We start from the raw sequence: 56,805 nt of genomic DNA, 5'->3' as shown, positions 1-56,805 counted from the left end.
TTGATGATCAGGGGCGAGTGGTGCCCCCGACGGCGCTGACGGCATCGCTGATGGTGCTGCCCGGGTGGGCTTCGCGGTAGGCGCGGACCTCGGCGGGGTCGACGTCACGCTCGGGGCGCCGGGTCGGGCGGCCGAGAGCGCTCTTGCCGGCCAGGAACGCCGAGGCGAGGGCGGCCACGATCAACAGCATCCCGACGGTGCGGTCGGCCGTGAAGAAGACGACCAGGGCGATCGCCGTCAGGGCGAGCGGGGCGAGGGCGCGGAGCCAGTTCGTCATGAGAAGCACTGCTCCTTGATCTGGGTGATGCCGATGAGCTCACCGGCGAGTGCGGCAGCGGCGCCGCCCAACGCCTTGACCTTCTCGTACGAGAAGCTCGCGCCCCACATGATCTTGGCCGCCTCGGTGACACCGCCCAGCTGCTTGATGAGCGCCTTGGCCTTGAGGATCTTCGCAGCGGGGAAGGCGGTCGAGGCGATGACGGTGGCGATGGCGCCGGCGCAGCCGAGGACGTTCGCCTGGAGGGTGACCTCTCCCCCGCCTGCGCTCGGGGCCGGGGCGTTCTCGGCGAGCCACTGCTGCGTGGCAGCGTCTCCGGCTTGGAGCACCGAATCGGGGATGCGTTCGATGATCGAGAGCGCCTCCTCCATCTCGGCCAGCTGTGCCTCGGTGGGGGCGGGCGCGGCTTCCTGGGGGGTCGCCGACACGGTCTGCGCCGACGAGGTCGGGGTCGGTGCGGCCTGCGCGGCCGTCGCCCCACCGAAAGCAAGGGCGATGCCCAGGGTGCCGGCGAGGAATGTGGTGGAGATCTTTCGGGTACAGGTCATTGGTCTGCGTCCTCTCGGTCGGATTCCGTTGGTGTACTGATCGGTCTAGAAAAACGCTAGAACGCCCTCGGCGAGCGATGCACGCCGATTGACGTGATCCTCAGGAATCTCCGCCGGGCGACGGAATCCGCGCGAACGAGACGGCCACCGCATCGGGGCTGGAGGCGGGAGGCGCGGGTCAGGTGACCTGCGCCTCCCGCGGCTGCGTTCCCTCCGCCTCGCCGGCACCGGGTGGGCGGTAGGTTCACCTCATGAAGGTCCTGGCCGGCATCGTCACCGCGCTGCTCGTGGTGTCGGTGCTGCTGGTGCTCGCGGTGCGGGCCGACCCGGACGTGCCGCTCGTGCTGTCGGGGTCCGACGCGCGCCTCCCGTACTGCACGACGTACGAGCCGGTGATCGTGGCCGACCTCACGACGGAGACGCTGCCGGCCTGCGCACCGCACGGGGTCGAGCTGCGCTTCCCCGACGGCTTCGTCATCGACCTGCCCGACGAGCCCGGCGCCGGCGGACGCCCCTCGGAACGCTACGACTACGGCTACGTCGACGTCGGGGCGTTCGGCATGTACGCGTCCCGGGCCGACCACGCCTGCGAGCACGTCGAGCAGTGGGGCACCCCCGAGGCCATCCGCCGCGTCACCGAGGCCTTCGGCGACGACTACGCCTGTGTGCCCGACCAGCAGTGAACCGCAGGAGGCGCGGGTCACGCGACCAGCGCCTCCTGCGGTCCCACAGGGTGGATGGCCTCAGCCACCCCCGTGCCGACGAGTGAGCTCGCGCGCGATGGCGAAGGCCACCCAGTCGGCGGGGCGATCGTTTCGCCAGGCGCCGGCGTGGAACGAGTTGACGGGAGCACCGGTGTCGCCCAGATGGATGGCGAGGCGGATGGCGACTTCCTCGACCTCTTTTGTCGGCCTCTTCTTTCGCCACGCGTTCATGTGCGCGCGTGCCTCAGGCAACAGTCGGCCGTTTGCGATGAGGTCGTCCACCCACTCGAGATCGACGTCGGGGGCAGTGTCGACGCTGCCCGTGACGACCTTTGCGTGAGTGCGCTCGAGCGCGATGCCGTGCGCATGGTCTCCCCCTCGCCAACTCTCCTCGTCGGTGGTTCTCGTCTTCAGACCGCCCTTGCCCTCGGCGATGCCGATATAAAGCACGCCTGACCGCAACGAATCTCCCTCTCGCGCACCATGCACCCAGCAATAGAGGCCAGCGCCGTCGGCGACTTCCTTGTCGCTGACGTTCCACACGACGCCGATGAGGCGAAGTCCGGCCTGAAGGGTCAGCGGCGTGATCAGTCGCAACGTGGTCTCGGAGAGAAGCGTCGACGGGGGCGCGAGCTCATCCGACTCCTCCGGAGTCGAGACCTCGTGGGAGGGAACGGCAGGCTCGGTCATCTCGTGCTTTCCTCACGTCTAGGGAGTCGGCCTCATCATCCCAGTGCCCGCAGCACGTGGGGCCCGGCGGCCGCACCCCCGGCTCACCCGTTCGGCGCGACGAGCACCTTCGCGTGCTGCGTCTCCCCGCTGTCCAGCTCCACGAGCAAGGCCGGCAGCTCGTCCAGCCCGACCGCCCCCGTGATGAGCGGTCCCGCCTCGACCGAGCCGTCGGCGAGCGCCCGCATCGCGCCGACGAAGTCGGAGTGCGTGTAGGCGAGGCTGCCGACGACGGTCAGCTCGCGGCTCTGCCAGTCGCCGTACGAGACCTCCGAGGTGGTCATCGGGTAGCCGAGCAGGGCGAGCGTTCCGCCGCGGCGGACCAGCTCGGCGCTCGACTGGAACAGCGAGGAGGCGCCGGTGCACTCGTAGAGGACGTCCGCGCCGAGTCCGTCGGTCAGCTCGAGGACGCGGGCGCGGAAGGCGTGGCCGGGAGCGTGGACGTCGGTGAAGCCGAGGCGGCGGGCGGTCTCGCGCCGCGCCTCCATGGGTTCGACGATGACGACGGCTCCGGCGCCGGCGTGGCGGGCGTGCTGGGCGGTGAGCAGGCCGATGGGTCCGGCACCCTGGACCACGACGACGTCGCCGAGGCGCTGGCCAGCGCGGCGGACGGCGTGGAAGGTGACGGCGGTGGGTTCGACGAGGCCGAGCTGCTTGTCGGTGAGGCCGTCGAGGGCGCGTTGGACGCGGCGTTCGTGAACGGTGACGTGCTGGGCGAAGGCTCCGTGGGTGGGGGCGTCGGGTGAGATGCCGTTGGCCTCGGCGAAGGCGGTGTCGCAGTGGTCGGGATGTCCGGCCCGGCACATGGCGCAGGTGCCGCAGGGCGGGCCGACGCTGGCGACGACGCGGTCCCCCACGGCAACCGTCGTGACCCGGCTGCCGGCCGCGACGACGGTTCCGGTCCACTCGTGGCCGAACACCGCGGCTGGGATGAGCCCGCCGGACGCCCACCCGTGGGTGTCGGTGGCGCAGACACCCGTGTACCGGATGCGCACCACGATCTGCTGCTCCCCCGGAGCCTCGAGGTCGACCTCGGCGAAGGCGACCGAGCGCTCGGCGTCGACGGTGGCGAAACGGGTACGGGCAGGGAGGTCGGTCATGCAGCCCAGGGTAGACGTGGGCGACAGGTGTCGCTCAATGGAACGACGATCTCGGGCTCGGAGGAACAAATACTGTTGAGATACGGAACCACCACCTAATTCGCGTGAGACGTGAGACGTGAGACGTGAGAACATCGCGCCCTTCGGCGTCTTCGCTAACTTTTGGCACGACTGCCCGAAGTTAGCTATGAAACCCTTGGCCCCATTTGCCTATATACGCAGACAGGCTTTCATGCGAGCATGCTGTCCATGTCCACTCGCATCTCGGAATTTACAGACTCCTATTCCGACGACATGATGTTCCTAACATCTCTCCGTCGCATACTTCTCCGCCACCCTCTCCAATCGTTCGCTCCCCTATTCCTCGATGCGACATTGTCGCGCCTCTATGCGGTGATGCTAGTTGGAAATGTAGAAAATGCCATTGCACAAGAATTTGATCGCAATAGTGAACCGAAACTCGACACGTACCTGAACGCGAATGTTGCGAACGCGACTAAGGTGCAAGCTCTTGAAGGCTTTCTTCAGGAGCGGTTGTCAGCCTCGGTTGACACATCGATTCTCGATGACTACTTGGCAATAAAGTACCTGCGGAATGGAATTATCCATTCGGACCAACGAACGGGCGCACAGGCTGAGTATATAAAATCTCATGGCTTTCCTATAGATAGCCGCGATCTGACCCTGGTTCACCTCAAACGAATGGCTAGAGTGGACCAGTCGATCACGATGTATTTTGGAATGTCGAGAATCATCGAAGTCCTGGGCGTTAACGCTGACTACAAGCCGGAAATCAATCTACCGAGCAGCCCGGTTGCAGAAGACGAGTCCGTTTCCGCGCCGTACTCCTTACGAGAGTTTGACCAAATCCATCGTCGCAATCTGCAGAACACCGCAGTCAGCTGGCAACGCTTCCGCTCCAAGTGTCCGCCCGATTCTGCAGGAACACTCGTCAGCAGACTCTGGTCCGGGGAACATGGTTCTGAGTCACTGGATGTGCAATCGTGGGGCGAATCGGCTGAGTATTCATGGAACCAGGTCGTCGGTATTGCTTCGGAATCTGGTCAACGATTGTTCAAAGATGCTGAGCACCGGGCGGATCAACTAGCCCGAATCCGATCTCTAGCCGTAGATGGGGCCTTCCCACGCGGCCCTTTGCCAGCGGACGCGTACCAGGCCATTTCTGAGGTCGTGTCGGCAGGGGAAGGCCCCGGCGATGAGGCCCTGTCTACCCTTTTCCAGGGTCACTCTCCCCTATCTGGTTCGCAACTCGTCGAGTCATACGCGTTGGGATACAAAGCGTATGACTTGACGACTTCACTCGGAGTCGACTGGATTTGGCCCGTGTTAACCCAAGGTGCAAGTAACAGCCGAATCGAGCTAGTTCTTGCGTTCATTGACCTCTGCGAACTTGGGCGGTCTTGGTACATGGCAATCGAGCATCACACCAGTTTTGAGCCAGAGAAATTGGAGACGCACCGTCGGGAAGTCATTGCGATGGGTGAGTAACTACTTCAGACAGCCACGGCCTGGTCCCGGGGCTGCAACAGCGACCGACCTCGGCGTCGTGCCCGGGATACCCCTCTACGGGGTTTCCCTCGTCGGCAACGACGAGACGTCGACGAGTGGACCGTCACGACGACGACCAACGAGACGACCGACGGAGGCCTCGACCTGGTCAGTGCCGTCTTCGCGACGGCCGTGCAGCCGGTCGCCTCCCCCACCGCCGTCACCAGTACGCAGGGAGCCGCGCAGACCCTGCCCGTCGTGGCCACCGCGGGTGACCCGCTTGTGCCGCTCGACCCCGCGGCCATCCGTCTCGACGCTCCCTCCGGGGCGACGGCGGATGCCGACGGCACGGTGGTGGTGGTCCCCGGTGAGGGACGCTACGAGCTCGACCGCACCGTCGGCACCGTGCTCTTCCGGCCCGAGCCCGCCTTCACGGGAACGGCGACGCCGGTGCCCTACGTGGTGACCGACGCGGCCGGAGCGAGCGCCGCCTCCACCCGGACGCCCTGGGTGCCCGAGGTCGCGAGGCCCAACACCTCGACCGGCGAGCAGGGCATTCCCCAGCGTCTCGCGGTGACAGAAAATGACGGAGGCGCGGTGCCGGTCTCCCCCGCCACCCTCCGTCTCGTAGACCCCTCCGGTGTCGGCGCCGCCACCGTGGTGGTGCCCGGTGACGGCACCTGGACGGTCGACGGTGAGGTGCTGGTATTCACGCCCGGGCCAGCCTTCGTCGGCGCGGCGACGCCGGTGTCGTACCGGGTGGACACCGTCGTCGGTGACACGGTTGAGTCGACGGCGACGCCGACGGTGACCGCCGCGCCGGTCGGGGCCGCCGACGCCGGTCCTGCCGGTGCCGGACGTCGTCGTGACGCCCCCTGCGGGCACCCCGGCGGTCTTCGACCTCCCAGCGGCCGTGCCCGACCTCGTGCCCGAGTCAGTCACCCTTCTCCTGCCGAACGAGACGCCCGACACCGAGGTCACGACTGACGACGGTACGTGGCAGGTGCAGCCCACCACCGGCGAGGTCGTCTTCACGCCCTCCCCCGCCCTCGTCGGCGACCCGGCCCCCCTCACCTTCGCCGCCGAGCGCACCGACGGCACCGCCGTGACGGGCCGCCTCGTGATCGACTACGTCGCGACGGCAGCTGGGCCGACACCGACACCGACACCGACGCCGGCACCCGCGGCCGGTGCGGACGGCTCTGGTGACGGCAGGGCCGCCGGGTTAGGGACCGTGGCGCTAGCCGCGCCCCTTGGTCGCCGTCAGGAGGCCTCGGCCTCGCCGGTGCCCTCGTCTACGGGGGCGGAAAACGCGGGGCTCTGGCCGCTCTGATGCGGCGATAGCCGGTACGGCTTCGAGCGCAATCTTCAGCCACTCGCCGACGCTTCTGCTTTGGCCACCCTCTAAACCTTGCGAGACCCGAGACACTTCAATATTTAACGCCTCCAGCAGGTGAAACGCCCTGCCTTCCCCGCGGGCAGCTCCCTTAACTAGATTCTCGCGTCAGTAGACCTTTGGTCGTCGCTCTTCACTCTGCCAGCAGTGATCGCGGCACTCACTGCGGGACTGGTTGTGGCCCTCTTCACGCTCGTTCCGAGCAGAACTGTGGTGACTGTCTAGCTAGGGTTTGGCTATGGAGCTAATCCCCGTTCATGTTGGATCAATCTCGCCTGAGGCCTGGTCCCGGACTGAAGCCCGGGCAGCCGAGTTGCGTCCTCCCATCGCGCCGTGGGTGCGCGACCGGAAACGTCCCCTGATAGCTAGAGCGGACATTGATTGGGATTCAGCTGGCCTCATGCCTCACTGGATACAGGCTGATTCAGTGGAATGCGCTGCAGCACTGGACCCAGTCGTCTACTACGCGCAGGGCGCAGAAGAATTCACTCGCTTCCGAGACGGCGCTAAAGGTCGAGGCGAAACAGCCCTTGTTGTAAGCACTGCGGGAATCCTGAACGAGGATGGCACGCCTGAGCCAAGATCACTGTTTGACGGTGACGACTCGGTCATGCTTGGCTCCGTTGACAGCTATATCGCGGGTGAGCTGCTGCCAGCGGGCGGGAAAGTGGGCCTCGCCGCGGACCTCAGCGAAGCTGACAAAGATCTAGCCCGTCGCCTTCAGAACACCAGCTCGATAAAACGGTGGTGGCGGCTTTCTTTGGTTGGGCCGAGCAAAGAGGACTGGGGAGGCCATCGGCAACTGCCGGCCGAAGGCACACTTGTGCCCATTCTTGAGACGGAACTTCACGAGCCTGTTGCGGCTGTCTGGCTGTCACCAGACGGTGTCGAACGACGCTACATCGTCCCCGCCCAAACACCGTGGCCGCTCATTCTGGATTGGCTCATGGCCCAAGCCCTTCCTGCCTATGTGCCAGAAGCCATGAGAAGGGCAAGACGTCACCTCTCCACCGATGTTGACCTAATGACCAACAGAGAACGCGAGCTGCATGCGGCTCTGGCTGCCCTCAAGTCGCACTACAGGGATCAGGAATCGAAACTGTCAGGGGAGCTGGCTTCTGCGGAGCAGGAGGCAAGTTCCACGCGTGATGGCCTCCTTTACGGCACCGGGGACCAACTCGTGGCTGCGGTGCGAACCGTTCTAGAGTCTGCTGGTCTGACGGTGGTAAATCTTGACGATGTACTAGGTGGAACCAAAAACGCCGATCTCCTGGTGACGTCGGCAAATCGCTCACGTCTTGTCGAGGTGAAATCTGCCGGCGGTAAGGCCACAGAGCGGGCCTACGACGATCTCGTGAGACACCTCACTGCATGGCCTCACCTGACTGATTCGGTGCCGGTGGAAGGTGGCGCGTTCGTGATCAATCACGAGTACAAGCGGGTCCCCGGCGACCGAGAACACCAGCCGTACCAGCGTCCCGAATTTCTGCAAGCTGTAACTGAGCCCATCGTGACCACGCTTGACCTTTTCGACGCCTGGCGCCAAGAAGATAGCCACCGCATTCGCTCTCTTTTCTTCAGAACCGGCCCCGACGCGGGGCAGCTCGAGAATGCAGATCGAGCAGCATCCCCCGAGTCGCCCCCTTGCAGCACGTCACAAACTATTTAGAAGGCTGCGACCCTAGATGCCCTGCTGCCGACAATTCCTGGGTCCTAAGCGATCGGTTGGACAGCTAAAATTTATACTCGGCCACTGCCTGCGGTGTTATTTCTGCGTGGGCGCCGTCAAGGGCAACAAAACGAGCGTCTCGCACCCAACCTTCTTCCTTATCCGCAGGAGCAGACAGTTCTCGCAATTGAGGATCGACTCGATCTAGGAAGGTCGCAAGCCATTGCGGCCCTGTCTCGTCAAATGCGTTCCACGGCGGATTGGATCGGTCAATTCCAGTCATCATGTCGACGCCATTTACAGTCAGGTCAATCTGCAGACCCAGGGCGTCGTTCTCTGAGTTGTACACCCTCCAGCGCACAAGACTTGGGCTGTGTGAATCGACGTACTTTTGAAGGTTGGGGACGTACACCACTTCCGTATCTGGGCCTAGTAGCCCTCGAACGGTGTCGGCGACCTGCTCATCTGGGTTGATGACTGTCACTACGTTTGGCTGGGCTGAGGAGGCCACCCACTGGCGGGCGACTAGGTCGCCAGCGGGAAAAGAGTACCCAATGACCAGGAGCTCGTCCGAAGCACGTAGCGCTTTGGCCCCCGATGCCCATTGCGCCTGCAACGATCGGTTTGAGAAGTAGGGGCCCTTCGAAAAAGTTGGCGGCACGATCAGGGGCAGTAGGTCGTCGTACAGATGCCGGTAGCGCGGCGCCCGATCGTGTCGTGGATTTGCTGGGGTTCCCCAAGACCGACCGTCTGACGTCATGACGATGGGGTCATTGGGCGGCCCACTCAGGCCCCCAAATGACCAGTTGGTGGAGCCGTGAAGCTTGTAGATAGTTGGAATAGGACCTCTGGGCTCACCCGGTCCAACAGACAACCCCGAACCCGCTGCCGAGCGCACGGTGAGTGGGGCGCCGTACAAGTCTGCCCAGGTCTGTGCCCGCCGAAGAACAGTCAGTCCTCGCTCTACGAGCGTGTCGTAATTGAACGTGAAAATGGATGCCTCAGCATCAGAGACACCCCACAGAAAGCGCAGCAACCACTCCGGAGGCTCTTGGGTGATGACAAGGCTCTCTGCGCGACGAATCTCCTGATCGATTCGGTCGGAAACTTTCAGGAACATGGACTTGTTTACGAAGTTATCTGCCGCTGTCAACCACGGTTGATCAACCGAAAGGAACGACATCCACTGTTCAAGGTCGTTGCCGAAGCGAGCCAAGGGAAGGAGGTCGAGACTGTCGTCCTTCGCTACCTCAACAACCAGTTCGCCCATGGTGGGCATGTAGTCCGAAATAGCTCGGGAAAATCCGGACCCGAGAATGACTGATGTTGTTGCCACGAGCTACCTCTCTCATTCATCGATATCCTGGTCCCCCAGGTTGGCAGAACTACGAGGCGCCGCGTCGAACATCCCGTGGACCGTTGAATGGGCGACTCAAGACAGCTGCGCGATCTCGCTCGTCGCGTGGGCGCCAGTACGGTGCAGCGCCCCCAGCGGTCAGGCCATCAGCGGCAGCGGCAGCGGCTTTTCTGCGCGCCCAAGTAATTTGTCATCGTTCGACATCCCTCCACATGTCAGCTCCTTTACGGTGGCTGGCGCGGACAGGAGAGAAGCGTCGAAAGCCTATGGTTGTGGGACAACTTGTCGGTAGCCTGACGCTCATGGTGACTTTTACTCCAACTTCGGTTCCCCTTGCGCAATTACTTCTCGACCCCAACAATTTCCGTTTCAGTGCGCCCGGTCAGGCAGCTGCAGTAGCGGAAGCTCGTTTCGGCGAAGACAAAGTGCAGTCAGCAACTCTCGAAAAAGTTAATCAGGACGGGGTTGGCGAACTTAAGCTATCCATTTCGGAGAATGGGTTCGTTCCGGTTGAGCGGATCGTCGTTCGCGCGATGAACTCCGCACCCTCTGCAATCGTGGACGGCGAAACGGACGCCGAGGCGGTGGTTCGGTACATCGTTGTGGAGGGAAACCGGCGGACTGCGGCACTTAAGTTGCTCGAGCAAGAGCATGCGGGTGGTTTGGACCTACAAGCTCGAGTGACTGATGTCTTCGCGGCGGTGCCGGTCCTCCTCGCCGAAGATGCGTCTAATGATGACATTCTCGCGATCATGGGAATCCGGCACGTGGGAGGCCTGAAGGAGTGGGGAGGTTATCAAAGCGCTTTGCTTGTTTATCGACTCATGAGCCAGCCCGGGCTCACCGCTCGAGATGTTGCATCACGCCTTGGGCTGACAGTGAATGAAGTGAACCGACGATACCGGGCATTTTCGGCATTGACACAGATGATGGAGGATGAGGAGTTTGGCGACAACGTTTCCCCGGAGATGTACGCCATATTCCACGAAACGGTTGGCCAGCCGAACGTGCGTGACTGGCTGGGATGGTCTCAAACGGATCGCCTGTTCAAGGACGAGGATCATCGGGAACTTTTTTACGGCTGGCTTACAGGGGAGGGTTCACCGAAGATCCGCAGCTACGGCGATATCCGAGAACTCAAAGTAATTCTCGAGAATGACGATGCTCTCGTCGCACTCAAGGACGACGACCAAAGTCTCAGCGACGCCATAGCTATTGTCCGTGCCGATGCAAAGGCTGTCCGATGGTTGCCGAATGTGAAATCGGCCTTGACCTCGCTGAACGACATGGGTTCAGGCACCATCGAGTCACTCGATGACAACGACATTGAGTTCTTAGAAAAACTGAAAAATCGAGCGGATTGGATCATGAAGGCTCATCAGGCCGGCGCGGCTGGATCAAATGACGAGAATTAAACCACGAAGTCTTCTTGTTGGAATGATCAGCGCGTTTGCCGCCGATGCGCCGCCACGACTGCTTCATGAGGTTGTAGCCGAAGTAATGTTCACGGCCGGGCACGCGACAGATTTCGATGAAGCCCTAGAGCTTGCAGACCCCCTCCTTGGTGAAATCCGCGCGCTTGTTATCGAATATCAAGCTGACTCCGAGAGACGGGGTCTGACTTGGCAGTTCGAACTCTATGGCTCGAACGACGAGTACCTGAGGGGAGCGTCCGCCGCCGATCCAACGCTCTCGGAGGCTGAGCGCCAAACTCGTGCAAGGCGTGCGCACGCAAGGACAATCCGGACGACGCTGACCAGTCTGACCGCCCCAGAGTTCGAAATCGCGTGCACCGGAATTCTGAGAATCATGGGCTGCGCTGATCCGCACACTTCATCGCAGGGAAATGATGGCGGTATTGATTTCTACGGCCGACTCGAGCTGGAGGGTCGTCTCGACAATTTCTCGACATATGGCGGGTTCGACCGTCGGGTTGGACTTTGGCTAATCGGACAGGCGAAGCATTACCCAACGCGAAACATCCAAACGGCACACATTCGAGAACTGGTGGGTTCAGTCGAACTTGCTCGAACTAAAGGAGCGATTCACACGTGGCCAGGCCTACATCTTCGGCCCTTCGACGCTGTAATACAAGTATTTTTCACAACGGGTGATTTCTCGTCGGGGTCAAACAAGCTCATCGATAACTCTGGACTAGTGGCCATGAATGGTGACCAACTGGCTACGTTCCTTGCCGATGCAGGGCTGGGTCTGGATAGCACCAACACAACATTTACGGAGTCGAAATTTCGCATGGATCTGGGTCTGTAGAAAGAGCACTACCAGTTCGCCTACCCCTCAGAAATCGACCTAAACCGAGGGCTGCAACGCAACATCGGGCGCGCACTCGCGCAAGAGTCCGCGTCAACGAGCTTGAAAGCTATATCTCAGGATCTTCAGCGCGACCTGGATCGCACACCAGCCGCCCCTATGCCGCTTGCGGGCGACGAGGCCGATTCCGGTGTCGGGCTTGCCGTCGCGGTCGGGCCAGTCCTGCCACAGCCACACCTCGTCGAACCGGGCCGTCCACGTGGGGTCCGTCGTCAAGAACACCCTCGTCAACCGCTCGAACAAGCGCCCCTTCGTCCGAGTGTCCGGCGCGATTTGCGCGTACTCGGCAAGCAGGTCATGGATCGACGTCCTTGTTAGTGCCCCTCATCACAGCAAACACACTCAGAACCACCGGGTCGGCACGAGCACCTCCGATCGTATCCGCCCGACCGAGCCACCCTGGTTTACCGGAGCACGTCTGCGGCCGGTGGCGACGACTGCTCCCAGACCGCCGCGTACGGTGCCCTGACCTCACTCCACAGCGCCTGACGTGCAGCATCCTCATTCATGAAAATGGCGTTATCCGGAGCGAGGACGACAAACTCGTGGGGGATGACTCGCCCAGCACGGTCCCTGCGTCCATCGGGATCGGGAAAACGCACCGCCAACGTTTTTTCGCGCCTCCTGAAGGTCTTTGGCATGCTTTCCGTCCCGGCGAACGCGTCCTCGTACACCGCGATCGGGTTGACCAGGCCGGCCGTGTGGAGGAAGCGGAAACCCCATGTTTTCCCGCGGGTAGCCCAGAGGAAGTTCACTTCGGACTCTCGATCAACACCTTGTCGTCGACGGCTTGCTTGAGTTCGAGGCGGAAGCCGAGAAGTACTGCGGTCAGGAACTCGTGCCGGGCTTTCGCCGTGTTGTAGGCGTCCTCCAGCTTGTCGCGGCTGTGATCGAGCAAAGGGTCTACGAGGAACGGCAACGCCACCGTGATGAGCTTCAGCGGGCCCGGCAGCTTCACTTTGGTCGCGATGAAGGCGAGGACCGGACCTGACCGGTCCAGTAGCTCCTTCGCCACCTTGTTGCTACGTCGCATCGCCCCTGCCCACCGCACGTATCGGGAGAACGGCAGCATTGCAGCGATCGGCAGCATCAACTTGACACCGACCTGCTGGTCCACGTCGATCTTCCCCGGCTCGAAGTGCGCTGAGGACAGCAGGACGAAGTCCTCGCCCAGCGAGAAGGCTTCAGGCTCCTCGACGAACGCCGAGAGTTCTTCGTGGAGCAGCGTCATTTCCTGGCCGGCCTTCTCCACTACTAGGTCGCGAAACCGCGTCACGTCCATCTCGGGCAGTAAGTCTGCCTTCGACAGCCCGAACAGCCAGACCCGGGGGAAGCGCGCCAGCCGCTTCCCATCGGGCAGTAGCTCGCCGCGCACCTTCGAGACATGGGCGATGTAGTTCGTCAGCAGCGCTTTCAAGTACCGCTCTTCCTCGCCAGTGTTGTCGACCAGCCGCTGCGCATCGACAAGCAGGACGGCCACGTCTGAGCCGATCAGCGTCTGGAACGTCTCGCCCCGACGGACGAGTTCCTCCGCGGTGGAGGGATCTTCCTCGAACCATTCCCCGGGGTAGTCGTGCCAGACCAGCCTTAGTTCCTCAGCCGCCGGATTCTTGCCCTTCCTACCTGTCATGGGGCGACGTGTGATCGAGAACACGTACCGGGTCGCGGCAAAGCGAGTCGACTCAGGAGCGACGCCGGAGTTCCTCATCCCAAGAAAGTTCTGATGCAGCCGATTTCTCTGCGCCGTGTCGTCCGCCGTGATCTTGTACATACTGTCCTGCACGAACGCGGGCTGCTGCGCAGCACCGTAGAACGACGACAGCAGCACAGTCTTCCCACTACCCGACTCACCGAACACGGCGATCTGCTGTTCCCGAGCAACCTTCGACGGCTTCATTCGTCGAACTTAGACGAGGCCCGCCGCGTGCGGCTCAAGACCCCATCGCGGCATCGCCAGCGCACAGTAATTCGGGTCGGCAGAATCTCGGCACTTGCGACCGTTCGTCAACGATTGCCCAGGCCTCCCCACGGTCTGGATTGGACCATCGCTGCGGGTGAGCTCGGCCTCGGTCAGCTCGCCCTCCTCGGGCTTGTGAGCGAGATCGCCGTGTACGCCTCAGGTGCTCGAAGCAAACGCGCGCTTGCCGTGTTGGTATTCCTCACTCGCCGCCCGCCTTCTCCTTAGGCCGACGAGTTCTTAGTGAGATCGTGTCCGGATGGCACGCTGTTGCCATGACGAATACCTCCCGGATGTCACCACGCATCGAGGCATGGCTGAAGTTCATCGAGGGACGGGAAAGTCACCCGCATCGCTTGGACTCGTTCGAGGTTGATAGCGAGTACCAAAAGGAGTTCCAAGCCGTGTACGGGATTTGCGTCCAAGCCATCCGCTACGCCGGCTCCTACGCCGTCCTGTATCGACTCGGTCGCTCGCGCGAAGCAGTTGCACTCGCCCGGCAGGCCCTTGAGTACGCTCTGACTGCCCAGTGGGCTCATTTCGAAGCAACAGGCCCGGAGCAGCTCATCGACAGCTACCACCACACTAGGAATCGGACATTTCGTGCGGTCACCGAGTATCTCGGGACGCCTCGGGAGGAGGTCGAAGAAGCTCTTCGATGTATGACGACACAGGGTCGAAAGCTCCCCCGGGTCGCAAGCATGATTGAAGCCATTGACTACCGGGGGATGTTCCGCACCACGTACTTGCAGCAGTCACAGATTGTTCACGTGACAAGCGAGACCGTCACGGCGTTCATGGACATCAATGGTGCCGGCCAGTTCGATCTCCTAAGCGAGGCGGACGACCCCTATCCGACTCAGACGGTGCAGTACACGGCAATGGCCACCATGTTCGCGTCATGGGTCCTTGAATCGCTTCGAGTAGACACGCCAGGCCTTGCCGAGCTTGACCGGTTGTCCGACGAACTGACTCTGCCTCTTAACATTCGCGCTCGAAAGGACGAGGACACTCCCAGTACTGAAGCCGCTAAGGACAGTTGACAACCGAGCAGGCCTGCTCAGTGTGGCTGCGCCTCCAGGCGTCCGGTAGGCGACCGTTCATCGGACACCTCAGATACAAAGGCTCGGCCCGCTCAGCTGCAGGTCAGATTGTCGCCTTCCGTCAAAAGCGACAAGCTAGTCAGCATTTCGACAAACTGAATCGCAAACGACATGGAGACTCAGCTGGGCATGTCCACGAAGCGCGAGAACATGCCGTGGAACGCCACCGTGATGGTGTCGGTGGGGCCGTTGCGGTGCTTGGCGACGATGAAGTCGGCCTCGCCCTGGCGGGGGTTGTCCTTCTCGTAGGCCGACTCACGGTGCAGCAGGATGACCATGTCGGCGTCCTGCTCGAGCGAACCGGACTCTCGCAGGTCGCTGATCGCGGGCTTCTTGTCGGCACGCTGCTCGGGGCCACGGTTCAGCTGCGACAACGCGATCACCGGCACCTGCAGCTCTTTCGCCATCAGCTTCAACGCACGCGAGAACTCCGACACCTCTTGCTGACGGCTCTCGACACGCTTGCCCGACGTCATCAGCTGCAGGTAGTCGATCACCACGAGCTTGAGGTTGTGCTGCTGCTTCAGCCGACGGCACTTCGCCCGGATCTCGACCAACGTCATGTTGGGGGAGTCGTCGATGAACAAGGGCGCATCGTTGATCCGCCCACGCACCTGCGCGATGTTCGTCCAGTCACGCGCGTCGACCGTTCCCTTGCGCATGTTCTGCAGCGGCACACTCGACTCGGCCGACATCAGACGCATCGCGATCTCGCTGCGCCCCATCTCGAGCGAGAAGAACACCGACGCCTGCCCGTGCTTGATCGACGCCGCCCGCGCCAGATCGAGCGCCAACGTCGACTTACCGAGCGCCGGTCGCGCCGCCACGATGATCAGCTGACCCGGGTGGAACCCGTTCGTCAGGGCGTCGAGCTGCGCGAAACCCGTCGGCACACCCGTCATCTGACCGTCACGACCCTTGGCCGCCTCGATCTCGTCGATCGCGACCGTCACCGCCTCGTTCAGCGGCACGTAGTCCTCGGTCTGCACCCCACCGGCCACGTTGTAGACCTCGGCCTGCGCGTTGTTGACCAGGTCGACGACCTCGCCCTCGCTCGCGTAACCCATCTGCACGATGCGCGTGCCGGCCTCGACCAGACGGCGCAGAACCGCCTTCTCGGCGACGATCGACGCGTAGTACCCCGCGTTCGCCGCAGTGGGCACGACGCCGGTGAGGGTGTGGAGGTACTCCGCGCCTCCTGCCCTCGACAGGTCGGCGGACTTCATCAGCTCGTCACTGACCGTGATGACGTCGGTGGGCTCGCCGTGCGAGTACAGCCCCAGGATCGCGTCGTAGATGACCTCGTGCTTGGGCACGTAGAAGTCCATGCCGCGGACCGTCTCGATGACGTCGGCCACGGCGTCCTTGCTGAGCAGCATGCCACCCAGCGCGCTCTGCTCGGCGAGCAGGTCGTGCGGCGGGACGCGGTCCATGTTGACGGGGCCACCACGGTCGCGATCGCGGGCGTTCGACGCATCGGGAGCGAGACCGAGATGGGCGATCGACATGGGTCCTCCAGCGAGAATCGGGTGGGTGCGGGGCAGCACCGAAGACGCTCAAGGCAGTTGTACGACAGACCCCCGACATCCCCCTGCCGAACCGCCGTGATCCACCCCTGACGAGCGCGGGTACACCCTATGGACACCGAGTTCTCCACAGCAAATGCACCTGTGGATAACTCTGGGGAGAACAGGTGAGCAACGCCGGACAACCCTGGGGAGAACTGTGGATCGTGCTGTGGACAACGAGATACTTCAGTCGAAATAGGTCCTTCTGACCTGGGGTTTCGTCATTCCACACCTGTGTGGAGAAAATTGTCTAAACCGGGGGTTGAGACATCCGATTTGACATCCGCCTGTGCACAAGGGATTTGACTTTCGGGCTTCTCAACCGATAGCGACGCAGCGCGCGTTCAGCTTCCCGTAACCCCCGAAGGGGGGCCTGCGAAGAGGCTGGTCAGGGCGGTATCGGGGGCCGGCACCGCGCCTCCTGCCGGCCCAGGACGACGAAGAACCCCGTTCCGTGCGATGCACCACGAAGGTTCGGGGTTCATCGCACGGAACGGGGTTCGAGGGGGAGGAGGGGCCTCAGAAGGGGACGCCGCAGCGCAGCACGACGTTGGCGTACGGGGTCGCCTCGCCCGTCCGGACGAGGAGGCGCGCCCCACCCGAGAGCCGCTTCAGCTCGTCGTGCGAGACGTAGGCCACGTCGTCGAACCGGGACGTGATCTGCGCACCCGCGGGGGAGTCCTGGCTCTCGTCCGCAGCCGTGCAGGCCTCGAACACCACGTCGGCGGTCAGAGCGTCCAGCACGTCGGCGAAGGCGGGCAGGCCGTGGACGACGGCGAGGTCGACCACGGGGACTCCGGGGGGCAGGGGGAGTCCGCAGTCGGCGACGACGACGAGGTCTCCGTGGCCGAGACCGCTCACCGCGTGGTTCAGCTGCGCGTTGAGCAGGCCGCCGCGCTTCACGAGGTCACCGCAGCAGCGGCAGGCAGCTCGTCCTCGAGCGTCGGGTACGACGCCTGCGTGCCCACACCCGTCACCGAGAACGCCCCGACGCGCACGGCGTCCTGAGCGGCCTCGAGCAGCGACGAACCCGCGGCCAGCCCGGCGGCGAGGGCGCCGACGAAGGCGTCTCCGGCTCCGGACGAGTCGACGGCCGCCACCTTCGGCGAGGCCACCAGCACGGTGCCCGACGCATCGGAGACGATCGCGCCGGCGGCACCGCGGGTCATGACGACCGAGGTGACTCCCTGGGCGCGCAGGGAGGCGACGACCGACTCGTCGTCGACCCGCGCCTCCTCGGCTTCGGAAAGCTGCTCAGCAGCCCACGCGGCCAGCAGCAGCCGGCCCTCGTGCTCGTTGACGACCAGCGGATCCGCGGCCTTCACCACGTCCGCCGGCACGTCGATCACCGGGGCGAGGTTGAATACCACGCGCCCTCCGGCGTGCTGGACGGCGGCGGCGATGCCGTCCACGGGGATCTCTCCCTGCAGGACGACCACCGCGGCATCGGCCAACGCGCCCGCGTGCCCGACGACGAACGACGCCGAGACGGCACCGTTCGCCCCGGGGACGACGACGATCGTGTTCTCGCTGTCGCCTCCGACGCTGACGATCGCCAGGCCGGTGGGCCCGGGGACGGTGTCGACGCCGCTGACGTCGACACCGCTCGAGCGGAGGTGGGGCAGGGCGTCGTCGGCCCGTCCGTCGTCGCCGACCGCACCGATCATCACGGTGCGGGCGCCGCGCCGGGCCGCGGCGACGGCCTGGTTGGCGCCCTTGCCGCCGGGGGAGAGGGTCATCGACGAACCGATCAGCGTCTCGCCGGGCAGGGGCAGGCGGTCGACGGTCACGACCTGGTCGACGTTGATCGACCCGACCACCACGACCGTGCCGGCGCCCTGCGATTCAGAACCACTCATTCGGTGAAGTCACCCACGTTCTCCTTCGTGACGGTGATGACCTCGACGGCCTGGTCCGAGGGGCCCTCGTCGCCGCTGCCACCGTTGACGGCCTTGACGGCCTGGTCGACCGCGAGGGCGCCGAGCTCGGCGGGCTGCTGCGCGATCGTGCTCGAGAGCGTACCGGCCTCGATGGCCTTGAGGCCGTCCTCGGTGCCGTCGAAGGCGGCCACCTGGACGTCGGTTCCGGCGCGCGAGCCGAGCGCCTGGATCGCTCCGAGGCCCATCTCGTCGTTCTCGGCGAAGACGCCCACGGCGTTCGGGTGCGCCTGCAGCAGGTTGGTGGTCACGTCGAGCGCGGTGGCGCGGTCGAAGTTCGCGGTCTGCTGCGCGACGACGGTGATGTCGGGGTAGGCCGAGATGCCCTTGGTGAAGCCCTCGCCGCGGTCGCGGCTGGCCGAGGTGCCCGCGACGCCCTGCAGCACGATGACCTCGCCCTTCTCGCCGATCGCCTCGGCGAGGGCCTTGGCGGCCTGCTCGCCACCGGCGACGTTGTCGCTCGCGACGAACGAAGCGACGTCGGCACCGTTGACCGCGCGGTCGACGGCGACGATCGGCACGTCGGCCTCGTTGAGCGCCTTGGCGGCGGGGCCGGCCGCGTCGCTGTCCACGGCGTTGAGGATGACGGCGTCGGCGGTCGAGGCCGCGGTCGCCAGCTGGTTGGCCTGGGTGGCCGAGTCGTTCTGCGCGTCGACGATCTCGAGGTCGACGTTCTGCTTCTTCGCCTCGGCGGTCGCGCCGTCGCGCAGCTCGACGAAGAACGGGTTGTTGAGGGTGCTGAGCGACAGGACCACCGTGGGGCGGTCCGCCTCTCCGGCGGGAGTGCGGTTGCAGCCGGCGGTGCCGGTCGCGACCAGGGCGGCGATCGCCGTGACGGTGGCGGCCTTGCGGAACGAGGTCAACTTCATCGTGTGTCCTTCGGGTTGGGTTGGGTGGAACGGAAAAAGAGGGAGGCGCGGGTCGACTGCCGAGCGCCCGTCGCCGTGGGCTGCGCGGCAGCCCCAGGGCCGGGCCCCGCAACTGCCGCCGCCCCGCTGAGACGCGACGCCGCGCGTCCGCGCCGCACCGCGCCTCCTCGGCTGTCGGTGCCACCCGCGCGGCAGCACCCGGCACGGCCGGCCGGTCGCCTCAGCTGCTGCGCGTCTTGCGCCGCAGCACGTCGACGCCCACGGCGAGGGCGATGACCAGGCCGATGACGACCTGCTGCCAGAACGAGGTGACGTTCAGCAGGTTGAGGCCGTTGCGGATGACGACGAGCACGAGGGCGCCGATGATGGTGCCCGAGATGCGTCCGACGCCGCCGGCCAGGCTCGCGCCTCCGATGACGACCGCCGCGATGGCGTCCAGCTCGTAGCCCGAGGCCGCCTGCGGCTGGGCCGAGTCGAGCCGGCCGGCGAGCAGCAGACCGGCGAGGGCCGCGAACAGCCCGGCCAGGCCGAAGACCGTGACGACGATGCGCTTGACCGGCAGGCCCGAGAGGCGAGCGGCCTCGGCGTTGCCGCCGACCGCGTACATCGAGCGGCCGATGACGGTGCGGTTGAGGATGAACGACGCGACGATCGCGGCCAGCACGAGCACGATGATCGGCACGGGCACCGGCCCGATGTTGCCACCGAGGAACGACACGGCCGGGGGAGTCGCGATCGGCCGACCGTCCGAGACGACGAGGGTCAGGCCGCGCGCCACGCTGAGCATGGCGAGCGTCGCGATGAACGACGGCAGCTTGCCGTACGCGCTGGCGAACCCGTTGACCAGGCCGGCCACGAGGCCCGTGCCGAGCCCGAGGGCGAGCGCCAGGCCGCCGGGCAGCCCCGCCGTGGCGAAGAACCAGCCCGAGACCATCGCCGACAGCGCGGCGACCGAGCCGACCGAGAGGTCGATGCCGCCCGCGACGATGACGAAGGTCATGCCGAACGCGAGCACGGCGACGGTCGACACCTGGATGCCGATGTTCAGCAGGTTGCGGCCGGTCAGGAAGTCCGGCGTCGCGATGAACAGTGCCAGGCACAGCACGACGAGCCCGACGAGGGCTCCGTTCGCGGCCAGGAAGGTCTTGATGTCGAAGGAGCGTCGCTGCGCCTTCACGGTGGTGGTGGTCATGGGTGTCGTCCTCGGGTCCGTGCTTCTCGGGTCAGTTCGTCGGGGGGACGTCGCGTGCCGCGAGCGTCATCAGCGTGTCCTGGGTGGCGTCGGCTGCGGCGACCTCGCCGGCGACGACTCCGTCGCGCATCACGAGGATGCGGTCGCTCATGCCCATCACCTCGGGCAGTTCGCTGCTGACCATCACGACCGCGCCTCCTGCGTCGGTGATGCGGTTCACCAGCTCGTAGATCTCGACCTTCGCGCCGACGTCGACGCCGCGGGTCGGCTCGTCGAGCAGCAGCACGGTCGAGCCGGCGATGATCCAGCGGCCGAACACGGCCTTCTGCTGGTTGCCGCCGGACAGCGAGCCGATCTCCTGGTCGATGTCGCGCATGCGGATGCGCAGGGTCGAGGCGACCTCGTCGGCCTTCGCGCGCTGGCCGGCGAAGTCGACCAGGCCGGCCTTCGCGCTGCTGGCGAGCGTCGCGTAGCCGAGGTTGTCGTTGACGGAGGCGCCCAGCACGAGCCCCTGCGCCTTGCGGTCTTCGGGCACGTGGCCGACGCCCGCGGCGATGGCCCCGGCGACGTCGCCCTTCTTGAGTCGCTTGCCGCGGACCGTCACGCTGCCGGAGTCGTACTTGTCGACCCCGGCGATCGCGCGGACGACCTCGGTGCGACCGGCGCCGACGAGCCCGGCGATGCCGAGCACCTCGCCCGCCCGCACCTCGAACGACACGTCGCGGAAGGTCTTCGACGTCAGTCCCCGCACCTCGAGGACGACGGGGGAGTCGCTCTCGCTGCCGGGGGTGCGCGGGTACTGGTGCGCGATGTCGCGGCCGACCATCAGGCGGACGAGCTCGTCCTCGCCGGTCGACGCGGGCACCTCGGCGACGAACGCACCGTCGCGCAGGACGGCCACGGTGTCACCGATCTCGGCGATCTCGTCGAGGTGGTGGCTGATGAACAGCATGCCGACGCCGCGGGCGCGCAGCTGCTCGACGACGCGGAACAGGATCTCGGTCTCGTGTCGGGTCAGCGCCGCCGTCGGCTCGTCGAGGATCAGGATGCGCGCGTCGATGCTCAGCGCCTTCGCGATCTCGACCAGCTGCTGGCGGGCGATGCCGAGCTCGCCGACCTTCTGGTCGACGTCGACGTCGAGCCCGATCAGGTCGAGGGCGGCGCGGGCGCGCTTCTTCAGCTCGCGGCGGTCGACCAGGCCGAACCGGGTCGGGAACCGCCCCATCATCACGTTCTCGGCGACGCTGAGCGACGCGACGAGGTTGAGCTCTTGGTGGATCGTCGCGATGCCGAGTTTCTCGGCGGCGTGCGTGTTGGGCAGGTGGACGGCCTCGCCGTCGACCAGCACACGGCCGGCGTCGGGCTGGTACACGCCCGACATCATCTTGATCAGGGTGGACTTGCCGGCGCCGTTCTCGCCGAGCAGCACCTGCACGCGGCCGGGCCGGACGTGCACGGTGACGTCGTCGATGACCCGCACGGGGCCGAACGACTTGCTGACGTTCTCGAGCGTGAGCAGGGGGCGATCGTCGTCGATCGAGTGGGGCATGGGTCAGTTCCTGCCGAGGGGTCGGGGTGGGGTGGGGTCTGTCGGGTCCGTCGAGGTCGAGGAGGCGCGGGTCGCGGTGGACCCGCGCGTCGCCGAGGTGCCGCTCGCGGATCCGCAACCCGCGCCTCCTGCGGTCCGGCCGGAGGCGCGGGTCGTCGACTCGCGCACGATCAGTTCGCTGGGCAGCACGACCGAGTCGGGCGTGCGCCCGTCGATGACCTCGTGCAGCAGCTGGACGGCGATGCGGCCCATCTCCTCGACGCTGTGCGCGATGACGGTCAGGGCCGGGTCGAGCAGCGAGAACCACTCGATGTCGTCGAACGCGATGACCGAGACGTCGGTGCCCATGCGCATGCCGAGCCGGTTGAGCATGGCGATGGCTCCGACGGCCATGAGGCTGTCGGCGGCGAGCAGGGCGGTCGGCGGCTCGTCGAGCTCGAACAGGGCGTGCACGGCGGCCGACCCGCTGGCGGACTGGAAGTCGCCGACGTAGACCAGGTCGGGGTCGGTGCTGAGGCCCAGCTCGGCGGCCGCGGCGGTCCACGCCTCGAGTCGCTCGCGCCCGGTGGACACGCTCTGCGGGCCCGCGACGTAGCCGACGCGCTCGTGGCCGAGGTCGACCAGGTGCTGCACGGCGGCCCGGATGCCGGGGACGCTGTCGGTCGTCACGCTCGGCACGTCGACGCCGGGGATCGTGCGGTCGACGAACACCGTCGGCACCTCGCGGGCGAGCAGCGAGTCGATGCTGGCGGAGTCGGTGCCCTGCGGGGCGACGATGACGCCGTCGACGCGGCGCGAGATGAGGGTGTCGAGGTAGCGGTCCTGCTGCTCGCGGTTCTCGTTGGCGTTGCCGAGGAGGGTGACGTAGCCGAGCTCGAGCAGTGACTGCTCGATGGTGTGGGCGAGGTCGGCGAAGAACGGGTTGCGGACGTCCGAGACGAGCAGGCCGACCGTGTCGGAGCGGGTCGAGCGCAGTGCCCGGGCCTGGGCGTTCGGCCGGAAGTCGAGCTCGCGCACGGCTCGTTCGACCTGGGCCCGCGACTCGGCGGAGGTGGCCGGGTTGCCCGACAGCACGCGCGATGCCGTCGCGGCCGAGACGCCGGCGCGCTGCGCCACGTCCTTGATCGTCACGGTGTTCATCGGGCTCTACCTCGTCGTAGTGGTGCGGGTCGCAGGGCGTGTCCGCTGCGTGGAATCGATTCCATGGAACCGATTCCACGACAGTAGACGAGCCGCCTCCTCCTGTCAATGCGAGCCCGCCTGTGCCCATGAACCCGGTTTCGAACCGAACACCCGGTTGCAGCGGGGTGCATCGTTCGAAACCGGGTTCATCGCAACACGGGACGCCCCGAGGAGGCGCGGTGCCCGCCCCAGCCGCCCCGCGCCTCCGCGTCCCGCTCGCGTCACCCCCACCCATGAACCCGGTTTCGAACCGAACACCCGGTTGCAACGGGGTGCGTCGTTCGAAACCGGGTTCATCGCGACACGGAGACGACCCGACGAGGAGGCGCGGTGCCCGCCCCAGCCGCCCCGCGCCTCCTCGTCTCCACCCTCCCACCCCAGCCCAGCCCAGCCCAGCCAGCCCAGCCAGCCCATGAACCCCGTTCCGGACGATGAACCCCGTTCCGACGGGCTTCATCGTCCGGAACGGGGTTCATCGCGACCCGCCACCAGGCCGGCGCACCGCACGCACCCGGCACGCAGAAGAGCGGCGGCCCCCCGAGGGGGACCGCCGCTCTCGCGTACAGCAGGCGCCGAAGCGCCGGGGTGCTACTTGGCCGAGACGACCGTGAGCGTGATCGTCGCGATGACGTCCTCGCGCAGGCGGAGGGTGGCTTCGTGCTCACCCGTCACCTTGATGGTCGTGGGGATCTCGACCTTGCGCTTGTCGATCGTCGCGACGCCCTGGGCGGTGACCGCGTCGGCGACGTCGGCCGGGCGGACCGAGCCGAACAGACGGCCGTCGGCACCGGTCTTCACCGTGAGACGGATCTTCTGGGCCTCGAGGCGCTGCTTGAGGTCGTGGGCCTCTTCGATCGTCTTGAGCTCGCGGGTCTCGCGGGCCGTACGGATCTGAGCGACCTGCTTCTCGCCACCGCGGCTCCACGCCACGGCGAAGCCCTGGGGCACCAGGTAGTTGCGGGCGTAGCCGTTCTTGACGTCGACGACGTCACCGGCGGAACCGAGGCCGGAGACCTCGTGGGTCAGGATTACCTTCGACATGGTGGTCCTTCCGATCAGCGGCCGGAGCCGGCGTAGGGGAGGAGCGCCATCTCACGGGCGTTCTTCACGGCACGGGCGATGAGGCGCTGCTCCTGGACGGAGACGCCGGTGATGCGACGGGCGCGGATCTTTCCACGCTCCGAGATGAACTTGCGCAGGGTCGCGACGTCTTTGTAGTCGATGACACCGACGCGGATCGACTTCGCGGGAGCGGCGTTCTTGCCGCCCTTGCCGCGGAGGGGCTTGCGGCGGTCGCCGCTGCTCTTTCCAGCCATTGGTTTCTACTTTCGATGAATGAAGAAGTACTAAAAGGGAACGGCGATGCCTAGAAAGGCGTCTCGTCGTTGTAGGTGCCGTTGCCACCGGGGGTGTTCCACACGTCGCCGCCAGAGGTGTTGCCACCCTGCTGACCGCCGGCGGGCTGACCCCACGGCTCTTGCGCCTGACCGCCGCCGACCTGAGCCGGCTGGCCTCCACGGTTGCCACCGCCGTTGCCGCCCCCGAAGGAGCCGCCACCGGCAGCGCCGTCACGGGAGGACGCGGCGCGCGTCACCTGAGCGGTCGCGTAACGCAGCGAGGGGCCGATCTCGTCGATCTCGAGCTCCATGCTGGTGCGCTTCTCGCCCTCTTTGGTCTCGTACGAGCGCTGCTTGAGTCGGCCCTGAGCGATGACCCGGCTGCCCTTGGTGAGGCTGCTGGCCACGTGCTCGCCGAACTCGCGCCACACGCTGGCACGGAGGAAGAGCGCCTCGCCGTCCTTCCACTCGTTCGACGCGCGGTCGAACGTGCGGGGGGTCGACGCGATGGTGAAGTTCGCGACCGCGAGCCCGTTCTGCGTGTAGCGCAGCTCGGGGTCACTGGTGAGGTTTCCCACCACTGTGATGACGGTCTCGCCAGCCATCGGACTACTCGGCAGCCTTCTCGGCGGCGGGAGCAGCCGGGGCAGCGGGCGCGGCAGCGGCGTTGGCGGCCTTGCGGGCGGCCTTCTCGTCGCTGACCTTCTTGGCGGCGGCGACCATGGCGATCGCCTCTTCGGCACGCAGGACCTTGGTGCGCAGCACGGCCTCGGAGAGACCCAGCTGGCGGTCGAGCTCGACCGTGGCGGCCGAGTTCGAGGTCAGGTTGACGACGGCGTAGATGCCCTCGGTCTTCTTGTTGATCTCGTAGGCCAGGCGACGACGTCCCCAGATGTCCACGTTGTCGATCGTTCCGCCATCGTTGCGGATGACGTTGAGGAACTTGTCCAAGCTCGGGGCGACGGTGCGCTCATCGATCTCGGGGTCCAGGATGACCATCAGTTCGTACTGGTGCATGACTAACCCACCTCCTTCGGACTTAACGGTCACAGACGGTCTGTGACAGGAGGGTATTCATGTCGCGGCGTCGACCGTGAGGCAGACGCAACCTTCCCAGCGTAGCCGAGCGCGCCTCCTGAATCAATGCCGCCGCAGCGGCCATCGACCTCCGGGGACCAAGGAGGCGCGGGTCGACACCCGCAGGACGGGTTACGCCCCTGCGCCCTCGCGTGCGTTCCACCAGGCGAGCAGGCGCTCGGTGGCGACCTCGGCCCCGAGCGGCCCTTCTTCGGTGCGCAGCTCGAGCAGGAAGCGGTAGGCCTCGCCGACCTCGCGGCTCGGGCCGATGCCGAGGACGCGTTGGATCTCGTCGCCGTCGAGGTCGGGCCGCAGCGAGTCGATCTCTTCGCGTTCGCGCAGCTCGGCGATGCGCGCCTCGAGGTCGTCGTAGGCGAAGCCGAGCCGGTCGGCCTTGCGTCGGTTGCGCGTGGTCACGTCGGCGCGGGTGAGCATGTGCAACCGCTCGAGCTGGTCACCGGCGTCGCGGACGTACCGGCGGACGGCCGAGTCGGTCCAGCCGCCCTCGGTGTAGCCGAAGAACCGGAGGTGCAGCTCGATCAAGCGGGAGACGGCGGCGATCGTGTCGTTGTCGAAGCGCAGCGCCTTCAAGCGCTTCTTGGCGAGCTTGGCGCCGACGACGTCGTGGTGGTGGAAGGTGACGACCCCGCCCGGCTCGAGGCGGCGCGTGGCCGGCTTGCCGCAGTCGTGCAGCAGGGCCGCGAGGCGCAGGGTGAGGTCGGGCGCCTCGCCTGGGTGCCGCTCCCGCTCGTAGCCGATGGCCTGGTCGAGCACGGTGAGGCTGTGCTCGTACACGTCCTTGTGGTGGTGGTGCTCGTCGACCTCGAGGCGCATGGCGGCGAGCTCGGGCATCACGTGGTCGGCCAGGCCGGTGTCGACCAGCAAGCGGACACCGTCTCGGGGGGTTTCGGTCTTGAGCAGCTTCGACAGCTCGTCGGCGACCCGTTCGACCGAGACGATCGACAGGGTCTCGGCCCGCGCGGTCATCGCCTCGCGCACCTCGTCGGACACGGTGAAGCCGAGCTGCGCCGTGAACCGGGCGGCCCGCATCATGCGCAGGGGGTCGTCACGGAACGAGTCGACCGCGGTGCCCGGGGTGGCGAGCCGCGCCTCCAGCAGGTCGTCGACGCCGCCGGACGGGTCGACGAGCACGCGCTGGGGCAGACGCAGCGCCATCGAGTTGACCGTGAAGTCGCGACGGACCAGGTCGCCCTCGAGGGTGTCGCCGAACTCGACGACGGGCTTGCGGGTCTCGCCGTCGTAGACGTCGCTGCGGTAGGTGGTGATCTCGACGGTCTCGCCGTCGACGCGGGCGGCGATCGTGCCGAACGCGCGGCCGACGTCCCAGTGGGCCTCGGCCAGGGGGACGACGATCGCCAGGATCCGGTCGGGGTCGGCGTCGGTCGTGAAGTCGAGGTCGTTGACCGGCCGGCCGATGAAGGCGTCGCGCACCGGACCGCCGACGAGGGCGAGCTCGTGACCGGCCGCGGCGAACGCGGCGGCGAGCTTCTCGATGCGGGGGGTGGCGGCCAGATCGTCCAGTCGCTGCAGGGCCCGTGCGACGCTGTCCATGACGAAACAGCTTGCCACAGCCGAGGAGGCGCGGGCTGAGTCCCCGACGGCGCCTCGCGACCCCGTCCTCCCACCTCGCAGGCGCTTCGCCGCTGCTTCTTGGTCGTCGTTGCCTAGACTCGGCATGCTCGAACGGCCCCTGTCGCCGTCGACACCTGACGCCTATGAGACTCTTCTTCGCCGTGATCGCCGCCCTGTTGGCGGTGTTCGTCGTGTCGGCGGGGCTGCCCGCCACCGCGGCACGAGCGGCGTCCGCACCCTCCGACGACGGCGTCACGATGACCGTCGAGCCGGCCTCCGACGGCGTGCTGCGACCCGACGACGACCTCACCCTCGGGGTCACCGTGACGAACGACGGAGACAGCGACCTCGCGGCGACGAAGGCCCGCATCTACCTCGACCGCGAACCGTTCACGACACGGTCCAAGCTCGCCTCGTGGCTCGACCCCGACGACGTCTCGGGCGACGACTACCTCGGGCGACAGCTCGTCCAGGTCGACGTGCCCGCGGTCCCCGCCGGGTCCTCCGTCGCCCTCGACACCGTCGTCGTGCCCGCCGACCGCCTCGGCCTGACCGGCCGCGCCTTCGGGGCGCGCGCCCTCGGGGCCCGCGTGCTCGACGCCTCGGGCGGCCAGGTGTCGCAGACCCGCAGCAGCGTGGTCTGGTACCCCGCCGACAGCTTCCAGCCGACCCGCGTGGCGGTCGCCGTGCCGATCACGACGCCCGAGAGCGAGACGGGCGTCCTCGACGCCTCCGCCCTCGCCGCCTACACCTCGGACGGCGGGGTCTTGCGACGCGAACTCGACGCGGTGTCCGGCACGGGCGCGACCCTGGGCGTCGACCCGATGATCATCGCGTCGATCCGCCTGCTCGGCACCGAGGCCCCGCAGCCGGCCGTCGACTGGCTCGACGAGCTGCAGGCGCTGCCGAACGACATGTTCCCGTTGGCGTACGCCGACGCCGACGTCGCCGGGCTGCGACAGGCCGGCGCGACGACCGTCCCGGCCGTGACCTCGCTCGACACCCTGGTCGACCCCGACCGCTTCGAGGACATGCCCGCACCGACCGAAACGCCCACCGAGGCCCCGGACCAGGGCACGGACGACGGCTCGGGCACCGGCGTCGCCGGATCCGACCCCTCCGCCCTGCCGAGCGACGGGGTCACCGACCAGCCGACCGGCGAGCCGTCGCCCGACGAGACGCCCGGCGACGGCGTGGTCCTGCCGACCACCGCCCAGCTGCTCGACTTCCCGTGGACGCAGCGCGACGTCGTCTGGCCGCGCGAGTCGTCCGTCGTGTCCGCCGACCTGACCGCGTTCGCCGGCGGCTCGTACACGTCCACCATCGTCTCGAGCGGCAACGTCGACGTCGACGGCGACTCGACCGAGAACGCCGCGGTCACGATCGGTGACGTCCCGGCCGTCGTCTCGGACGACCCGTTGTCCGACCTGGTCACCCAGGCCGCCGAGGCGACGAGCCTGGCCGAGTGGCAGGCCACGATGGCCTGGCTATCCGCCACCGTCGCCACCATCGCCTACGAACGGCCCAGCGACGCCCGCACGCTGCTGACCACGCTCGAGCGCGAGTGGCCGTCGACCGGTCAGTTCCTCACCCGCACGCTGCAGGCCGTCGACGGCCTGCCCTGGGTCAGCGGTGCCACCCTGACCGACGCCCTGGCGAGCACCCCGTCGACGGCGACGGTCGTCGACAGCCCCGAGAGCGACGCCCGCCTCGACCAGCTGCGCGACCTGGTGTCCGCCGACGAGAGGGTCGTGGACTTCTCGACCGCCCTCGCCGAACCGCAGCTCGTCACCGAGTCGGCCCGACTCCGCACGATGGCCCTGGCGTCGCACGCCTGGCGCGACAACGTCGACGGCTTCCCCGCCGAGGTCGCCTCGGCCGTGGCCGACGCGACCGCGACGTCGGGTCTCGTGGCCGTCGTCCAGGGCTCGCCGATCTCCATCCTCGGCGACCGCTCGGCCCTCCCCCTCTACCTCGAGAACAAGACCGACTCGGTCGCGACGGTGATGTTGAACCTGACCCCGTCGAACTCCATCCTCTCGATCGAGCGCAGTCCCATCGAGGTGACGATCCAGCCGCAGTCCCAGACGCGGGTCAGCGTGCCCGTGCAGTCCGTCGCCAACGGGACGGTCTCGGTGCAGCTGCAGCTGGTCAGCCTCTCGGGCGTGGCGATCGCCACCCCGGTAGACGTGCCGCTCTCGGTGCAGGCCGGGTGGGAGACCGCCATCACCTGGATCTTCGGCGTCGCCTTCGCCGCCCTCTTCGTCGGCGGCCTCTACCGCACCTTCCGCAAGCGCCGCCGGGCGCGCGACGAGGCCCGGTCGTCCGGCGACGGCCCGTCGGCCGATGCCGCCCCGTCACCCGATGCGGCCGCCTCGCCGCCCGTCCAGGAGTCCATGTGAGCAACCAGGGCGGTCTCGGTCGCGCCAGCATCCTCCTCGCGTCCGGGACGATGGTCTCGCGCGTCCTCGGCTTCGTGAAGGCGGCCGTGCTGGCCGCCGCGATCGGGCAGTCGGCCAGCCGCGCGGCCGACTCGTTCGCCCTCGCGAACCAGCTGCCGAACAACATCTACGCGCTGATCGCGGGTGGCCTGCTCAGCGCCGTGCTCGTGCCCCAGATCGTGCGGGCGGCGACCTCCGACGACGGGGGGCAGCGGTTCATCAACAAGATCGTGACCCTCGGCACCATCGTCTTCGCGGCCGTGGGCCTGGCCGGCACGCTGCTCGCCCCCGTGCTCGTGCGGCTCTACGCGCAACAGAGCACGGACGGCGGCGCCGGATTCACCTCGGACCAGCTCGCCCTCGCGACCGCCTTCGCCTACTGGTGCCTGCCGCAGATCTTCTTCTACGCCATGTACTCGCTGCTGAGCGAGGTGCTCAACGCCCGACAGGTGTTCGGGCCCTTCACCTGGGCCCCGGTGCTCAACAACGTCGTGGCCATCGCCGGCCTGGTCGTCTTCATGGTGATGTTCGGCGGTGCCGTCGAGAACTCCGCGGTCGACGTCTGGACCGGCGACCGCATCTTCGTCATCGCCGCCACGGCCACCCTGGGCGTCCTGGCGCAGGCGGCGTTCCTCTTGCTGTTCTGGCGCCGTGCGGGTCTGACCTTCCGCCCGGACTTCCGCTGGCGCGGCGTCGGCCTCGGCGCCACGGGCAAGGCCGCCGGGTGGCTGTTCGGCATGGTGCTCGTCACCCAGCTCGCCGGGCTGGTCCAGAGCCGCGTCGCCACCCTGGGCAGCGAGGTGGGTGCCTCGAACGCGGTCCTCGCGAACGCCTGGCTGCTCTTCATGCTGCCCCACGGCATCATCGCCGTGTCGATCGGCACCGCCTACTTCACGCGCATGAGCGGCCACGCCTCGCGCGGCGACCTGCGGGCCGTCCGCACCGACATGTCGCAGTCCCTCCGGGCCATCGGCATGTTCATGGTGTTCGCCGCGGTCGCCATGTGCGTCGTGGCCTACCCCTTCGCCCGGTTCTTCGAGGTCGACTTCGCCGGGTCGACCCGCACCGCCGAGGTGATCCTCGGCTACATGCCCGGCCTCGTCCTGTTCAGCGTGCTGTTCATCGTGCAGCGGGTGTTCTACTCGATGCACGACCAGCGCACGCCGTTCTTCCTGCAGCTCGTCCAGTCGGGCATCTTCGTCGCCGGCGTCGCGGTCTCGGCCGCCGTGGTGTCGCCCGAGCACATCGCCATGGCGATCGCCGTCACGACGTCGATCGCGGGCTCCAGCCAGGCCGTGGTCGCGCTCGTCGTCGTCAAGAAGCGGCTGGGCGGCATCGACGGCCGCTGGGTGCTGCGCCGCTACGTGCAGTTCTTCGTCTTCTCGCTCGTCGCCGGGGCCGTGGGCCTCGTCGTCGTGACCGTCCTGGGTGGTTTCTCCGCCGAAGGCTTCGCACAGTCCGGCCGCGTGCCGGGCGTGTTGACGGTCGTCGTGTCCGGGGCCGTCATGGGCCTGGTCTACGGCGCACTGCTCTGGTTCGCGCGGATCCCCGAGCTGCGGGTGCTGACCACGCCGGTGACCGCACGTCTCGCACCGACCGTCTCGCGCCTCCTGCGTCGCTGACCGCCGCCGAGCGCCGTTGCCGGGCACGGCTGGGCCCGGACTGCCAGGCCCGCGGGAATGCCCCGTCGGTAGGATGCGTTCCACCAGACGATCGAGGGATCCGACCGCCCGAGCCACCGCTCGCGGGTCGTCTTCCCGCTCGTGAAGTTCTCCCCAGGAAGGTGCCCATGCGCCAGGTCATCATCATCGGTTCCGGCCCCGCCGGCTACACGGCCGGCATCTACGCCGCCCGGGCCGGTCTGCGCCCCCTCATCGTCGCGAGTTCGGTCGAGGCCGGCGGCGAGCTCATGAAGACCACCGAGGTCGAGAACTTCCCCGGCTTCCCCGACGGCATCCAGGGCCCCGAGCTCATGTTCAAGATGCAGGAGCAGGCCGAGAAGTTCGGCGCCGAGGTGCTGCTCGACGACGTCACCGCCGTCGACCTGACCGGCGACGTCAAGAAGGTCACCCTGGGCAACGGCACCGTCGAGGAGAGCCTCACGGTGATCTTCGCGACGGGCAGCGCGTACCGCAAGCTCGGCCTCGCCGACGAAGAGCGCCTGAGCGGCCGCGGCGTCAGCTGGTGCGCCACCTGCGACGGCTTCTTCTTCAAGGAGAAGGCGATCGCCGTCGTCGGCGGTGGCGACTCGGCGATGGAAGAAGCGACGTTCCTGACCCGCTTCGCCTCGAAGGTCTACGTGATCCACCGCTCGAGCAGCCTGCGCGCGTCGAAGATCATGCAGGACCGGGCTCACGCCAACGAGAAGATCGAGTTCCTCTTCGACAAGCAGGTCACGGCGATCCTCGGCGGCGAGAAGGCCACCGGCGTCACCCTGACCGACACGGTCGACGGCAGCACGACCGACCTCGACCTCGACGGCCTCTTCATCGCCATCGGCAACGACCCCCGCGTCCACCTGGTGCACGGTCAGGTCGACCTGACCTCCGACGGCACCATCGCCGTGCAGGGACGCAGCTCGAAGACCAACCTGACCGGCGTCTTCGCCGCGGGCGACGTCATCGACGCGACCTACCGGCAGGCGGCCACCGCCGCGGCCTCGGGCACCGTCGCGGCGCTCGACGTCGAGCACTACCTGGCCTCGCTCGACCAGACGTTCCTGGCCGAGCAGACCGTCGGATCGGCCGAGGGCGTCGAGACGTCCGAGTCCGTGGTCGCCTGACCCGCGCCTCCTGAAGCCAACCCAGATCACCCTGACGAAAGGAACACCATGAGCAGCGCCAAAGCAGTGACCGACGCGTCCTTCGAGGCCGACGTCCTCAACTCCGACAAGACGATCCTCGTCGACTTCTGGGCCGAGTGGTGCGGCCCGTGCCGCGCCGTCTCGCCGATCCTCGACCAGATCGCCGCCGAGCACGGCGACAAGATCGAGATCGTCAAGCTCAACGTCGACGACAACCCCCAGACCGCCATGAAGTACCAGATCACCTCGATCCCGGCCATGAAGGTCTACCGCGGCGGCGAGGTCGTCAAGACGGTCATCGGCGCCAAGCCCAAGCCGGCCCTCGAGGCCGACCTGGCGGAGTTCATCGCGTAGTCGACGCCGACACCACGACGAGAGCCCGCCCAGCACACGCTGGGCGGGCTCTCGTCGTCTCCCGCCCGCACGGGCATAGTCTTGACCGAATCACCCTCTGACAGAACCGGGACACCGATGAGCGACAAGGGCACCAACCTCGACCCGTGGTACGACTCGTACGCCGACCGTACGGCCGGCCTCAGCGCCTCCGAGGTCCGAGCCCTGTTCGCCGTCGCCTCGCGTCCCGAGGTCGTCTCGCTGGCCGGCGGCATGCCCTACGTCTCCGCCCTGCCCCGTGAGCTCGTCACGGGGGCCATCGACCGCGTCATGGCCGACGGGGGAGCGATGGCGATGCAGTACGGCAGCGGCCAGGGCACCCCGGCGATCCGCGAGCACATCATGCAGATCATGGCGATGGAGGGCATCCGCGGCAGCGCCGACGACGTCGTCGTCACCACGGGCTCCCAGCAGGCCCTCGACCTCGTCACCCGCCTCTTCGTGAACCCCGGCGACGTCGTGCTCGCCGAGTCTCCGAGCTACGTGGGCGCCCTGGGGGTCTTCAAGGCGTACCAGGCCGACGTCGTGCACGTCCCGATGGACGAGCACGGACTCGTGCCCGAGGCGCTACGTGAGGCCATCGCGGCCGTCACGGCCCGTGGGGGTCGCATCAAGTTCCTGTACACGATCCCGAACTTCCACAACCCGGCCGGCGTCACCCTCACCTGGGCCCGTCGCGTCGAGATCCTCGAGATCTGCCGCTCGGCGGACATCCTCGTCCTCGAGGACAACCCCTACGGTCTGCTCTACTTCGACCAGCCGGCCCCCCAGGCGATGCGCTCGATCGACGACGAGGGCGTGATCTACCTCGGGTCGTTCTCCAAGACGCTCGCGCCCGGCTTCCGGGTGGGCTGGGCCCTCGCCCCGCACGCCATCCGCGAGAAGCTCATCCTCGCCAACGAGTCCGCCACGCTGTCGCCGAACTCGTTCGGGCAGTTCGTCATCACCGAGTACCTCGACCAGGCCGACTGGCGTGGGCAGATCGAGACCTTCCGCGACCTGTACCGCGAGCGGCGTGACGCGATGATCTCGGCGCTGGGGGAGTACCTGCCGTCGCTCACGTGGAACGTGCCCGACGGGGGCTTCTTCGTCTGGGTGGGGCTGCCGGCCGAACTCGACTCTAAGGCCATGCTGCCCCGAGCGGTCAAAGAGCTCGTGGCGTACACGCCCGGCACGGCGTTCTTCGCCGACGGCGACGGTCGGCAGAACATCCGCTTGTCGTTCTGCTACCCGACGCCCGAGTCGATCCGCACCGGTGTGGCCCGCCTGGCGAACGTCGTCAACGGCGAACTCGACCTGTTGCGCACGTTCTCACCCGCGAGCCTGTCGAACCCGGCCACTCGCCCGCAGAGCGTCGTCGTCCCGCCGCCGAACACCAACTGATCAGGACTTTCGGCGCGTGGTGGGCGTTCCGCCCGAGACCGGCCACCGTCGTGACACGAGAAAGAGACCCCCATGGCATCCAGTGAGCTGCGTACCGTCACCGTTCTCGCCGGAGGCATCTCGCACGAACGCGACGTCTCCCTCCGATCGGGGAGGCGCGTGGTCGACAGTCTCGTCACCCACGGCATCCAGGTCGAGCTCCGGGATCCCGACGCCGCATTGCTCGGGCACCTGACCGCATCACGTCCCGACGTCGTGTGGCCGGCCCTGCACGGAGCGAGCGGTGAGGACGGAGCACTGCGCGGCCTGCTGGAAGCACTCGACGTCCCCTTCGTCGGCAGCACGGCGGCAGCGGCGCGACTCGCCTGGGACAAGCCGACCGCGAAAGAGCTCGCCCGACGTGCCGGGGTCTCCACCCCGCGAGGCATCACCCTGTCTCACGACGCCTTCCGCGAGCTCGGCGCCGTCGGCGTGTTGGCTGCCATCGCCGAGGAGCACCCGGTGCCCGTCGTCGTGAAACCGGCACGGGGTGGCTCCGCCCAGGGCGTCACGGTCGTCGACGACATCGGTGCGCTGCCGCGGGCCATGGTCGATGCGTACACGTACTGCGACGACGTCATCGTCGAGCAGAAGATCACGGGTACCGAGGTCGCCGTCGGGGTCATCGACACCGGTGACGGACCCCTCGCCCTGCCTGCGGTCGAGATCGTGCCTCGTCAGGGCTTCTACGGGTTCGAGGCCCGCTACAACGCAGGGGAGACCACGTTCTACACTCCCGCACGGATGGACTCCGCGTCTTCCGAGGCTGCCGCCCGAGCCGCCGTGGCCGTTCACGAAGCCCTGGGGCTCCGTCACCTCTCCCGGGTCGACCTCATCGTCGACGCCGCCGGCACCCCGTGGTTCCTCGAAGTGAACGTCCTGCCCGGATTGACCGAGACGTCTCTCGTTCCGATGGCACTGGAGTCGGCCGGCTACGAACTGGGCATGTTCTACGCCGCCCTCGCCGAGAAGGCCGTCGCCGACCACCGTCACTGAGAAGCTCCCGCTCCTCGCCGCGCCACGCCACCCTCCGTTTCACGTGAAACGGTCCTGTCTTCAGAACCAGGAGCATCGGCTGATGAGCGTCGCGTCCCCGTGGCCGGACACGCCTGTTCGGCCAATCATGTGGCGCCTGATCCGTTGGTCTCAAGACATCCAACGAGACGACGACCCGGCCACCGCAAGACCAGCTGATTCATCGGGGACGGTCGGTGAACTCTGACGGAATAGGGTTCGAACCGGTCGCGACCAGCCCGATTGTCTTCGGCTGGGAGTCGTGACGACGATCTGATCGAGCCGCTTGGTCCTCTGACCCCTGCCGGCCTGCGTGTGTTGTGCCAACTCGAGATGACTCGAGGAACCCCGTCACCTGCCGTGACGCGGCGAGGACTTGCGTCGCCCCGTCGACACGACATCGTCCCTCTCGAGGACGGAAGTCCCCGCAGAGTTGGGGCAGAGTTCCGGATCACCTGGTTCAGCCTTCACCAGCTGGACGAGCAGAAGGATCCCCTCCACACGACGCCGGAGGCTAGGCCTGCAGCGAACGGGCACATTCGACTGTCATGTCATCTGGGGTCGCTTCGACGACCGAGCGAGCAGTGGGGTAGGCGCCTGAATACGAGGGGTTTCACGTGAAACACTCGCAGCACGCGGTCCAAGTCACTGACGATCTGCCTCGACAACAACAGCCCCTGCTCCGGGGAGCAAGGGCCGTCGATGTTTCACGTGAAACAGGCGACGCGCGGCGCCTGTGAACGCAGCGTCACTCCTCCTGCTCGTGTCCCAGCTGGCCGAGGATGCGATCGAGATCTTGCATGGAGGCGAAGTCGATCGTGATCGACCCCTTGCGAGCACCCAACGACACCTTGACACGGGTCTCGAACCGGTCGCCAAGACTCTCGGCCACCTCGTCCAGGTGAGCCTGGTGTTTGCCCGGGGTCGACGTCCGCGTGGATTTCGGCTTGGCACTCCCACCCGCGGCGATGGCCTCGGCTGCACGCACGCTGAGGTCTTCGTTGACGATGCGATCTGCGAGACGAGCCATGAGCACCGGGTCACCCGTGCTCAGGATGGCTCGGGCGTGGCCGGCCGTCAGGACGCCCGAGGCGACCCGGCGCTGGACGGCTGCAGGCAGCCTCAGCAACCTCAAGGTGTTCGTGATCTGCGGACGACTACGACCGATGCGAGTCGCCAACTCGTCCTGCGTGATGCCGAAATCGGCAAGAAGTTGCTGATAAGCGGACGCTTCTTCGAGTGGGTTGAGCTCCGCTCGGTGGAGGTTCTCGAGCAGGGCGTCGCGCAGCATCGCGTCGTCTGCAGTGTCCTTGACGATGGCGGGGATCGTCGCCAGACCCAGCTCTTTGGTCGCGCGGAGGCGTCGCTCGCCCATGACGAGCTCGTACTGCGCTGCCCCTTTGCCGCTCTTCTCGATCGGACGGACCACGATGGGCTGCAGCACACCGACCTCGCGGATGGACGTCACCAACTCGGCGAGCTCTTCGGCGCGGAATTCGGCCCGCGGCTGCTGCGCGTTCGGGGTGATGTCCAACGGGTTGAGGTTTGCCAGGCGCGCGCCCGGCACGGCGATGAGTTCGTCGGCCGTCTGCTGCGCCGTCGGGAAGAACACGTCGACCGGGCGGTCCTGGCTCTCGTCCGAGACGGGGATGAGGGCGCCGATGCCGCGCCCGAGTCCGGTTCGCTTCGTTGCCATTACTGGGGTGCTCCTCGACGTGCTAGTTCGGCGGCCGCCTCGAGGTACGAGATCGAACCGGGGGAGTTGGTGTCGTAGCTGATGACCGTCTGACCGTAACCAGGTGCCTCGCTGATCCTGACCGACCGCGGAATCAACGTGTTCAACGCCTCATCAGGGAAATGCTCGCGGACGTCGGCGACGACCTGCTGAGCGAGGTTCGTCCGTCCGTCGTACATCGTGAGCAGGATGCTCGACACCTTGAGCCTGGGGTTCAGGTGCTTCTCGATCAGCTGGATGTTGCGCAGCAGCTGGCTCAATCCTTCGAGCGCGTAGTACTCGCACTGGATGGGGATGAGCACTTCACTGGCGGCGACGAAGGCGTTGATCGTGAGCAGGCCAAGAGACGGGGGACAATCGATGAACACGTAGTCGTACCGCTCGCCGGCCTCCTCGGTGGCGCTGAGGTACTCGGACAAGGCTCTGCTCAGTCGCTGTTCACGAGCGACGAGCGAGACGAGCTCGATCTCGGCACCGGCGAGGTGGATCGTGGCCGGGATACAGAACAGCGTGTCGAACTCGGGACTCTTCTGGACGACGTCCGCGACCTCGCCGTCGTTCACCACGACGTCGTAGACGCTGGGCGTCTCGGCGCGGTGTTCCACACCCAAGGCCGTCGAGGCATTGCCCTGCGGATCGAGGTCGATCACCAACACCTTCGCCCCACTCCGCGCCAGGGCCGCCGAGAGGTTGACGGTGGTCGTCGTCTTCCCGACACCACCCTTCTGATTGGAAACGGTGATGACCCGTGTCTCGGCAGGGGAGGGGAGGGGCTCGCGCGACAGGGCCTGCTTGCGTCGATTCAAGTCGGCAAGCTCCCGAGCCAGGGGAGTGCTTCTGTCGTCGTCAGCCGAGGAACTCACTGAAGGGGTCTCCGTATCGCCATGTTTCACGTGAAACGACCAGCCCGGAGGTGTGACACCACGCCGCTCGCAAACGGCTCGGTGATCATCGGGGATCGAAGGCCGAGTCTATCGTCAGGCCCCGACAAAGACAGGGACCCCGCGTCCGCGTGCCCGACGAGACCTCGCACCCGCGGATCGTCCTGAACGACCAGTTAGGGCATAATCCCTGGTCAGCAGGCCCTCATGCTGAGTTTGACCGCTTGATCAGTCCAGAGTCGCGACGAAGACCCGGGTCGTCTCGTCGACGAGTCCGACGCCGAGCTCACGGGCCTCGACATCGATGAGGTGATGGCGGGCGATGACCTTGCGCGCAGCAGCGATCTCGTCGTCGACCCGCGCGCCCTTCATCAACAGCAGTTGTCCGCCGGTCTTCACCAGCGGGGCGGTCAGCGGGATCAACTTGGACAGAGCCGACACCGCACGGGCGGTCGCCTGATCGAGCCAACCGTCCAGCTGTACGTCTTCGGCACGGGCACGGACGACCTCGACGTTGTCGAGACCCATGCGCTCGGCTTCGGCCGTCAACCAGTCCACGCGTCGCTCCATCGGCTCGATCAGGACGAGCGTGGCGTCCGGGCGAGCGGCGGCGAGGACAAGTCCTGGCAGACCGGCACCCGACCCGATGTCGCCGACGCGGCCGGAGACCAACAGGGGCGCCAGCAGACCGCAGTTGACGACGTGGCGGGTCCAGAGACGCGGCAGCTCGAGCGGTCCGATCAGGCCGAGTTCTTCACCGTGCTGGGCGAGGTCGGCGACATAGCGGCGCACGACGTCGAGTCGGTCGCCGAAGATCGTCGCCGCGACGGCCGGCTCGACCTCGAGGGTCGACGTGTCGGTCATGTCGGTGCGCTCAGGGACGGGTGATGACGGTGTGACGGTCGCGGCCTTCGCCCTCGGACTCCGAGGTGAAGCCCCGCGCAGCCACGATGTCGTGGACGAGTTTGCGCTCGTAGGACGACATGGGCGGCAGGGCGGCCGACGTGGCACCGTCCTCGAGCTTCGCGACGGCGACGTCGACCAGACGACCGAGCTCGGTCTCGCGCGTGGCACGCGAGCCTCCGATGTCGAGGATGAGACGCGAGAACTCGCCTGTCTTGGTCTGCACCGCGATGCGCGTCAGCTCTTGAAGGGCATTGACCGTGTCGGGCTTCGACAGGACGCGCAGCTTCTGCTCGCCACTCGAGTCGACGGAGATGTACGAACGACCGCCGCGGACCTCGATGTCGATGTCGCCGTCGAAGTCGCAGATGTCGAGCAGTTCCTCGATGTAGTCGGCTGCGATGTCGCCCTCGTCGAGGACGTCGGCCGCGTCGTCCGAGGCGACCCGCGCCTCCTGGTCGTCGCTCGAGGCGACGGCACCGTCGTTCTCGGCGGCGGGCTCGACGATGTCGGTCGTGGAGTCGTCAGAGGTCATTTCTTGGGGCCGTTCTGCTTCTTGGAGCGGTTCTTGCCGACGGGCTGGGTGCGCTGGGTCGTCTTCGGCACGGCGGGCGCCGACTCGATCTCGGTCACGGTGATGCTGGGCAGGCCCTTGCGCTGCTGCTTGCGCGCGAGGCGCTCCTCACGCGCCAGAGCCGCCTCGCTGCCGGGCGTGGGCATGTTGCGGATGACCAAGAACTGCTGGGCCATGGTCCAGACGTTGGAGGTGAGCCAGTAGAACATGACGCCCAGGGGGAAGGACAGACCCGAGAAGACGAACACGAGGGGCAGGAAGTACAGGAGCATGCGCTGCTGCTTGAACATGGGGCTCGCCTTGGTCTCGGGCGACATGTTCTTGGAGACGATCTGCAGCTGCGTGATGAACTGCGACGCCGTCATGATGACCACCATGGCTCCGGCCATCAGGCGGACCTCCCAGGTGGTGGCACCGAGGAAGGTCTCTTTCAGGGGTGCACCGAAGAGCGCCGACTCACCGAAGGAGTTCGACAACGCCGAGTTCAGCAGGCCGATGCCCACCTTCTCTTGCTGGGCGTTGTGCAACACGGTGTAGAGGCTGAAGAAGATCGGCATCTGGATCAGCAGCGGCAGGCACGAGCTGAGCGGGTTGGTACCCGTGTCCTTGTAGAGCGCCATGGTCTCGCGCGACATGGCCTCGCGGCTGAACTGGTCGCGCTTGCCCTTGTACTTGTCCTGGATCTTCTTGAGCCGGGGCGCGATCTCCATCATGCGTCGCTGGCTCTTGATCTGCCGGACGAAGATCGGGATGAGGCAGGCCCGCACCACGAGGACCAGGCCGACGATCGAGAGCACCCACGTGCTGCCGGCCGCGGTGTCCATGCCGAACGCCGTGAGGACGTTGTGGAAGCCGACGAGGATCGCCTCGACGACCCATCTCAGGGGCCAGAGGATGGTGCCGATGAAGTCCATGGTGTTCGGGTCAGCCCTTTCCGTGGCTCTGTGCGACGATGCGGCCCGCCCCGACGAGTTCGGGGGTGGTGGTGCCGGATCGCGGTGTCACGAAGCCGGACTTCGTGACGCGGTACTTCTGTGTACGGGGCTCGGGGACGTCGTCGACGCCTCCGGCTGCCCAGGGGTGACACCGGGCGATGCGCCAGCTGCCCATGACCACGCCCCGCACGACGCCGTGCAGCTGGATGGCCTCGAGGGCGTACCGGGAACACGACGGGTAGTAGCGGCAGACGTCTCCGTAGAGCGGGGAGACGACGGCGCGGTAGACGCGGAGCACGAGGACGCACGCGTTGCGGGGAAGCAACGCGACGAACTGCACAGCTCTTGTCACGCTTTCACGCCCCTGTCGACGACCTCGGAGATGTCCGACAGCAGGGTAGACCACGCAACGTCGGGGCTGCCTGGCAAGGCTCTGATCACGACGTCGAGCCCCCGGGGGAGTGTCGGCAACATCTCGTGACAGACACCCTTGAGCCGACGACGGACCGTGTTGCGGACGACCGCGTTGCCCACGGTCTTGGCCACGATGAAGCCGAATCGGACCAGGTCGTCGTCACGACGACGGACGTAGACGACCGAATGCGCCGTGCCCGACTTGCGGCCACGGCGCACGGTGGTTCGGTAATCGTCTGCGCGGACGATCCGGTTGGCCCGGGCCAACACGGAGGTGGCTACGCCGAGAGCTCGGTGCGGCCCTTGCCACGACGGGCGGCGAGGATGGCGCGGCCGGCGCGGGTGCGCATGCGGGCACGGAAACCGTGCTTCTTGGCGCGACGACGGTTGTTCGGCTGGAACGTTCTCTTGCTCATGGTGGTCCTCCAGGAAAGCGGACCAGGCCTGTTGCCACGATCCGAGAAGTCTTGTACAGCCAACGCGGCTGAAATCAACTGATTAAAAGTACGCGTGATCGGAGCCGTGGTCAAACGGCGACTTCTGGAGGCGCTTGTCCACAGTGTTGAAAACTCCGGTTGCGGACTCCACACCCGGTCGAACTAAGGTGGGTACTTCTCGCGGTACTTCCGCGTGACGACGGGGAACACGCAGCGATCCCGGCCCGAACGGCGCCAACCGATCGGTGGAGAAAGCTGTGCATAACTCGTCCCGCACTCGTACCCTTCGAACACCGGCGGGTGAACGCGACCCGCACGCGGAGGCGGCCGGATCCGTCCGCTGCCGAACCGCGAGAAAGAGACTCCCAGTGGCGCACACCGTCGACCCGGTCCAGGACCTGTGGCGTTCCGTCCTCGCGACGCTGACGACCGACGACCGCATCACGCCGCAGCTGCACGGCTTCATCAGCCTCGTCGAGCCGAAGGGCGTGCTGGGCGGCACCCTCTATCTCGAGGTGCCCAACGACCTGACGCGGGGCATGCTCGAACAACGGATCCGTGAGCCGCTGCTCGAGTCCATCGCCGGACTGGGCGACACCACGGTCTCGAGCTTCGCCATCACCGTCAACCCCGACATCACCCCCGACACCCTCACCCAGCAGGTCGAGCAGTCGGAGCCGGTCCACTACATCGAGGCGCCCTTCGTGCCGGCGCCGGTCGAGACCAGCGCGAGCGGCAAGCGGAACGACTCCCGCCTGAACCCGAAGTACAGCTTCGACAACTTCGTCATCGGGGCGTCGAACCGGTTCGCCCACGCCGCGGCCGTCGCCGTCGCCGAGGCTCCGGCCAAGGCCTACAACCCGCTCTTCGTCTACGGCGAGTCGGGCCTCGGCAAGACCCACCTGCTGCACGCCATCGGCCACTACGCCGAGACCATGTACCCGGGCATCCGCGTCCGGTACGTCAGCAGCGAAGAGTTCACGAACGACTTCATCAACTCGATCGCCAACAACCGGTCGAGCCTCTTCCAGCAGAGGTACCGCGAGATCGACATCCTGCTGATCGACGACATCCAGTTCCTGCAGGGCAAGGACAGCACCCAAGAGGCGTTCTTCCACACCTTCAACACCCTGCACGACCACGACAAGCAGCTGGTGATCACCAGCGACCTGCCGCCCAAACACCTCACCGGCTTCGAGGACCGCATGCGGTCGCGCTTCGAGTGGGGCCTGATCACCGACGTGCAGGCTCCCGACCTCGAGACCCGCATCGCCATCCTGCGCAAGAAGGCGCAGAGCGAGAAGCTGCAGATCCGCGACGAGGTCCTCGAGTTCATCGCGACCAAGGTGTCGAGCAACATCCGCGAACTCGAGGGCACCCTCATCAGGGTCACGGCCTTCGCCAGCCTCAACCGCACCGCCGTCGACCTGGCCCTCGTGCAGACCGTCCTGAAGGACCTCATCACGCTCGACGAGGACAACATCATCGCGCCGGTCGACATCATCAACCACACGGCGGACTACTTCAAGCTCACCGTCGACGACCTGTACGGGTCGTCCCGCTCGCAGGCCATCGCCACCGCCCGACAGATCGCCATGTACCTGTGCCGTGAACTCACGAGCCTGTCCTTGCCGAAGATCGGTCAGCTGTTCGGCAACCGCGACCACACGACGGTCATGTACGCCAACAAGAAGATCAGCGAACTGATGAAGGAACGCCGGTCGATCTACAACCAGGTGACCGAGCTGACCAGCCGCATCAAGCAGGACACCCGCTACAAGTGACCGGTCGGCGGGCCAGGCCGGCCCGTCCGCCACGACCGTCCCGAACGGGCGCCGACCACGTGTCGGCGCCCGTTCGTCGTCCCAGGGGGCGCCGGACGCGTCTCGAGGGGCCCTGAGGAGGCACGTTCCACACAGTGTGGATAACTTGTGGAAACTCGTGGATAACCTCGACGACGTTGTTCACGGATCCGGGGGACCTGTGGGATCCCGCTCGGCGCGGACGACCACCCATCAGGATTCTTGTCATTCCGTTCCACACCCCGTCCACAAGTCACACGCGTGTAGTTCCGTTGAGGCACGGGGTTTTAAACAGGTTATCCACACTGTGCACAACGGTTAAGACTGTTAATCCTGATTACAAGAAATTGATGGAGAGACAACCTTGTGGATCGATCCGGGCCCCGGCCCTCGGCTTTCACCCACCGGAAGGGCGGACCCCGATGCTGTGCCACTATTAACCGGCCATCCACGAGAGCGAAGTCGATAGGGGTCCCCGCGTGAAGTTCCAGGTCAACCGTGACGTCTTCAGCGATGCGGTCTCCTTCGCCGTCAAGCTGCTGCCCCAGCGCACCACCTTGCCGATCCTCAGCGGTGTGCTGATCGAGGCCGACGCCGACGGGCTGACCCTCTCGTCCTTCGACTACGAGGTCTCGGCCCAGACGAGCATCCCCGCCGAGATCGACGAACCGGGGACGATCCTGGTCTCGGGCCGGCTGCTCGCCGACATCGCCAGCCGTCTCCCCAACGCACCGGTCACCTTCTCCACAGAAGAGAACCGCATCGCCGTCAGCTGCGGATCCGCGAATTTCTCCCTGCTGAGCATGCCGGTCGAGGAGTACCCGACCCTGCCCACCGTCGGCGACCGCTCGGGCGTCGTCCCGGGCGACTCCTTCGCCCTCGCGGTCTCCCAGGTCGCGGTCGCCGCGTCCCGCGACGACGTCACCCCGGTCATCACCGGAGTCCAGCTCGAGGTCAGCGAGAACGCCCTGTCGTTGGTCGCCACGGACCGCTACCGAGTCGCCGTCCGTGGCATCGAGTTCGACCCCGGCACCGTGGCCAGCACGACCACGACGACCGCACTCGTCCCGGCGCGCACCCTGCAGGAGGTCGGCAAGACCTTCGGCAACGCCGGCACCGTCTCGGTCTCGATCACCGGATCCGACGAGCGCGAACTCATCGCGTTCCAGGCGGACAACAAGACCGTCACCTCGTTGCTCATCAAGGGGAACTTCCCCCCGGTGAAGCGTCTCTTCCCCGACACCGTCGAGAACTACGCCGTGATCAACACGGCCGAACTCGTCGAGTCGGTCCGCCGCGTCTCGCTCGTGCTCGAGCGCGAGGCGGCACTCAGGTTCACGTTCACGATCGACGGCCTCACGCTCGAGGCCATCGGCAGCGAACAAGCGCAGGCGTCAGAGTCGATCGATGCGTTGTTGACGGGAGAGGACACGGTGGTCTCGTTGAAACCGCAGTTCCTCCTCGACGGTCTCGGAGCGGTTCATTCCGAGTTCGTCCGCATCTCCTTCACCAAGACGGAGAACCCGAACAAGCCCGGTCCCGTGCTGATCACCAGTCAGTCCTCGAGGGACCAGGCCGGTGCTGACAGCTACAAGTACCTGCTGCAGCCCAACCTCCTCCTGCGCTAAGAGCGCTCTGCACGCAACGGTGCCGCCTCCGGGCCCCACCGCCACGAACAAAGGATCCTCATGCACATCGGCCTCGTCGGTCTCGGCAAAATGGGCAACAACATGCGCGCCCGCCTGCGCGACAGCGGCATCGAGGTGACCGGTTACGACGCGAACCCCGCCGTCTCCGACGTCGCCAGCCTCGCCGAGCTCGCCACCACCCTCCCCGCCCCCCGCATCGTCTGGGTCATGGTGCCCGCGGGCGACATCACCGCCGGCGTCATCGAAGAGCTCTCGAACGAGCTCTCCGAGGGCGACCTGGTCATCGACGGTGGCAACTCGAAGTTCACCAGTGACTTCGCCAACGAGAAGCTCCTCGGCGGCAAGGGCATCAAGTACGTCGACGCCGGCGTCTCGGGCGGCGTCTGGGGCAAGGACAACGGCTACGGCCTCATGGTCGGCGGTTCCGCCGAGAACGTCGCCCTGGCGCAGCCGGTCTTCGACGCCCTTCGTCCCGAAGGCCCCCGCGAAGAGGGCTTCGTCCACGCCGGCGACACCGGCGCGGGTCACTACGCCAAGATGGTCCACAACGGCATCGAGTACGCGATCATGCAGGCCTACGGCGAGGGCTACGAGCTGCTCGAGGCCCGTAGCGATCTGATCAAGGACGTCACCGGCACCTTCAAGGCCTGGCAGCGAGGCACCGTCGTGCGTTCCTGGCTGCTCGAGCTCATGGTGCTCGCCCTCGAGGCCGACCCCAAGCTGGCCGAGATCTCGGGCTACGTGGAAGACAGCGGCGAGGGCCGCTGGACCCTCGAAGAGGCGATCAACCACGCCGTCCCGATGCCCGCGATCAGCGCTTCGATCTTCGCGCGCTTCGTCTCGCGTCAGGGTGAGGGTTCGCCGACCATGAAGGCCGTCGCCGCACTCCGCAACCAGTTCGGCGGCCACGCCGTCAAGAAGGCCTAGCGCCTCCACCGGCCCGCGTGCGAGTACTGCATCTCAGCCTGACGGACTTCCGCAACTACACGTCTGCCGAAGTCAGCCTCGCGCGCGGGCCGAACCTCTTCGTCGGCAGCAACGGCCAGGGGAAGACGAACCTGGTCGAATCCCTCGGCTACCTGTCGAGTCTCGGATCCCACCGGGTGTCGTCCGATGCCGCGCTCATCCGTCAAGGACGCGACTCGGCCGTCGTCCGGGCCCGGTTGCTCGCCGACGACCGCGAACTCCTGGCCGAGGTGCAGATCAACCGGTCGTCACCGAACCGTGCGCAGGTCAACCGTGGCGCCATCAAGCCTCGCGAACTGCCGCGTTACTTCACGAGCGTCCTCTTCGCTCCCGAGGACCTGGCGCTCGTCCGGGGCGAGCCCTCGGGCCGTCGGCGATTCCTCGACGAGTTGCTGGTGGCCCGGTCGCCCCGGTTCGCCGGCGTGCAGACCGACTACGACCGGGTGCTCAAGCAACGCAACACGCTCCTGAAATCGGCCCGCGCCTCCGGGGTGAAGGCCGGGCAGCTCGGCACGCTCGACATCTGGGACGAACGTCTCGTGGCCCTCGGCAGTGAACTCGTCGTCGCGCGCGACCGGCTCGCGGCGGACCTGGCCCCCGAGGTGGCTCGTGCGTACGCGGCCGTGGCCGGCGCCGACCACGCCGCGCGGTTGTCGACGGTCCTGAGCATCCGGGGCGCGACACCCGACGACGAGACGACCGCGGCCGAGGGGCCGACCGAGTCGATCCCCGCCGACGAGGTGCCCGAGGTCTTCCGCCAGGCGCTGGCCCGCGTCAGACCGACCGAGCTCGAACGGGGCCTGACGCTCGTCGGGCCGCACCGCGACGACCTCTTCCTCTCACTCAACGGGTTGCCCGCCCGGGGATACGCGAGCCACGGCGAGTCCTGGTCGTTCGCCCTCGCCCTCAAACTGGCTTCGGCCGCCGTGGTGCGGGTCGACTCGCCGACGGGCGACCCGGTGATCGTGCTCGACGACGTCTTCGCCGAGCTCGACGGATCCCGTCGCGAACGCCTGGCCGACGCGGTCGCCGACTACGAGCAGGTGTTGATCACGGCGGCGGTCGAGGGCGACGTCCCCTCACGGCTCAAGGCCCACACGGTCCGCATCGCCAAGGGGACGATCGTCGACGAGGCCCCCGTCGCCGGCGGCCCGGGTGACGGTTCGGTCGTCCCCGAGGCGGGCGACGACGTGCGGCCCCGTGAGGCCGACACCGAGGAGGCGCGGTGAGCGTCGACGACGCACCGCAGCCTCCGGCGTCCACGCCACCCGCGCCTCCTGAACCCGAGGCGCAGCCCGACAGCGAGGCCCAGCGGGTCTACCTGCGGTTCCGCCGGGTGTTCGGCGACCCCAACTCGCGGTCGCGCGACGCCCGCAAGCGCAAGTCGATCAAGCTGGGCTCGCCGAGCCAGCCGTTCGGCACCGGACGCGAGCCCCGGGGGATCGCCGACGTGCTGTCGGCGGTCACCAACGAACTCGGCTGGAACAGCCCGTTGGCCCAGTCCGAGCTGATGACCGCCTGGCCCGACATGGTGGGCGCCGAGTTGGCCGGCCACTCGGATCCGGTGTCGATCGACGACGGCACCCTGACCGTCCAGTGCGACTCGACGGCCTGGGCGACCCAACTCCGGTTGATGCGCACGCAGGTCACGACGACCATCGTGCAGAGGTACCCGGACGCGGGCATCCAGTCGGTGCGTTTCCTGGCACCCAACGCCCCGACCTGGAAACGCGGCCCCAGATCGGTTCCAGGGCGGGGCCCTCGCGATACTTATGGTTGACGAGGGTGAATCGTCCAAGTGCGGCGGGAAAATCCGTCTGAGGGCGGATTTCGCCCCGCGACGGACGGGCCTGCGGTAGACTCGGAAGGTCGTCCGAGGGCCGCCCAGACAGCGGTCTCGACCGGTCGGCACACCTTCGTCCCGTCCGGCAGGAGCCCCCACGCACATGTCAGCTGATCCCACCGACGCCCAGCCCGACGACACTTACGGCGCCAGTGCGATCCAGGTCCTCGAGGGTCTCGAGGCCGTGCGCAAGCGTCCCGGCATGTACATCGGCTCGACGGGCCCCCGTGGCCTGCACCACCTGGTCTACGAGATCGTCGACAACTCGGTCGACGAGGCCCTGGCCGGCCACTGCGACCACATCGAGATCACCATGCGCGAGGACGGCGGCGTGCGCGTCGTCGACAACGGCCGCGGCATCCCGGTCGACGTGCACCCCGTCGAGGGCCGGTCGACCGTCGAAGTCGTCCTGACCGTGCTCCACGCCGGCGGCAAGTTCGGCGGCGGCGGTTACGCGGTGTCGGGTGGTCTGCACGGCGTCGGCAGCTCGGTCGTCAACGCCCTGTCGAGCGAGCTCGACGTCGAGGTGCGCCGACAGGGCAACGTCTACCGTCAGAGCTTCACCGACGGCGTCCCCGTCGCGCCGCTCGCCAAGGGCGAGGACGACGACACCACCGGTACGACGATCACGTTCTGGCCCAACGCCGAGATCTTCGAGACCGTCGAGTTCGACTACGAGACGCTGCGCACGCGGTTCCAGCAGATGGCCTTCCTGAACAAGGGCCTGCGCATCGAGCTCAGCGACGAGCGCGTGCAAGAGGACGACGCCGAGCCCCGTCACGACGTCTTCCACTACGAGAAGGGCCTCGTCGACTACGTCGAGTACCTCAACACGACCAAGAAGGTCGAGACCGTCCACGACGACATCATCGCCTTCGAGCAAGAAGACACCGAGAAGAAGATCTCGCTCGAGGTCGCGATGCAGTGGAACACCTCGTACCAAGAGAGCGTCCACACCTACGCGAACACGATCAACACGCACGAGGGCGGAACGCACGAAGAGGGTTTCCGCGCGGCGCTGACCACGCTGATCAACCGCTACGCGCGCGAGAAGAACTTCCTCAAGGAGAAGGACGACAACCTCTCGGGCGACGACGTCCGCGAAGGCCTGACGGCCGTCATCTCGATCAAGCTCGGCGAGCCGCAGTTCGAGGGCCAGACGAAGACCAAGCTCGGCAACACCGAGGCCAAGTCGTTCGTGCAGAAGGTCGCCGGCTCACAGCTGAACGACTGGTTCGACCGCAACCCCAAGCAGGCCGCCGAGATCGTCCGCAAGGGCATCCTCGCGTCGCAGGCCCGTCTCGCCGCGCGCAAGGCGCGTGAGCAGACCCGCCGCAAGGGCGTGCTCGAGTCGAACGGCATGCCCGGAAAGCTCAAGGACTGCCAGAGCAAGGACCCCTCGCGCAGCGAGATCTTCATCGTCGAGGGTGACTCGGCCGGTGGCTCGGCGGTGCAGGGGCGCAACCCCGAGACCCAGGCGATCCTGCCGCTGCGGGGCAAGATCCTCAACGTCGAGAAGGCCCGTCTCGACCGTGCCCTCGGCAACAACGAGGTCCAGGCCATGATCAAGGCCTTCGGCGCCGACATCGGTGAGGACTTCGACCCCGACAAGGCGAGGTACCACAAGATCGTCCTGATGGCCGACGCCGACGTCGACGGCCAGCACATCACGACGCTGTTGCTCACGCTGCTCTTCCGCTACATGCGCCCGCTGATCGACCTCGGCTACGTCTACCTGGCGCAGCCGCCGCTCTACAAGCTCAAGTGGAGCAACGCCGCCCACGAGTACGTGTACAGCGACGCCGAGCGCGACGCGGTGCTCGTCTCGGGCCGCGCGGCCGGCAAGCGCATCCCGAAAGAGAACGCGATCCAGCGTTACAAGGGCCTCGGCGAGATGGATTACAAAGAGCTGTGGGAGACCACGATGGACCCCGACACCCGCACGCTCCTGCAGGTGACCCTCGAGGACGCCGTGGCCGCGGACACCATCTTCGACACCCTGATGGGCGAGAACGTCGAATCGCGACGCAACTTCATCCAGCAGAACGCGAAAGACGTCCGCTTCCTCGACATCTGATGCGCGCCTCCGGCTGACCCGGAGCACGCCCGCGCCCCGACGAGCACCACGGGGCAGACCACGACAAACGGAGAATCATGGCCGACGAGCCGACAGACACCCCCGAGGGCATCGACGCCGAGGGAACCCAGACCTTCGCCGAGGCGCCGAAGCGCGACAGCATCGAGCAGGTCGACCTGCAGCTCGAGATGCAGCGCTCGTACCTCGACTACGCGATGAGCGTCATCGTCGGCCGGGCCCTGCCCGAGGTGCGTGACGGCCTCAAGCCCGTGCACCGCCGTGTCATCTACGCCATGTACGACGGCGGCTACCGCCCCGACCGCGCGTTCTCGAAGTGCTCGCGCGTCGTCGGCGACGTCATGGGCCAGTTCCACCCCCACGGCGACACGGCGATCTACGATGCGCTGGTCCGCCTCGTCCAGCCGTGGAGCCTGCGTTACCCGCTCGCGCTCGGCCAGGGCAACTTCGGCTCGCCCGGCAACGACGGCGCCGCCGCCCCGCGGTACACCGAGACGAAGATGGCCCCGCTCGCGCTCGAGATGGTGCGCGACATCGACGAGGACACCGTCGACTTCCAGGACAACTACGACGGTCGCACCCGCGAGCCGGCCATCCTGCCCAGCCGGTTCCCCAACCTGCTGGTCAACGGCTCGGTCGGCATCGCCGTCGGCATGGCGACGAACATCCCCCCGCACAACCTGCGCGAGGTGGCGTCGGGCGCCCAGTGGTATCTCGAGAACCCGACCGCGTCGCGAGAAGAGCTGCTCGAGGCGCTCATGCAACGCGTCAAGGGCCCCGACTTCCCGACGGGCGCGCAGATCCTCGGCGTCCGCGGCATCCAGGACGCCTACCGCACGGGCCGCGGCTCGATCACGATGCGTGCGGTCGTCAACGTCGAAGAGCTCCAGGGGCGCACCTGCCTCGTCGTCACCGAGCTGCCCTATCAGGTCAACCCCGACAACCTCGCGATCAAGATCGCCGAGCTCGTCAAGGACGGTCGCATCGGCGGCATCGCGGACATCCGCGACGAGACCTCGGGGCGTACCGGCCAGCGACTCGTCATCGTGCTCAAGCGCGACGCCGTCGCGAAGGTCGTGCTGAACAACCTCTACAAGCACACCAGCCTGCAAGAGAACTTCGGCGCGAACATGCTCGCGATCGTCGACGGCGTGCCGCGCACCCTCGCGCTCGACGGCTTCATCTCGGCGTGGGTCGACCACCAGATCGAAGTCATCGTCCGCCGGACGCAGTTCCGCCTGAAGAAGGCCGAAGCGGACGCGCACATCCTGCGCGGCTACCTCAAGGCCCTCGACGCCCTGGACGAGGTCATCGCCCTCATCCGGCGGTCGCCGACCGTCGAGGAGGCGCGTGCGGGTCTCATGGACCTCCTCGACGTCGACGAGATCCAGGCCTCGGCCATCCTCAACCTGCAGCTGCGTCGCCTGGCCGCCCTCGAGCGTCAGAAGATCCAGGACGACGCCGACAAGCTCGAGCGAGAGATCGCCGACTACCAGGACATCCTGGCCAGGCCCGAGCGTCAGCGCACGATCGTCAGCGACGAGCTCGCCGAGATCACCGACAAGTACGGCGACGACCGCCGCACCGAGATCATGTTCGGCTTCGACGGCGACATGAGCGTCGAGGACCTGATCCCCGAAGAAGAGATGGTCGTCACCATCACGCGGGGTGGCTACGTCAAGCGCACCCGCAGCGACAACTACCGCAGCCAGCACCGTGGCGGCAAGGGAGTCCGCGGTGCCCAGCTGCGTGCGGACGACGTCGTGGACCACTTCTTCGTGACCACCACCCACCACTGGTTGCTGTTCCTCACGAACAAGGGCCGGGTCTACCGCGCCAAGACGTACGAGCTGCAAGAGGCCGGCCGTGACGCCAAGGGCCAGCACGTCGCCAACCTGCTCGCCATGCAGCCCGACGAACAGATCTCGCAGGTGCTCGACATCCGCGACTACGAGGTGGCCGACTACCTCGTGCTCGCCACTCGCGACGGTCTGATCAAGAAGACCTCGCTCACCGAGTACGACACGAACCGCACCGGTGGCATCATCGCGATCAACCTGCGCGACGACGACGAACTCGTCTCGGCCCTGCTCGTCGACGAGCACGACGACCTGTTGCTCGTGTCCCGTCACGGCATGTCGCTGCGCTTCACCGCCACCAACGAGTCGCTGCGCCCCATGGGCAGGTCGACCTCGGGCGTGAAGGGCATGACCTTCCGCGACGACGACACGCTGCTCAGCGCGTCCGTCGTCGGTGAAGAGGGCTACGTCTTCGTCGTCACCGAGGGCGGCTACGCCAAGCGCACGGCCGCCGACCAGTACCGCGTCCAGAACCGTGGCGGCCTCGGCATCAAGGTCGCCAAGCTCGCGGAGGCGCGGGGCGACCTCGCCGGCGCCCTGATCGTCGGCGAGGACGACGAGGTGCTCGTGGTCCTGTCCGGAGGCAAGGTGGTCCGTTCCGCCGTCTCCGAGGTGCCCGCCAAGGGCCGTGACACCATGGGCGTCGTCTTCGCCCGGTTCGCGAGCGACGATCGCATCATCGCGGTGGCCCGCAACAGTGAGCGCAATCTCGCTGCCGAGGTGGACGAGAGTGCGGACGCCGTGGCCGAGGCCGTAGTGTCTGTCGAGTCCGTCGAGTCCGTCGACGCCGACACCGAGATCCCCACGACCGACGCCACGTCGGTCGACGCCGAGTCGACCGACGACGAGGCCACCGGAACCTCCGGAGAGGAAACGAACAATGAGTAGTGTCGCCGAGAGACTGCAGAAGAAGGCGAAACGACCGTCCGGCACCAAGCAGGTCCGCCTCAAGCTCGTCTACATCGACTTCTGGTCGGTCGTGAAGCTGGCCTTCCTGATCTCCGTCGCGATCGGCATCATCACGGTCGTCGCCACCTTCCTCATCTGGGCCATCCTCAACCAGACGGGCATCTTCGACGATCTCGACGCCCTGCTGCGGGACATCCTCGGAGACTCGAGCTTCTCGATCCAGGACACCTTCAACGTCGGCCAGATCATGCTCTTCTCGATCGTCGTCGCCATCCTCAACGTGGTCGTCGGCACGGTCCTCGGGGCCATCGTCGCCGTCCTCTACAACCTGAGCGTGCGCATCACCGGCGGCCTGCTCGTCGGTTTCACCAACAACTGATCCACTGCTCGCGTCGGTGGAATCCGCCGATTCGAGTTCGCCGTCGTCGTGCTGTAGGCTTTACGACGGTCCGGGGGCTATAGCTCAGGCGGTTAGAGCGCTTCGCTGATAACGAAGAGGTCATAGGTTCAAGTCCTATTAGCCCCACGCAGTACCGGTCTCATCTCGAGTTCGTCTCACGACGCGCACAGGGTGAGATCGTGCTCGTTCCCCCGGTGACCGGGGGGCCGGGGCCTTAGCTCAGTTGGTAGAGCGCCTGCTTTGCAAGCAGGATGTCGGGAGTTCGATTCTCCCAGGCTCCACGATCGAATTGCCTTGCCCCTGTCCGCTGACGATGTCAGCGGACAGGGGCAATTCTCGTTCTGCGCTGTGTGCTGCGCCGCCGCCCCTGCGGCGCAGGGGGAAGCGTGCTGGCCGGGGGGCCCTCCGGGCCCGTGTCGGCTTCGCCGACGTGCGTGCAACGTTGGGCCTTGGTCAGTGTCTGTGCTGGTGCTGGTGCTGGTGCTGGTGCTGGTGCTGGGGCCGGATCAGCGTCGACTGCTGCAGCCGTCGGGGGCAGGCATGACGAAGGGCCCGCCTCCGGGGAGGCGGGCCCTTCGTGGGGGTGCGGAGACTACGCCTTGGTGTCGGCGTCGTCGTCGGCGACCCAGAGCTCGTCGTCGGCACGCAGCGTCTGCACGGCTGCGAACACCAGGGCACCGAGAGCGACGACGCCCACGCCGATCAGCAGGACGCCGCCCACGCCGGGGCCCGACTTCTGCTGGCGCGGCACGTACTTGGCTGCAGCCTTCTTGCCCTGCTTCTTGGCGTTCTTCACGGCCTTCTTGACCTTCGGGTCGTTCGCGAGGTCGAGGTTGCCGAGAGCCGACGAGAACGCCGGGTACACGTCGTGCTTCAGGCGATCCTGAGCGACCGACGCGTAGTGCGAGCCCGTGGAGAGGCCCTGCGAGACCACGGGGCGGACGTTGGAGTCCACCGCGTGCTTGATCTGGGGGACGACCTTCTTGTTCGCGATCTTGACGGCGTCGTCGCGGTAGCCGCCGATGACCTTGCCGGCGTGGTCGATCACGCCGCGCTGTTCACCCCACACCGCCGCAGCGTGCTTCTTGAACTTCTTGAGTTCTTTCTTCTGCTTGCGTGACAGGGCCATGAACGTTCCTCCAACGAGTAGGCAGTGGAGCCAGAGTTGCTGGCCCGTCCCAGTGTGGCACGGAGGTTCCTGACAGGTCACGGAACGGTGCCTGGGGAGTCCCTGGTGCGTCGAGGTGGCTGTGGAAGAATGACGACATGTCAACGCACACCGCTGTCGCCACCCTGACCACCAACCACGGCACCATCAAGGTGAACCTCTTCGGCGACCACGCCCCGAAGACCGTCGCCAACTTCGTCGGCCTCGCCACCGGCACCAAAGAGTGGACCCACCCGGCCACCGGCAAGGTCAGCACCGACAAGCTCTACGACGGCGTCGTGTTCCACCGCATCATCAAGGACTTCATGCTCCAGGGCGGCGACCCGCTCGGCCAGGGCGTCGGCGGGCCCGGCTACCAGTTCGACGACGAGATCCACCCCGAGCTGAACTTCAACGCCCCCTACATCTTCGCGATGGCCAACGCCGGCACGCGCGGCGGCAAGGGAACCAACGGTTCGCAGTTCTTCATCACGACGGTCCCGACTCCGTGGCTGCAGGGCAAGCACACCATCTTCGGCGAGGTCGCCGACGACGAGTCGAAGAAGGTCGTCGACGCGATCGAAGCCGTCAAGACCGATGCGCGCGACAAGCCGCTCGAGGACGTGGTGCTCCAGAGCGTCACCGTCGACGAGGTCTAGGTGACCGATCCGCACGATCGGTCGAACTACTGCTACCGCCACCCCGATCGGCAGAGCTTCGTCCTCTGCCAGCGGTGCGGTCGCACCATTTGCGGCGAGTGCCAGACGCCCGCCGCGGTGGGCGTGCACTGCCCGGAGTGCGTGAAGGAGGCGCGGGGCAACGCACCGCGCCTCCAACCGCAGGTCGTCGGCCGCGTCCGTAGCGCCTCCCGGCGTGGAGCCCCCGTCGTGACCTACGGCATCATGGCCGTGACCGTCGCGGTGTTCCTGTTGCAGCTCGTCACGGGGACGGGCAACGGCGTGGTCACACGCGCCCTGGCCTTCTACCCGCCGCTCGAGATCGTGCAGCCCTGGCGTGCGGTGACGACGATGTTCGTCCACGGCAGCATCCTTCACGTCCTCTTCAACATGTACTCGCTGTACATCTTCGGGGCAGAGCTCGAACGACAGTTGGGGCGAGGTCGGTTCGCCGCCCTCTACTTCCTCTCGGGCATCGGTGGATCGGCTGCCGTCGCCCTGCTGGCACCGGGCAGTTTCGTGGTCGGCGCCTCCGGGGCGATCTTCGGTCTGATGGCGGCATTCTTCGTCATCGCCCGCAGCCTCGGCGGACGCAGCATCCAACTCCTGGTGCTCGTGGGCATCAACCTCGCGATCGGCTTCGTCGTGCCGGGCATCGCCTGGCAAGCCCACCTCGGGGGCATCGTCGTGGGCGGGGCCATCGCGTTCCTGTTCTCGAAGACACGGCACCGGTCCAAGCACGCCCTGCAGACCGCTGCGCTCGTGGCGATCGGCCTGGTCGTGGTCGCGGCGCTCCTGGCCAGATCGGCCCAACTCGCCGGGCTGTTCTGACACGATCGGCCCACGAACGACGAGAGGCGGCTCCCCATCGGGGAGCCGCCTCTTCTCGTCGGCCGACGCGATCTCACCTGCCCGAGTTATCCACAGGAAAGTTATCCACAGGGTTTCCCACAATGGGGATAGTTACAGGCGTGTAAGTTCGAAGGTGCGTTCTAGCGCCACCGGGTGGTCATCAAGAAGCCGATGAACATGATGCCGAAGCCGACCAAGATGTTCCACGAGCCGAGCGACGCCACCGGCAGGGTGCTCTGGCTGACGTAGAAGACCACGATCCAGGCGAGACCGACGAGCATGAAGCCGAACATGACCGGCTTGAACCACACGGGGTTCGGTGCGTCCTCTGCGGTGCGGGCGGGCTTCGTGCTGCGGTTCGTGTCTTTGGCCATGGCGCACAGTGTACCGTGAGGCCCTTTTGGGTCCTGGGAAGGCCGTCTCGGCCGTCCATGGGAACGGCCGGGTTCTCCACATGCTCTCCACACGTTGTCCACCGGTGGCCTCCGCCGTCTCGGGGGACCGGAAGCCCGCCTAGAATCGAGTCATGACGGACCACGGGGGCGAGGCCACGATCTCGAGGCGCACGAGGCGTCGGCCTCGTTCACGCGCCTCCTTCGTTAGCGTCCTCGGAGAACTGCTCATCACCGCCGGTGTGCTGGTGCTGCTCTTCATCGGGTGGCAGCAGTGGTTCAACGATCTCGTCGTGGCCGACGCCTACAAAGGCGACGCAGCACGACTGAGCGAACAGTTCGACCAGGTGGCGACGCCGGCACCCGAGCCGTCGAGCGACGGATCGTACGGCGAACCGCCCGTCGGGGCGGCGCCGGCAGAGGCCGAGACGTTCGCGAACTTCTACGTCCCACGGTTCGGCGCCGACTACGCCGTCCCGATCGCCGGGGGCACGAGCACCGTGCGCACCCTCAACAAGATCGGCATCGGTCACTACGACGAGACCCAGATGCCCGGTCAGGTCGGCAACTTCGGCATCGCCGCCCACCGGACCACCTACGGGGCGCCCTTCAACAAGATCGCCGACCTTCAAGAGGGCGACAAGATGTACGTCCAGACGCAGGACGGCTGGTTCACCTACTCGTTCCGCAACCTGCAGTACGTCCAGGCCACCCAGGTCTCCGTGCTGCAGCAGGTCCCCGACGCCCCCGACGTGTCGGCGACCTCGGGCGACCGCCTGATCACCCTGACAAGCTGCAACCCGATGTTCACCGCCCAAGAACGCATCGTCGCCTACGGTGTGTTCGACTCGTGGCAGCCGTTGTCGGCCGGTGCACCCGCCGAGCTCGCCGCTGCCGGAATCGGAGGCTGACCGTGTACTCCGCCCTCTGGCGCATCCTGCCCGGCCCCTGGTGGGTGAGGCTCGTGCTCGTGCTCGTCCTGATCGCCGCCGTGCTGTTCGCCCTCGTCGAGTGGGTCTTCCCCTACGTCAACGAACTCCTGCCCACCCCCGACGTCACCGTGGAGCAACCATGACGCGCATCCTGGTCCTCGACAACTACGACAGCTTCGTCTACACGCTGAACGGTTACCTCCAGCAGTTGGGGGCCGAGACGGACGTCGTGCGCAACGACGCCTTCGAGGCGGCCGACACCGCCGACCGCATCGCCGAGTACGACGCCGTGCTGCTCTCGCCCGGCCCGGGGACACCCGCGGCCGCCGGCGTCTCGATCGACGTC

Annotated in this window: 57 protein-coding genes and 2 tRNA genes (1 of these 59 running past the window's edge); 29 read left to right on the top strand and 30 right to left on the bottom strand. The window is 66.7% G+C overall.

Annotated features, from left to right (window positions below; genetic code table 11):
- Positions 1–7: 7 nt before the first annotated feature.
- Both SZ60_RS09320 and SZ60_RS09315 read right to left on the bottom strand, forming a co-directional pair.
- Positions 8–277, bottom strand: coding sequence for a hypothetical protein (locus SZ60_RS09320; protein ID WP_043595356.1), 270 nt, complete (start codon positions 275–277; stop codon positions 8–10).
- Positions 274–825, bottom strand: a complete 552-nt coding sequence (locus SZ60_RS09315) for a hypothetical protein (RefSeq protein WP_052505280.1) — start codon at positions 823–825, stop codon at positions 274–276. Before SZ60_RS09315 ends, SZ60_RS09320 begins: the two co-directional genes overlap by 4 nt.
- 251 nt (positions 826–1,076) lie before the next feature.
- On the opposite strand from SZ60_RS09315, the gene SZ60_RS09310 reads away from it, so the two are divergent.
- The gene (locus tag SZ60_RS09310) at positions 1,077–1,508 is read left to right on the top strand and encodes a hypothetical protein (RefSeq protein ID WP_043595355.1); all 432 of its coding nucleotides are present in this window, start codon (positions 1,077–1,079) and stop codon (positions 1,506–1,508) included.
- A gap of 60 nt (positions 1,509–1,568) precedes the next feature.
- Here the strand turns inward: SZ60_RS09310 and SZ60_RS09305 are convergent, their stop codons facing one another.
- A complete protein-coding gene (locus SZ60_RS09305) occupies positions 1,569–2,219 on the bottom strand; it encodes a hypothetical protein (protein WP_043595353.1) in 651 nt (216 codons plus the stop codon).
- An 83-nt stretch (positions 2,220–2,302) separates the two neighbouring features.
- Positions 2,303–3,358, bottom strand: coding sequence for a zinc-binding dehydrogenase (locus tag SZ60_RS09300; RefSeq protein ID WP_043595352.1), 1,056 nt, complete (start codon positions 3,356–3,358; stop codon positions 2,303–2,305).
- A 249-nt stretch (positions 3,359–3,607) separates the two neighbouring features.
- Here SZ60_RS09300 and SZ60_RS17220 point away from each other — a divergent pair, with 249 nt between their 5' ends.
- The 4 genes from SZ60_RS17220 to SZ60_RS17215 all read left to right on the top strand — a co-directional run bounded on the left by SZ60_RS17220 (position 3,608) and on the right by SZ60_RS17215 (position 7,932).
- Complete coding sequence (locus SZ60_RS17220; protein ID WP_156155560.1) at positions 3,608–4,867, top strand: hypothetical protein; 1,260 nt, start codon at positions 3,608–3,610, stop codon at positions 4,865–4,867.
- Between the two features lie 192 nt (positions 4,868–5,059).
- The gene (locus SZ60_RS09295) at positions 5,060–5,854 is read left to right on the top strand and encodes a hypothetical protein (protein ID WP_043595351.1); all 795 of its coding nucleotides are present in this window, start codon (positions 5,060–5,062) and stop codon (positions 5,852–5,854) included.
- A complete protein-coding gene (locus tag SZ60_RS17860; protein WP_369700702.1) occupies positions 5,781–6,200 on the top strand; it encodes a hypothetical protein in 420 nt (139 codons plus the stop codon). Before SZ60_RS09295 ends, SZ60_RS17860 begins: the two co-directional genes overlap by 74 nt.
- A gap of 490 nt (positions 6,201–6,690) precedes the next feature.
- On the top strand, positions 6,691–7,932 hold the full coding sequence (locus SZ60_RS17215) for a hypothetical protein (protein WP_156155558.1): 1,242 nt from the start codon (positions 6,691–6,693) through the stop codon (positions 7,930–7,932).
- 64 nt (positions 7,933–7,996) lie between these two features.
- On the opposite strand, the gene SZ60_RS16890 is transcribed toward SZ60_RS17215, so the two are convergent.
- Complete coding sequence (locus SZ60_RS16890; protein WP_156155557.1) at positions 7,997–9,268, bottom strand: SIR2 family protein; 1,272 nt, start codon at positions 9,266–9,268, stop codon at positions 7,997–7,999.
- A gap of 323 nt (positions 9,269–9,591) precedes the next feature.
- Here SZ60_RS16890 and SZ60_RS17210 point away from each other — a divergent pair, with 323 nt between their 5' ends.
- Positions 9,592–10,704, top strand: coding sequence for a ParB/Srx family N-terminal domain-containing protein (locus SZ60_RS17210; protein ID WP_156155556.1), 1,113 nt, complete (start codon positions 9,592–9,594; stop codon positions 10,702–10,704).
- Positions 10,705–10,726: 22 nt separating this feature from the next.
- Positions 10,727–11,560, top strand: a complete 834-nt coding sequence (locus SZ60_RS16885) for a restriction endonuclease (protein WP_197073537.1) — start codon at positions 10,727–10,729, stop codon at positions 11,558–11,560.
- Positions 11,561–11,653: 93 nt separating this feature from the next.
- Here the strand turns inward: SZ60_RS16885 and SZ60_RS09275 are convergent, their stop codons facing one another.
- The 3 genes from SZ60_RS09275 to SZ60_RS09265 form a co-directional block, all read right to left on the bottom strand.
- On the bottom strand, positions 11,654–11,836 hold the full coding sequence (locus SZ60_RS09275; RefSeq protein WP_197073536.1) for a hypothetical protein: 183 nt from the start codon (positions 11,834–11,836) through the stop codon (positions 11,654–11,656).
- A gap of 188 nt (positions 11,837–12,024) precedes the next feature.
- On the bottom strand, positions 12,025–12,375 hold the full coding sequence (locus SZ60_RS09270; RefSeq protein WP_043595345.1) for a hypothetical protein: 351 nt from the start codon (positions 12,373–12,375) through the stop codon (positions 12,025–12,027).
- Complete coding sequence (locus tag SZ60_RS09265) at positions 12,372–13,517, bottom strand: hypothetical protein (RefSeq protein ID WP_043595343.1); 1,146 nt, start codon at positions 13,515–13,517, stop codon at positions 12,372–12,374. The genes SZ60_RS09270 and SZ60_RS09265 overlap by 4 nt, the downstream gene beginning before the upstream one ends.
- A gap of 335 nt (positions 13,518–13,852) precedes the next feature.
- On the opposite strand from SZ60_RS09265, the gene SZ60_RS09260 reads away from it, so the two are divergent.
- A complete protein-coding gene (locus tag SZ60_RS09260; RefSeq protein WP_043595341.1) occupies positions 13,853–14,620 on the top strand; it encodes a hypothetical protein in 768 nt (255 codons plus the stop codon).
- Between the two features lie 179 nt (positions 14,621–14,799).
- Here SZ60_RS09260 and dnaB read toward each other — a convergent pair whose 3' ends face one another.
- The 12 genes from dnaB to SZ60_RS09200 form a co-directional block, all read right to left on the bottom strand.
- Complete coding sequence (gene dnaB, locus SZ60_RS09255) at positions 14,800–16,188, bottom strand: replicative DNA helicase (protein ID WP_043595340.1); 1,389 nt, start codon at positions 16,186–16,188, stop codon at positions 14,800–14,802.
- A 579-nt stretch (positions 16,189–16,767) separates the two neighbouring features.
- Positions 16,768–17,151 (bottom strand): D-ribose pyranase, encoded by a 384-nt coding sequence (gene rbsD, locus SZ60_RS09250; RefSeq protein WP_043595338.1) that lies wholly within the window; start codon positions 17,149–17,151, stop codon positions 16,768–16,770.
- A complete protein-coding gene (locus SZ60_RS09245) occupies positions 17,148–18,107 on the bottom strand; it encodes a ribokinase (RefSeq protein ID WP_043595336.1) in 960 nt (319 codons plus the stop codon). The genes rbsD and SZ60_RS09245 overlap by 4 nt, the downstream gene beginning before the upstream one ends.
- Complete coding sequence (locus tag SZ60_RS09240) at positions 18,104–19,054, bottom strand: substrate-binding domain-containing protein (protein WP_043595335.1); 951 nt, start codon at positions 19,052–19,054, stop codon at positions 18,104–18,106. The genes SZ60_RS09245 and SZ60_RS09240 overlap by 4 nt, the downstream gene beginning before the upstream one ends.
- A 220-nt stretch (positions 19,055–19,274) precedes the next feature.
- The gene (locus SZ60_RS09235) at positions 19,275–20,246 is read right to left on the bottom strand and encodes an ABC transporter permease (RefSeq protein WP_043595333.1); all 972 of its coding nucleotides are present in this window, start codon (positions 20,244–20,246) and stop codon (positions 19,275–19,277) included.
- Positions 20,247–20,277: 31 nt separating this feature from the next.
- Positions 20,278–21,795: a sugar ABC transporter ATP-binding protein gene (locus SZ60_RS09230; RefSeq protein WP_043595332.1), complete on the bottom strand. Its 1,518-nt coding sequence runs from the start codon at positions 21,793–21,795 to the stop codon at positions 20,278–20,280.
- A gap of 3 nt (positions 21,796–21,798) precedes the next feature.
- The gene (locus SZ60_RS09225) at positions 21,799–22,935 is read right to left on the bottom strand and encodes a LacI family DNA-binding transcriptional regulator (protein ID WP_043595330.1); all 1,137 of its coding nucleotides are present in this window, start codon (positions 22,933–22,935) and stop codon (positions 21,799–21,801) included.
- Positions 22,936–23,565: 630 nt separating this feature from the next.
- Entirely contained in the window at positions 23,566–24,018 is a 453-nt protein-coding gene (gene rplI / locus SZ60_RS09220) for a 50S ribosomal protein L9 (RefSeq protein WP_043595329.1), read from the bottom strand.
- Positions 24,019–24,032: 14 nt separating this feature from the next.
- Positions 24,033–24,293 carry a 30S ribosomal protein S18 gene (gene rpsR / locus SZ60_RS09215; protein ID WP_043595327.1) on the bottom strand — a complete coding sequence of 87 codons (261 nt, stop codon included), beginning with the start codon at positions 24,291–24,293 and terminating at the stop codon, positions 24,033–24,035.
- Positions 24,294–24,343: 50 nt separating this feature from the next.
- The gene (locus SZ60_RS09210; RefSeq protein ID WP_043595325.1) at positions 24,344–24,919 is read right to left on the bottom strand and encodes a single-stranded DNA-binding protein; all 576 of its coding nucleotides are present in this window, start codon (positions 24,917–24,919) and stop codon (positions 24,344–24,346) included.
- Between the two features lie 4 nt (positions 24,920–24,923).
- Complete coding sequence (gene rpsF, locus SZ60_RS09205; RefSeq protein WP_043595324.1) at positions 24,924–25,331, bottom strand: 30S ribosomal protein S6; 408 nt, start codon at positions 25,329–25,331, stop codon at positions 24,924–24,926.
- 192 nt (positions 25,332–25,523) lie between these two features.
- Positions 25,524–26,963, bottom strand: coding sequence for a CCA tRNA nucleotidyltransferase (locus SZ60_RS09200; protein ID WP_043595322.1), 1,440 nt, complete (start codon positions 26,961–26,963; stop codon positions 25,524–25,526).
- Positions 26,964–27,127: 164 nt separating this feature from the next.
- Here SZ60_RS09200 and SZ60_RS09195 point away from each other — a divergent pair, with 164 nt between their 5' ends.
- From SZ60_RS09195 to SZ60_RS09170, 6 genes are all read left to right on the top strand, one after another.
- Entirely contained in the window at positions 27,128–29,386 is a 2,259-nt protein-coding gene (locus tag SZ60_RS09195) for a DUF6049 family protein (protein WP_043595320.1), read from the top strand.
- Complete coding sequence (murJ, locus tag SZ60_RS09190; RefSeq protein ID WP_052505278.1) at positions 29,383–31,047, top strand: murein biosynthesis integral membrane protein MurJ; 1,665 nt, start codon at positions 29,383–29,385, stop codon at positions 31,045–31,047. The genes SZ60_RS09195 and murJ overlap by 4 nt, the downstream gene beginning before the upstream one ends.
- 167 nt (positions 31,048–31,214) lie before the next feature.
- Entirely contained in the window at positions 31,215–32,207 is a 993-nt protein-coding gene (trxB, locus tag SZ60_RS09185; protein ID WP_043595319.1) for a thioredoxin-disulfide reductase, read from the top strand.
- Between the two features lie 48 nt (positions 32,208–32,255).
- On the top strand, positions 32,256–32,582 hold the full coding sequence (trxA, locus tag SZ60_RS09180; protein WP_043595317.1) for a thioredoxin: 327 nt from the start codon (positions 32,256–32,258) through the stop codon (positions 32,580–32,582).
- A 117-nt stretch (positions 32,583–32,699) separates the two neighbouring features.
- On the top strand, positions 32,700–34,004 hold the full coding sequence (locus SZ60_RS09175; protein WP_043595316.1) for a PLP-dependent aminotransferase family protein: 1,305 nt from the start codon (positions 32,700–32,702) through the stop codon (positions 34,002–34,004).
- 72 nt (positions 34,005–34,076) lie between these two features.
- Entirely contained in the window at positions 34,077–35,039 is a 963-nt protein-coding gene (locus SZ60_RS09170; RefSeq protein WP_043595314.1) for a D-alanine--D-alanine ligase, read from the top strand.
- 766 nt (positions 35,040–35,805) lie between these two features.
- Here the strand turns inward: SZ60_RS09170 and SZ60_RS09165 are convergent.
- The 8 genes from SZ60_RS09165 to rpmH form a co-directional block, all read right to left on the bottom strand.
- Positions 35,806–36,753 carry a ParB/RepB/Spo0J family partition protein gene (locus tag SZ60_RS09165; protein WP_043595313.1) on the bottom strand — a complete coding sequence of 316 codons (948 nt, stop codon included), beginning with the start codon at positions 36,751–36,753 and terminating at the stop codon, positions 35,806–35,808.
- On the bottom strand, positions 36,753–37,685 hold the full coding sequence (locus tag SZ60_RS09160) for a ParA family protein (RefSeq protein ID WP_043595312.1): 933 nt from the start codon (positions 37,683–37,685) through the stop codon (positions 36,753–36,755). Before SZ60_RS09160 ends, SZ60_RS09165 begins: the two co-directional genes overlap by 1 nt.
- 216 nt (positions 37,686–37,901) lie before the next feature.
- Positions 37,902–38,537 carry a 16S rRNA (guanine(527)-N(7))-methyltransferase RsmG gene (rsmG, locus tag SZ60_RS09155; RefSeq protein ID WP_043595310.1) on the bottom strand — a complete coding sequence of 212 codons (636 nt, stop codon included), beginning with the start codon at positions 38,535–38,537 and terminating at the stop codon, positions 37,902–37,904.
- Positions 38,538–38,547: 10 nt separating this feature from the next.
- Complete coding sequence (locus tag SZ60_RS09150) at positions 38,548–39,111, bottom strand: R3H domain-containing nucleic acid-binding protein (protein ID WP_082060006.1); 564 nt, start codon at positions 39,109–39,111, stop codon at positions 38,548–38,550.
- Positions 39,108–40,064 (bottom strand): membrane protein insertase YidC, encoded by a 957-nt coding sequence (gene yidC / locus SZ60_RS09145; protein WP_043595308.1) that lies wholly within the window; start codon positions 40,062–40,064, stop codon positions 39,108–39,110. Before yidC ends, SZ60_RS09150 begins: the two co-directional genes overlap by 4 nt.
- A gap of 10 nt (positions 40,065–40,074) precedes the next feature.
- Positions 40,075–40,437, bottom strand: coding sequence for a membrane protein insertion efficiency factor YidD (gene yidD / locus SZ60_RS09140; protein ID WP_043595307.1), 363 nt, complete (start codon positions 40,435–40,437; stop codon positions 40,075–40,077).
- Positions 40,434–40,769, bottom strand: coding sequence for a ribonuclease P protein component (rnpA, locus tag SZ60_RS09135; RefSeq protein WP_043595305.1), 336 nt, complete (start codon positions 40,767–40,769; stop codon positions 40,434–40,436). Before rnpA ends, yidD begins: the two co-directional genes overlap by 4 nt.
- A gap of 8 nt (positions 40,770–40,777) precedes the next feature.
- Positions 40,778–40,915 carry a 50S ribosomal protein L34 gene (gene rpmH, locus SZ60_RS09130; protein ID WP_043595303.1) on the bottom strand — a complete coding sequence of 46 codons (138 nt, stop codon included), beginning with the start codon at positions 40,913–40,915 and terminating at the stop codon, positions 40,778–40,780.
- A 389-nt stretch (positions 40,916–41,304) separates the two neighbouring features.
- Between rpmH and dnaA the strand changes: the two genes are divergently transcribed.
- The 10 genes from dnaA (at position 41,305) to SZ60_RS09080 (ending at position 52,740) form a co-directional block, all read left to right on the top strand.
- Positions 41,305–42,720 (top strand): chromosomal replication initiator protein DnaA, encoded by a 1,416-nt coding sequence (dnaA, locus tag SZ60_RS09125; RefSeq protein ID WP_043595301.1) that lies wholly within the window; start codon positions 41,305–41,307, stop codon positions 42,718–42,720.
- Between the two features lie 497 nt (positions 42,721–43,217).
- Positions 43,218–44,366, top strand: coding sequence for a DNA polymerase III subunit beta (gene dnaN, locus SZ60_RS09120; protein WP_043595299.1), 1,149 nt, complete (start codon positions 43,218–43,220; stop codon positions 44,364–44,366).
- Positions 44,367–44,426: 60 nt separating this feature from the next.
- The gene (gene gnd / locus SZ60_RS09115; RefSeq protein WP_043595297.1) at positions 44,427–45,314 is read left to right on the top strand and encodes a phosphogluconate dehydrogenase (NAD(+)-dependent, decarboxylating); all 888 of its coding nucleotides are present in this window, start codon (positions 44,427–44,429) and stop codon (positions 45,312–45,314) included.
- A gap of 17 nt (positions 45,315–45,331) precedes the next feature.
- Entirely contained in the window at positions 45,332–46,582 is a 1,251-nt protein-coding gene (gene recF / locus SZ60_RS09110; RefSeq protein ID WP_082060005.1) for a DNA replication/repair protein RecF, read from the top strand.
- Positions 46,579–47,133 (top strand): DUF721 domain-containing protein, encoded by a 555-nt coding sequence (locus SZ60_RS09105; protein WP_082060004.1) that lies wholly within the window; start codon positions 46,579–46,581, stop codon positions 47,131–47,133. Before recF ends, SZ60_RS09105 begins: the two co-directional genes overlap by 4 nt.
- A gap of 166 nt (positions 47,134–47,299) precedes the next feature.
- Entirely contained in the window at positions 47,300–49,273 is a 1,974-nt protein-coding gene (gyrB, locus tag SZ60_RS09100) for a DNA topoisomerase (ATP-hydrolyzing) subunit B (protein WP_043595296.1), read from the top strand.
- A gap of 77 nt (positions 49,274–49,350) precedes the next feature.
- Positions 49,351–52,038 (top strand): DNA gyrase subunit A, encoded by a 2,688-nt coding sequence (gene gyrA / locus SZ60_RS09095; protein ID WP_082060003.1) that lies wholly within the window; start codon positions 49,351–49,353, stop codon positions 52,036–52,038.
- The gene (locus SZ60_RS09090; protein ID WP_043595295.1) at positions 52,031–52,438 is read left to right on the top strand and encodes a DUF3566 domain-containing protein; all 408 of its coding nucleotides are present in this window, start codon (positions 52,031–52,033) and stop codon (positions 52,436–52,438) included. Before gyrA ends, SZ60_RS09090 begins: the two co-directional genes overlap by 8 nt.
- A gap of 73 nt (positions 52,439–52,511) precedes the next feature.
- Positions 52,512–52,585, top strand: a tRNA-Ile gene (locus tag SZ60_RS09085).
- An 82-nt stretch (positions 52,586–52,667) separates the two neighbouring features.
- Positions 52,668–52,740 (top strand) — tRNA-Ala (locus SZ60_RS09080).
- 311 nt (positions 52,741–53,051) lie between these two features.
- Here SZ60_RS09080 and SZ60_RS09075 read toward each other — a convergent pair.
- Positions 53,052–53,588 (bottom strand): hypothetical protein, encoded by a 537-nt coding sequence (locus SZ60_RS09075; RefSeq protein ID WP_043595293.1) that lies wholly within the window; start codon positions 53,586–53,588, stop codon positions 53,052–53,054.
- Positions 53,589–53,725: 137 nt separating this feature from the next.
- Between SZ60_RS09075 and SZ60_RS09070 the strand changes: the two genes are divergently transcribed.
- Both SZ60_RS09070 and SZ60_RS09065 read left to right on the top strand, forming a co-directional pair.
- Positions 53,726–54,265, top strand: coding sequence for a peptidylprolyl isomerase (locus tag SZ60_RS09070; RefSeq protein WP_043595292.1), 540 nt, complete (start codon positions 53,726–53,728; stop codon positions 54,263–54,265).
- Positions 54,266–55,114, top strand: coding sequence for a rhomboid family intramembrane serine protease (locus SZ60_RS09065; RefSeq protein ID WP_043595290.1), 849 nt, complete (start codon positions 54,266–54,268; stop codon positions 55,112–55,114).
- A 161-nt stretch (positions 55,115–55,275) separates the two neighbouring features.
- Here the strand turns inward: SZ60_RS09065 and SZ60_RS09060 are convergent, their stop codons facing one another.
- A complete protein-coding gene (locus SZ60_RS09060) occupies positions 55,276–55,509 on the bottom strand; it encodes a cell division protein CrgA (RefSeq protein ID WP_043595289.1) in 234 nt (77 codons plus the stop codon).
- A gap of 152 nt (positions 55,510–55,661) precedes the next feature.
- Here SZ60_RS09060 and SZ60_RS09055 point away from each other — a divergent pair, with 152 nt between their 5' ends.
- The 3 genes in view from SZ60_RS09055 to SZ60_RS09045 are tightly spaced (at most 2 nt apart) and all read left to right on the top strand, a layout consistent with a single transcriptional unit that may run on beyond the window.
- On the top strand, positions 55,662–56,438 hold the full coding sequence (locus SZ60_RS09055; RefSeq protein WP_043595287.1) for a class E sortase: 777 nt from the start codon (positions 55,662–55,664) through the stop codon (positions 56,436–56,438).
- A 2-nt stretch (positions 56,439–56,440) separates the two neighbouring features.
- The gene (locus tag SZ60_RS17475; protein ID WP_043595285.1) at positions 56,441–56,602 is read left to right on the top strand and encodes a hypothetical protein; all 162 of its coding nucleotides are present in this window, start codon (positions 56,441–56,443) and stop codon (positions 56,600–56,602) included.
- Positions 56,599–56,805, top strand: the 5' end (the start) of a protein-coding gene (locus SZ60_RS09045) for an aminodeoxychorismate/anthranilate synthase component II (protein ID WP_043595283.1). The gene runs 432 nt beyond the window's last position; 207 of the gene's 639 nt are visible here — the first part of the coding sequence; its start codon is at positions 56,599–56,601; its stop codon lies off the right edge, out of view. The genes SZ60_RS17475 and SZ60_RS09045 overlap by 4 nt, the downstream gene beginning before the upstream one ends.

The organism is Frigoribacterium sp. MEB024 (assembly GCF_000878135.1).
GTDB lineage: Bacteria > Actinomycetota > Actinomycetes > Actinomycetales > Microbacteriaceae > Frigoribacterium.
This window is presented reverse-complemented; position numbering and strand designations above follow the sequence as displayed.

Coding starts and splice junctions, on each gene's coding strand:
- SZ60_RS09320 (WP_043595356.1), bottom strand. CDS start 277: ATGACGAACTGGCTCCGCGCCCTCGCCCCGCTCGCCCTGACGGCGATC.
- SZ60_RS09315 (WP_052505280.1), bottom strand. CDS start 825: ATGACCTGTACCCGAAAGATCTCCACCACATTCCTCGCCGGCACCCTG.
- SZ60_RS09310 (WP_043595355.1), top strand. CDS start 1,077: ATGAAGGTCCTGGCCGGCATCGTCACCGCGCTGCTCGTGGTGTCGGTG.
- SZ60_RS09305 (WP_043595353.1), bottom strand. CDS start 2,219: ATGACCGAGCCTGCCGTTCCCTCCCACGAGGTCTCGACTCCGGAGGAG.
- SZ60_RS09300 (WP_043595352.1), bottom strand. CDS start 3,358: ATGACCGACCTCCCTGCCCGTACCCGTTTCGCCACCGTCGACGCCGAG.
- SZ60_RS17220 (WP_156155560.1), top strand. CDS start 3,608: ATGTCCACTCGCATCTCGGAATTTACAGACTCCTATTCCGACGACATG.
- SZ60_RS17210 (WP_156155556.1), top strand. CDS start 9,592: ATGGTGACTTTTACTCCAACTTCGGTTCCCCTTGCGCAATTACTTCTC.
- SZ60_RS16885 (WP_197073537.1), top strand. CDS start 10,727: ATGATCAGCGCGTTTGCCGCCGATGCGCCGCCACGACTGCTTCATGAG.
- SZ60_RS09265 (WP_043595343.1), bottom strand. CDS start 13,517: ATGAAGCCGTCGAAGGTTGCTCGGGAACAGCAGATCGCCGTGTTCGGT.
- SZ60_RS09260 (WP_043595341.1), top strand. CDS start 13,853: ATGACGAATACCTCCCGGATGTCACCACGCATCGAGGCATGGCTGAAG.
- dnaB (WP_043595340.1), bottom strand. CDS start 16,188: ATGTCGATCGCCCATCTCGGTCTCGCTCCCGATGCGTCGAACGCCCGC.
- SZ60_RS09245 (WP_043595336.1), bottom strand. CDS start 18,107: ATGAGTGGTTCTGAATCGCAGGGCGCCGGCACGGTCGTGGTGGTCGGG.
- SZ60_RS09240 (WP_043595335.1), bottom strand. CDS start 19,054: ATGAAGTTGACCTCGTTCCGCAAGGCCGCCACCGTCACGGCGATCGCC.
- SZ60_RS09235 (WP_043595333.1), bottom strand. CDS start 20,246: ATGACCACCACCACCGTGAAGGCGCAGCGACGCTCCTTCGACATCAAG.
- SZ60_RS09230 (WP_043595332.1), bottom strand. CDS start 21,795: ATGCCCCACTCGATCGACGACGATCGCCCCCTGCTCACGCTCGAGAAC.
- SZ60_RS09225 (WP_043595330.1), bottom strand. CDS start 22,935: ATGAACACCGTGACGATCAAGGACGTGGCGCAGCGCGCCGGCGTCTCG.
- rplI (WP_043595329.1), bottom strand. CDS start 24,018: ATGTCGAAGGTAATCCTGACCCACGAGGTCTCCGGCCTCGGTTCCGCC.
- rpsR (WP_043595327.1), bottom strand. CDS start 24,293: ATGGCTGGAAAGAGCAGCGGCGACCGCCGCAAGCCCCTCCGCGGCAAG.
- SZ60_RS09210 (WP_043595325.1), bottom strand. CDS start 24,919: ATGGCTGGCGAGACCGTCATCACAGTGGTGGGAAACCTCACCAGTGAC.
- rpsF (WP_043595324.1), bottom strand. CDS start 25,331: ATGCACCAGTACGAACTGATGGTCATCCTGGACCCCGAGATCGATGAG.
- SZ60_RS09200 (WP_043595322.1), bottom strand. CDS start 26,963: ATGGACAGCGTCGCACGGGCCCTGCAGCGACTGGACGATCTGGCCGCC.
- SZ60_RS09195 (WP_043595320.1), top strand. CDS start 27,128: ATGAGACTCTTCTTCGCCGTGATCGCCGCCCTGTTGGCGGTGTTCGTC.
- trxB (WP_043595319.1), top strand. CDS start 31,215: ATGCGCCAGGTCATCATCATCGGTTCCGGCCCCGCCGGCTACACGGCC.
- trxA (WP_043595317.1), top strand. CDS start 32,256: ATGAGCAGCGCCAAAGCAGTGACCGACGCGTCCTTCGAGGCCGACGTC.
- SZ60_RS09175 (WP_043595316.1), top strand. CDS start 32,700: ATGAGCGACAAGGGCACCAACCTCGACCCGTGGTACGACTCGTACGCC.
- SZ60_RS09170 (WP_043595314.1), top strand. CDS start 34,077: ATGGCATCCAGTGAGCTGCGTACCGTCACCGTTCTCGCCGGAGGCATC.
- SZ60_RS09165 (WP_043595313.1), bottom strand. CDS start 36,753: ATGGCAACGAAGCGAACCGGACTCGGGCGCGGCATCGGCGCCCTCATC.
- rsmG (WP_043595310.1), bottom strand. CDS start 38,537: ATGACCGACACGTCGACCCTCGAGGTCGAGCCGGCCGTCGCGGCGACG.
- SZ60_RS09150 (WP_082060006.1), bottom strand. CDS start 39,111: ATGACCTCTGACGACTCCACGACCGACATCGTCGAGCCCGCCGCCGAG.
- yidC (WP_043595308.1), bottom strand. CDS start 40,064: ATGGACTTCATCGGCACCATCCTCTGGCCCCTGAGATGGGTCGTCGAG.
- rpmH (WP_043595303.1), bottom strand. CDS start 40,915: ATGAGCAAGAGAACGTTCCAGCCGAACAACCGTCGTCGCGCCAAGAAG.
- gnd (WP_043595297.1), top strand. CDS start 44,427: ATGCACATCGGCCTCGTCGGTCTCGGCAAAATGGGCAACAACATGCGC.
- gyrB (WP_043595296.1), top strand. CDS start 47,300: ATGTCAGCTGATCCCACCGACGCCCAGCCCGACGACACTTACGGCGCC.
- gyrA (WP_082060003.1), top strand. CDS start 49,351: ATGGCCGACGAGCCGACAGACACCCCCGAGGGCATCGACGCCGAGGGA.
- SZ60_RS09090 (WP_043595295.1), top strand. CDS start 52,031: ATGAGTAGTGTCGCCGAGAGACTGCAGAAGAAGGCGAAACGACCGTCC.
- SZ60_RS09075 (WP_043595293.1), bottom strand. CDS start 53,588: ATGGCCCTGTCACGCAAGCAGAAGAAAGAACTCAAGAAGTTCAAGAAG.
- SZ60_RS09070 (WP_043595292.1), top strand. CDS start 53,726: ATGTCAACGCACACCGCTGTCGCCACCCTGACCACCAACCACGGCACC.
- SZ60_RS09060 (WP_043595289.1), bottom strand. CDS start 55,509: ATGGCCAAAGACACGAACCGCAGCACGAAGCCCGCCCGCACCGCAGAG.
- SZ60_RS09055 (WP_043595287.1), top strand. CDS start 55,662: ATGACGGACCACGGGGGCGAGGCCACGATCTCGAGGCGCACGAGGCGT.